The following is a 55529-nucleotide window of genomic DNA, read 5'->3' as shown; positions in this document are numbered from 1 at the left end:
ACATGCTGGAAAATGCCGACAAAAAACTCTACGACGGCGCTGGCGACCTGGCGCTGATCGCCACCAACGGCCGCCTGGTGGCCTACACCAAAGACACCGCCAAGCTGGGCGAAAAAGCCAGCGAGATCCTGGATGCCAACGAAGTCGCCAATCTGGCGAACCTCACCAAAGGCGAAGTGCGCTACGACATCGACAAGGAGCACGGCCACATCGAGCTGTACCTGCCGTTCGGCATCGGCGACACCGACGCGCGCTGGACCCTGATGATCCGCATGCCGGTGGACGCAGTGATGGCCGACCTGCAAAAGCTGCAGAAGGACCTGGCCCATCAGCGCGACACCGACATCTTCGGCATGACCGTCGTCGGCCTGCTGATCGCCGCGCTGGGCTTGTTGATCGTCTGGTTCGTGGGCCGCGGCATCGCCCGCCCGCTCAAGCAGATGGTCGCCATGCTCGACGACATCGCCAAGGGCGAAGGCGACCTGACGCGCCGCCTGACCAGCGATCGCGCCGACGAACTGGGCTCGATTGCCAGCGGCTTCAACACCTTCCTGGGCAAGCTGCAGGCGATGATCACCCAGGTGGTGACCTCGGTGCAGAAGGTCAGCGACTCCTCGGAACACACCGCCGACATCGCCATCCGCACCAACAAGGGCGTGCACAAGCAGATGGCCGAGATCGATCTGGTGGCCACCGCCGTGCACGAGATGACCGCCACCGCGCAGGACGTGGCGCGTAACGCGACCCAGGCCGCACAAGCCGCCAACCATGCCGATGACGCCGCGAATCAGGGCATGCGCATCGTCCACAACACCTCCAATTCCATCAGCGAACTGGCGGTGGAAATCGGCCGCGCCGTGGGCGTGGTGCAGACCCTGGCCAAGGACAGCGAGAACATCAACGCCATCCTCACCGCCATTCGCGGCATCGCCGAGCAGACCAACCTGCTGGCCCTGAACGCGGCCATCGAGGCTGCTCGTGCAGGCGAACAGGGTCGCGGCTTTGCCGTGGTGGCGGACGAGGTCCGCAACCTGGCGCAGAAAACCCAGCAGGCGACCGAAGAAATCCAGAGCATGATCCAGCAGCTGCAGAACGGCACGCGGCAGGTGGTCAAGGTCATGGAAGACAGCCAGAGCAAGACCGACGAAAGCGTGGGCCATGCTGCCGAAGCCGCTCAGGCCCTGGAAAGCATTACCAAGGCCGTGTCGGTGATCAACGACATGAACACCCAGATCGCCAGTGCCGCCGAGGAACAGAGCGCGGTGGCCGACGACATCAACCGCAACGTGATCAACATCGGCCAGGTCGCCAACGAAGTGGCCGGCGGCGCGGACGAATCGAGCCAAGCCAGCGCCGAGCTGACCAAACTGGCCGAGCAACAGCGCCGGTTGATCAATCAGTTCAGGGTTTGATCCAGAGCGAAGATCTGAACAGGGGCACGAGGGCTGAATGCTGTCGCGCAAACAACCTCCCCCCCCCCGTAGCAGCACGGCTTACCGGCGGGAGCGTTGTGTCAGACGACCTATTCGTCACAGACATACCGCCCCGCCGGCAAGCCGTGCTGCTACGAGGAAACCTCAGAGCGGCGTGAGGCACTCCGGCGCATTGAGCTTGGGATCATTCACCAGATTGGCCAGCGGCCGCTCGCGCAGTTGCATTTGCGGGGCGGCGAGCAGCGCTTGCAGGGTCACCAGCGAGCTGTCCGGGTCCAGCCACTGGGCCTGGCCTTGTTCGTCGAGAATCAGCGGGCGACGCTGGTTCATCGCAGGCTGCGTCACCACGGCAACGCTCAGATAAGTGTGCCCTTCGACCGGGTACGCCTCCCAGATCGCCGCGAAGTACAGCGAAGAACCTTCCCCCGGCGTCAGCCAGAACGGGCGTTTGCGCACCGTGCCGCGCCATTCATAAAAGCCATTGGCGGGCAGCAGGCAGCGGCGCTCGCGAAACGCCTGGCGAAACATCGGTTGTTCGGCCACGGTCTCCGCCCGCGCGTGGGCCGGGGTGCGGGACATGTCGGTCAGCCAAGGCGGGGTCAGCCCCCAGCGCGCCCGGGCCACTTCACGCCCGCCTTCTTCACTTGCGCGAATGATCAGCACCGAATCGGCTGGCGAAATGTTCCATTGCGCCTGTTGCCCGGCCGGAAATCCGGGCAAGGCGGCGAAGGCTGGCGTCCAGCGAAACAGGGCATAACGTCCACACATGGGCTTGGGGCAACTCGTCTTGTCAGCGGATGAAGCGGCGCCGTACCGGGTTCAGCACAACAACACATCGGGATAGCTGTCAGGTTCCTCACCCGGCAGCACGAAGGCGCCATTGTACTCAGTGATCAGTTGCCGCGCCCGTTCGGCCTGTTCGTCTTCGACGGCCAGGCCCAACAGCCCGAAAACCGGCAGCTCGCCAATCCCGCCCAGCAGATGCCGCCCGGTGATGTGCGCCTCGATGCCTTCGCTGGCCAGCATCGATTGCAGCAGCTCGCCTTCCATCATGTTTTCCGGCTCATAGATCTTGCGCATCATTCATTCTCGCTACGCACGTCCAGTGTCCAGTCTTCCCCGTCGGTGTGCAGGCTGAAGATGATGGGCCGGCAACAGACCGGGCAATCTTCGATGTAGGTCTGGTCGCCACCGGACAGATCCAGCACCGCCTCGACCGGTTCGCCACAATAAGGGCAGTCATAATCCTGTATTTCCTGCATCACAGTCTCCGCGCGCAGTTTTGCGTATAATCGCCGACTTGTTTGCAGGCCCGGCCATCTATCTTCGCATCTGAGCCCGACCTGTCTTTACCCTAGCCGTTTCCTACAAGAGAGCATGATGGGCGAATTCGATGCCATCCGACCGTACGACGACACCGAAGTAAAAGCCGTTCTCGACCGGCTACTGGGTGACAAGGCCTTCCTGTCGATCCTCACGCGTTTCCGTTTTCCGCGCCTGGCAGGCTCCCTGGGCTGGATGCTGCAACCGGCCATCGCGCGCAAGCTGCGCCGCCAGTTCGCGGGCATCGAGTCGGTGGCCGCGTTGCAGGACAAGGTCGAGCATTACGTCGACCACACAATCGAACGGGCTACCGATGGTGTGACCTACACCGGTGTGGAGCAGTTCAAGTCCGGCGTGGCCTATCTGTTCCTGGCCAACCACCGCGACATCGTGATGGACCCGGCCTTCGTCAACTATGCCGTGTACCACGCCGGCCTGCCCACGCCGCGCATCGCCATTGGCGACAACCTGCTGCAGAAGCCTTTCGTCAGCGACCTGATGCGCCTGAACAAGAGCTTTATCGTGCACCGCTCCATTGCCGGGCGCCGCGAGAAGATGGCGGCCTATCAACTGTTGTCGGCGTACATCAACCACTCGATCCGCAACGATTGCGCCTCGATCTGGATCGCCCAGGCCGAAGGCCGCGCCAAGGACGGCGACGACCGTACCGAATCGGCGATCCTCAAGATGTTCCACATGAGCCGCAAGGACGAGCCGTTTGGCGAGGTCATTGCGTCGCTGAACCTCACCCCGGTGTCGATCAGCTACGAGTACGATCCGTGCGATCACGCCAAGGCCCGCGAGCTGTACATCCGCGCTACCACCGGCAGCTACACCAAGGCGCCGGGCGAGGACGACATCAGCATCGCGCTGGGCATCACCGGCTACAAGGGCCGGGTGCACGTCAACTTCGCGCCGCCGATCACCGAACTGTTCGAAGACACCAAGCAGTTGGCTGTCGAAATGGACAAGCAGATTCTCGGTGGTTACCGGCTGTTCCCCGTGCATTACCTGGCCTACGCGCAATGGGCCGACGCCGACCCTAGCCTGAATGTGCCAAGCGCCGCCGAGGTGTTCCCGGCCGACGAGCTTGCGCGTGCGCAGGAAGAATGGCAGCGCCGCCTGGACGGCTGCCCGGCCGAGCACCGGCCGTACCTGGTGCTGCAATACGCGACGCCGGTGCGCAATCAGTACCGGATCAAGGCCGGGTTGCCGCTGTAAATCAAGCGCCAATCCCCCCGTAGCAGCACGGCTTGCCGGCGGGAGCGTAGTGTCAGTCAACATTTTCGTCGCTGACATACCGCCCCGCCGGCAAGCAGTGCTGCTACGGACATTCATTCCGTAGCTCGATCCTCAGAGCTTGGTACTCACCCACGACAACACCAGCGCAAACGCCAGGCACGCCGCCCCGATGCGGTAGCTCTGGCGGATCAGGCGCAGCGTCGCCACGTCCATCAGGTGCATCGGCTCGTCGATGGGCGCCTGTTCGGTGAGTTCGTTCAGATGGGTGGTTTCGCGTTGCTCACGGCTGCGGGTGGTGTGCAGCAGCCAGATGCCGGGGCCTGCGGCGAGCAATGCGAAGAGATTGAGGATCATCCCGGGGGATTGCTGAACAAGCGACATGGGGGCCTCGATGGCGCCCGGCGAGGGGGCGCGGCAGGTACGGTTTGCAACTGACGATAACCGTACTGCGTGTCACCTTAACGTCACCTGAACCGGTCACTGTGTAGCGCCCAACCCACACGACACGGAGCCCGTCATGCTGCACGCCCACAACCAGGATCGCCTTTACCTGATCGCCCAGAGCGAAGAACAACAAGCCTTGATCGACGGCCTGGCCTTCAACGTGCAGGACCGCCACTGGCTGGTCTACTGCGCCCTGGGCGGGCATCAGCATCATGATTTGCCTGAGGTGGACCTGCTGACGGGTTTCAGCATGCTGGACCTCTACCAGGCTGCATGATCACACGCAGACCTGTAGGAGATCGGCCGCCGCGCAGTCAACACGGTTCCCTGTGGGAGTGAGCTTGCTCACGAAGAGGGCGCCGCATTCTGCAGGAATCAACGTCATGAACAGCTTCGTGAGCAAGCTCACTCCCACTGAAGCGCTGCAAGATTGCAACAAAAAGCCCCGGCATCTCGCGATACCGGGGCTTTTGTGCGGCGCTCTGGCGGCTTACTGCGCCAGCAGCTGCCCGATGGTCTGATCCTGGAACAGACGGGTCAGCGCATCGCTGAGCACATCGCCGATCAGCTTGGTGTTGGTCTCTTCGTTGGGCGCCATGCCGAAACGCTGATCCAGCGACGCGGCATAACGGCCACTGTAGCTGCGACCGTTGTTCTGCACGTCAGCACGGAAGGTCGAGCTGATGTTGGCTTCGGTCACGTAGAGGCCTTCCTTGGGCGACTGATACTTGAGGTCCGCCAGGGTGACGGTCAGTTGCGGGCCATTGCCGCCCTGCACCGGGGTGAAACCCATCAGGCGTACAGCGGTTTCAGCCTGAGCCTGCAACTGCGGCACCAACTGCTGGCCATTGACGGTGATCGAGCTGGTTTCCGGGTACAGGCCACCGCGGGTACCGAGGGTCTGCGATTGACGGCCGTCAACCACGCGAACCACCACTTGCTGGCCATGACCGACCGGCGCCAGCTGGCTGTTCAGCTTGGGTTGCGGGTTGAGGGATTGCGGACTGTGGGCGCACCCCGCCAGCGTCAGACTGCCTACAGCAAGCAAACCGAACAAAACACGACGCAACATGCTCATTTCTCCATGGGCCAAGGCACTAAATGTGCCGCAGTATAGCGACCTCGCGCGGGCACTCACTAGGGTAAAGATGAGACAAAATGCCATTGCGCAGGTTCCGCCTCATGACAGCACCATGTCGCTGCAAATCTTCAAGATGCAATCGCCTCGTCACAGGGATGTCATGGCCGCCCGCCATAATTTTCACAGCCCCCAACAAGGAGTCCGCCCATGGACTTTCTCTGGTCTGTGTTCTCGCCACGCCGCCGCTATCGCCACTTTGCCCGTCTGGATCAGCACGGCATCTGCATGGCGTTCAAACACTGCGCGGCGCAGCCACAGGGTAGCGGCTGGGTAGAAATCACCGAGGCGAGAATGAGCTGGCTGCATCAGCCCTTGCCGTCCAATGCCCGGGTCGCTCCGCGTCCGCGTGCGATTACCGCCCGGCAATTGCTCAGCATCTGACCAAACGGCGAATAAAAGTCATTTTTGCTGGGTCAATTCTGCGCGTTTCATCGCTATAATCTCCCCCCGATTATAAGGACGTCTCCTGATCGGGCCTCGCAGCACCGTTGATCGCCGTTATCAACACCTCCGTATCGCCCACAGAGAGCCTTCCACACAGACACGTGCAACGCCGTGTGTCCGCTTTGCCTGGGTGCAAGGGTCGATTCGCTCGAACCATTCACGCCCGTCAATGCCCACACTGTGTTGGAACATGATCTGCCAGCGCTGCCATCGCGCAGCCTTTTTTGAGGTTCGCGTCTCCAAAAGAGCGTGAAAAAAACGGGTTTTCACAACTTCACAAGAGTGTGGCGAGCAAATGAATAGTTACGCGTTTGTAAATGCACCATTAGCGTCTGACCCAGCCCCCTTGCACAGGACCGAGCGCAACGCAGCCTCCTCGACCGGAGCCTGAGGCCTTTTCCCACACGGGATTGGCCGCATGAGCACGCACCTTGACGATGGTCGAATGGCTGTCGGGGCCGAAAAATGAGTTCATGCTCCTATATAAGAGCATCGAACAGGCCTGATAAAGGCATGCGCGCAAATGCAGAGAATTGCGAAGAACCGGCCATGAAGACCCGGCCAGCGTGTGTGAGGCACCCCGCGAAGACCGCGACGCCCGCACCTGGCAACTGACCACGGGTTCCATGCCGTCAATTTGGTGCGAAAGATTTTGGAGACGCGTTAATGGCGCATAACGAAGCAGTGGACGTAGTACTTGTCGGGGCCGGCATCATGAGTGCCACCCTCGCAGTGCTGCTGAAGGAGCTTGATCCGAGCCTCAAACTCGAAGTCGTCGAGCTGATGGATTCCGGTGCCGCGGAGAGTTCCAACCCATGGAACAACGCCGGTACCGGCCACGCCGGCCTGTGCGAGCTGAACTACACGCCGCAGGCTGCCGATGGCTCGATCGACATCAAGAAAGCGATCCACATCAACACCCAGTTCGAAGTCTCGAAGCAGTTCTGGGCGTATCTGGCGCGCAAAGGCAGCTTTGGCTCTGCCCGTTCGTTCATCACGCCGGTTCCGCACCTGAGCTACGTCGAAGGCGAGAAAGGCGTTTCCTTCCTCAAGAAACGCTTTGAAGCGCTGCGCAAGCATCACGCCTTCGCCTCGATGGAATACACCGAAGACAAGGCCAAGCTGGCCGAGTGGATGCCACTGATGATGCCGGGCCGTCCTGCCGACCAGCAGATCAGCGCCACCCGCGTCATGCACGGCACCGACGTCAACTTCGGCGCCCTGACCAATCAGCTGCTCAAGCACCTGTCCAGCGCACCCGATGCGCAGGTCAAGTACTGCAAGCGTGTCACCGGCCTGGCGCGCAAGGGCGACGGCTGGAGCGTGACCATCAAGGACGTCAACAGCGGCGGCACCCGCGAAATCGACGCCAAATTCGTGTTCCTCGGCGCAGGCGGTGCGGCATTGCCGCTGCTGCAGATGTCGGGCATCGAAGAAGGCAAGGGTTTTGGCGGGTTCCCGGTCAGCGGCCAGTGGCTGCGCTGCGACAACCCGGAAGTGGTCAAGCGCCACCAGGCCAAGGTTTACAGCCAGGCTGCCGTGGGCTCGCCACCGATGTCGGTGCCGCACCTGGACACCCGCGTTGTCGACGGCAAGACCTCCCTGCTGTTCGGCCCGTACGCCGGTTTCACCACCAAGTTCCTCAAGCACGGTTCGATCATGGACCTGCCGCTGTCGATCCGCGCCGCCAACATCGCGCCGATGCTGGCCGTGGCCCGTGACAACATGGACCTGACCAAGTACCTGATCAGCGAAGTGCGTCAGTCGATGGAACAGCGTCTGGATTCGCTGCGCCGCTTCTACCCGGAAGCGAAAGCCGAAGACTGGCGCCTGGAAGTGGCCGGCCAGCGCGTGCAGATCATCAAGAAAGATCCGAAGAAAGGCGGCGTCCTGCAGTTCGGTACCGAACTGGTCGCGGCCAAAGATGGCTCCTTGGCAGCACTGCTGGGCGCTTCCCCAGGCGCTTCGGTGACCGTTTCGATCATGCTGGAACTGATCGAGCGCTGCTTCCCGGAAAAAGCCAAAACCGAATGGGCCGCCAAGCTCAACGAAATCTTCCCGGCTCGGGAAAAAGCCCTGGAAGCCGACGCGCAGCTGTATCAGCGCATCAGCGCCCAGAGCGACGAGAGCCTGGAGCTGGTTTCCAACAGCCCGGCGGCAAGCTTCGCCTGATTCAGGGCCTGCCCTGAATCGGTGAGATCACTGAAGCCCCCGCCCACGCAGCGGGGGCTTCAGTTTTGCTGCAACCTTCGCGTCATCCGCCCACTGTGCAGCTTTTCTGCAATCAGCCTCGGGCCTTCTCGACCAGCTCGATGTATTCCTCGGCGTTACGCTGATCCTTGATCAACGCGATGAAGTCATTGCCTTGCTCGTCCTTGCCATCCAGGTCGTAGCCTGCTTCCTTGAAGAAGGTCAGAAAACGCTCGAAGTCGTCGATCCGCAGGCCGCGGTAGGCCTTGATCAGTTTGTGCAGTGACGGCGAAGTGGCGTCGGCCGGTTCGAAATCCAGGAACAGCTTGATCTGGGCGTCGCCGATTTCATCGCCAATCACCTGCTTCTTATCTTTACGCATTGCTGACTCCAACTGACTTGCAAGACATTTCACGGGGCGGGCAGTTTACCCTCGCGCAGGCAACGGGCTCAACGCGCGCGTACGCTGCCGGTGTGCAGATCGGCCCAGACGTGGCCGTTGGCGTAGCTGAGGAACTGGCAATAGACCTTTTCGTTGCGCAGCAGATCGACCAGCACGCGGTACTGGCTGGGCGGGTAATACAGGGTCAGGGTGCGGCTAGCCTGATCAAAGGCCGGTTTCTTCAGGCTTTTGCTTTCGCCGTCGAAGTGGATCAGCACCTGGGAGATCGTCGCGCCCTTGTTCATCGGCTTGCCCTTGAGGCTCAGGCTCAGCGGCGAGGTGACCGGGATCGGCTGCTGATTGGACTGCCGCTGGCTGCCCACCACCACCGAATACTCGGTGACCTGCAGCAATTGCTGCTGCTCGGGCTCGCCCTCGCGCACCGAGAGTTCATCGGGCGGCAGGTATTGGGCGTGCATGGGTTCGGCGAGTGCGGGAAGAGGAAGGGTCAACAGCAACATCAACGCAGCTTGGCGACGAAACGATAACGTCATGGGTGCCTCCCGGGAAAAGTGGGAGGCACTCTAGCATGTGAGCACCGTTCTTATGCCCGACATTGCATAACCTGTAGGAGCGAATTCATTCGCGAAGCTCTACTGGGCGATGCAGCAGTATCGCCTGATCGATCTTTCGCGAATGAATTCGCTCCTACAGGGTCAAGCGGAGTATCCGTTACATGCCTTTAACGGCAAAGATCCCGGCCGCGTTGCGCCAGTAGCCTTTGTAATCCATGCCATAACCGAAGATGTAACGATCGATGCACGGCAGGCCGACGAAATCGGCCTTCAGGTCCGGGCGGGCCTTGCGGTCGTGGTCCTTGTTGATCAGCACGGCGGTGTGCACGGCGCGGGCGCCGGCGTGCTTGCAGAAGTCGATGATCGCGCCCAGGGTGTGGCCTTCGTCGAGGATGTCGTCGATGATCAGCACATCGCGGTCGATGAACGAGACTTCCGGCTTGGCCTTCCAGAACAGCTCGCCGCCGCTGGTTTCGTTGCGGTAACGGGTCGCGTGCAGGTAGGACGCTTCCAGCGGGAAGTTCAGATGCGTCAGCAGCTTGCCGGCGAAAATCAGACCACCGTTCATCACACAGAACACGACCGGGTTGCGGTCGGCCAGCACGCTGTTGATTTGCTCGCCAACGCGGGCGATGGACGCCTCGACTTCGTCGTTCGTGTACAGGCAGTCAGCCTCGCGCATGATTTGACGGATATGCTCGAGATCAGCGGACATGACGCTCTCCAAGGGGGCTGGGTAAGGAAAAGCGGGCAAAGGTACGCATCGGCGTTGCCCAGAGCAAGCGTTTCTGGACTAACGTTGCACTGGCGTCCCATTAATGTAACAACCCGAACTTAACCGGTAAGACAAGTTACAGCTGAATAGATTAATCTAGGCCGTTTTTTTTGCCCGCCCGCTGGAGCCTTCCCCTATGCCCATTCGTGAGATCCGCCACCCGCTGATCCGTCACAAGCTCGGTCTTATGCGCCGTGCCGATATCAGCACCAAGAATTTTCGTGAACTGGCGCAGGAAGTCGGCTCGCTGCTGACCTACGAAGCGACCAAGGACCTGCCGCTGGAAACCTACGACATCGAAGGTTGGGCCGGCACCGTCCAGGTCGAGAAGATCGCCGGCAAGAAGATCACCGTGGTGCCGATCCTGCGCGCCGGCATCGGCATGCTCGAAGGCGTGCTCAGCCTGATCCCGGGCGCCAAGGTCAGTGCCGTGGGCGTGGCCCGCAACGAGGAAACCCTCGAAGCGCACACTTACCTTGAAAAGCTCGCGCCGGAAATCGACCAGCGCCTGGCGCTGATCATCGACCCGATGCTCGCCACCGGCGGCTCGATGGTCGCCACCATCGACTTGCTGAAAAAAGCCGGTTGCCGTGACATCCGCGCCATGGTGCTGGTGGCCGCGCCCGAAGGCATCGAAGTGGTCGAGAAGGCTCACCCTGACGTGCAACTCTACACCGCCTCGGTCGACCAGCGTCTGAACGAGCACGGCTACATCATCCCGGGCCTGGGCGATGCCGGCGACAAGATTTTCGGCACCAAGCAGAAGGACGCCTGATGAAGCAGGATGAGTTCAACGACCCGTTGTGGCGCACCGTGCTGTCGGGTGCGCAGATGCTGTTCGTGGCCTTTGGCGCGTTGGTGCTGATGCCGCTGATCACGGGGCTCGATCCCAACGTCGCACTGTTCACGGCCGGCCTTGGCACGCTGTGCTTCCAGGTGGTGACAGGCCGTCAGGTGCCGGTATTCCTGGCGTCCAGCTTCGCCTTCATCACGCCGATCATTCTCGCCAAGGGCCAGTTCGGTCTCGCCGCGACCATGGGCGGCGTGATGGCGGCAGGTTTTGTCTACACCTTCCTGGGCCTGGCCGTGAAGATCAAGGGCACCGGTTTCATCGACCGCCTGCTGCCGCCGGTGGTCATTGGCCCAGTGGTGATTTCCATTGGCCTGGCGATGGCACCCATTGCCGCGAACATGGCCATGGGCAAGACCGGTGACGGTGCCGCCGAGCTGATTCCGTATCACGTCGCCATTTCGATCTCGATGGCGGCCCTGCTGACCACGCTGATCGTGGCAGTGTTCGGCAAGGGCATCTTCCGCCTTGTCCCGATCATCTCCGGCGTGCTGGTGGGCTTTGCCCTGTCGTTCTGGTTCGGCGTGGTGGACGTGGCGAGGATCGCCGCCGCCCCCTGGCTGGAGCTTCCGAAATTCACCGCGCCGGAGTTCAACTGGCAGGCAATCCTGTTCATCGTGCCAGTGGCGCTGGCCCCGGCCATCGAACACATCGGTGGCGTGATCGCAGTCGGCAGCGTGACCGGCCGTGACTATCTGAAAAAGCCCGGCCTGCACCGCACCCTGCTCGGTGACGGCATCGCCACCACCGTAGCCGGCGCGTTCGGCGGCCCGCCCAACACCACTTACGCCGAGGTGACAGGCGCGGTGATGCTGACCAAGAACTACAACCCGAAGATCATGACCTGGGCGGCGATCTTCGCCATCACCCTGGCCTTCATCGGCAAGTTCGGCGCGCTGCTGCAGAGCATTCCGGTGCCGGTGATGGGCGGGATCCTCTGCCTGTTGTTCGGCTCGATCGCGGCAGTGGGCCTGAACACCATGATTCGCCACAAGGTCGACTTGGCCGAAGCGCGCAATCTGGTGATCGTCTCGGTGACCCTGGTGTTCGGCATCGGCGGCGTGCTGATCGGCACCGGCAACGGCCCGGATGATTTCGGCATGAAAGGGATCGCCCTGTGCGCGGTCACCGCGATCCTGCTGAACCTGATCCTGCCGGGCAACGACGGCTGGAAGAACAAGCATCTGGATGATCAGTTGCCGTAGGTTCTTACCGATGCAAAAAAGGGTGCGCCATCACTGACGCACCCTTTTTTGTGCCTGGAGCAAAGCCCCTGTAGGAGCGAATTCATTCGCGAAACTCGTACAGCCGATAAAGATGTGTCGGCTGGACTGGCCATTCGCGAATGAATTCGCTCCTACAGGGGTGGCGGTCAGACCACCATCGCGGGCGCTTGTTCGCACAGCGCATTCAACGCCTTGGCCCAATTCGGGTCGTCATTGAGGCACGGAATCAGCACCAGCTCCTCGCCCCCCGCTTCCTTGAACTGCTCCGCACCGCGATCTCCGATCTCTTCCAGCGTTTCGATGCAATCGGCGACGAACGCCGGGCACATGACCAGCAGTTTCTTCACGCCCTGCCCTGCCAGTTCGGCCAGGTGCGCCTCGGTGTAGGGCTCGATCCACTTGTTGCGCCCCAGCCGCGACTGGAACGACACCGACCACTTGCCATCGGGAATGCCCATCTGCTCGGCGAACAGCTTCGATGACTGGAAACATTGCGCGCGATAACAGAACGCAAGGGTCTCGGGCGATGTGTGATCGCAGCAGTTACCTTGCTTGTCGAAACGGTGTTTGCCGGTGGGGTCGAGTTTGTTGATGTGGCTTTCCGGCAGGCCATGGAAGCTCAGCAACAGGTGGTCGTAATCCTGTTCCAGATGCGGTTTGACGCTTTGCACCAGCGCGTCCAGGTATTCCTGGCGATCGAAGAACGGCGGCAACAGCGCCAGTTCGAACTTCAGCTGTTTGTCGCGGATCACCCGCCGCGCTTCTTCGACCACGGTGGTCACCGTGCTGTCGGCGAACTGTGGATACAGCGGCGCCAGCGTGACCTTGCGGATACCTTGCGCCGCCAGCCGGGTCAGCACGGTTTCGATCGACGGCTCGCCATAACGCATCGCCAGTTCCACCGGCCCGTGGCGCCACTCTCGGGTCATGGCCTGTTGCAGGCGTTTACTGAGCACCACCAGCGGCGAGCCCTCGTCCCACCAGATCGAGGCGTAGGCGTGGGCCGACTGTTCCGGGCGCTTGATCAGGATCAGCGACACCAGCAGGCGCCGCACCGGCCACGGCAGATCGATGACGTAGGGGTCCATCAGGAACTGATTGAGATAGCGACGTACATCCGCGACGTCGGTGGAGGCCGGTGAGCCCAGGTTAACCAGCAGCAACGCGTGATCGGTCATGCAACACCTTATGTCAGGGGCGGCCCAGCAGGTTTTTCAGGGCCGCGTGCAGCTCGGTGAATCGGAATGTGAAGCCTGCCGCCTGCAAACGGCTCGGCCGTGCGCGCTGGCCGCCCAACAGCAGCACCGACAGCTCGCCCATCAGCACGCGCAAGGCCACGGCGGGCATGGGCATGAACGCCGGGCGATGGAGAATCGCGGCCAGTATCCTGGCGAAATCACGATTGCGAACCGGTGATGGCGCGCAGGCATTATAAGGACCTTCGGCGTCCTCGCGGTTCAACAGAAAATCAATCGCCGCGATTTGGTCGTCGATGTGAATCCACGGCATCCATTGCCGACCGTTGCCGATCGCGCCGCCCATGCCCATTTTGAAAGGCGGCAGCAAGCGTTGCAGCATGCCGCCTTCAGGGGCCAGGACCAACCCGGTGCGCAACAACACCACGCGGATGCCCAGTGCTTGCGCCCGCTGCGCGGTTTCTTCCCAGGCGATGCACAGCTGGCTGGCGAAGTCTTCGCTGACCGGCCCTGCGTTTTCATCGAGTTCGCGCTCGCCGCCATCGCCGTACCAGCCGACCGCCGAACCGGAGATCAGCACAGCGGGCTTCTGCTCGCGCCGTTCCAGCCAAGTGATCAGTTGTTCGGTGAGGGTGATGCGGCTGTCCCACAGCAGCAGTCGGCGCTTGCGGGTCCAGGGCCGATCAGCGATCGGCGCCCCGGCGAGGTTGATGACCGCGTCGACCGGCTGGCTGCCGAAATCGTCTGGATGGCCGATGCCGCGCACGCCGGCACCGCACAATCGCGCGACCTGTTCGGGCCTGCGACTCCAGACCGTCAGTTGATGGCCCTGATCGAGCCAGTGCCGACAAAGCCGTCGACCTATCAGACCTGTACCGCCGGTCAGCAAGATGTGCATGACTGAGTTCCTCGCGTGGCGTTCGTCGCAAATCGGTAGTCTATTTCTTCAGAAGCCTTTTGCTTCGAATTGTGCTTTTCAACCAAGCGCATTGTTGAACCATAGGCCACGCTATAGAGAACGACCTCACTCACATCCGTTCGATTAATCCGTTCGTACAGTTGAACGTTTTTGCTGAAGCGTCAGACTCAAGATTGATCGCCAGAGCGATCAGCGTCCTCTGCGTCGAAGGACGCCAAGTTATACCGAAAAACAGAATTGTACAGGTTTCAACGACGGCGTAGTCTGTGCAAACAGGTAACGAGGCCCCCATGACTGTACCCATCGCAATCATCGGTACCGGCATCGCCGGACTCTCAGCCGCCCGGGCGCTGCAGGCCGCCGGGCATGGCATTCACCTTTTCGACAAGAGCCGCGGCCCAGGCGGGCGGATGTCCAGCAAACGCAGCGATGCGGGCTCGCTGGACATGGGCGCGCAGTATTTCACTGCCCGCGATCGCCGCTTCGCTGCCGTCGTTCAGCAATGGCAGGCCGAGGGCCACGTCGCTGAATGGGCGCCGGTGCTGTACAACTTCCACGGCGGCCAGCTCAGTCTGTCGCCGGACGAGCAGGTGCGCTGGGTCGGCACGCCGCGCATGAGCGCGATCACCCGGGCGATGCTCGGCGACATGCCGGTCACCTTCTCCTGCCGCATCGCCGAGGTGTTTCGCGGCGAAGAACACTGGAACCTGATCGACACCGACGGTCGCACCCACGGCCCGTTCAGCCAGGTGGTGATCGCCATCCCGGCGCCTCAGGCGTCCACGCTGCTGGCCTCGGTGCCCAAGCTTGCCAGTGTTGTGGCAGGGGTGAAGATGGAGCCGACCTGGGCCGTCGCGCTGGCTTTCGATACGCCGCTGGATACGCCGCTCGAAGGCTGCTTCGTGCAGGACAGCCCGCTGGACTGGCTGGCGCGCAACCGCAGCAAGCCCGGCCGCGACGAGCGCATGGACGCTTGGGTGCTGCACGCGACCAGCGCCTGGAGCCGTCAGCATCTGGACATGCCCAAGGAAGAAGTCATCGACCATTTGCACGGCGCCTTCGCCGAGCTGATCAACTGCGCGATGCCCGCACCCGCCTTCACCCTCGCCCACCGCTGGCTGTATGCGCGGCCGACGGTGGGGCTGGAAGTCGGCGCGCTGTCCGATCCGGATCTTGGCCTGTATGTCTGCGGCGACTGGTGCAACAAGCTGGGCCGCGTCGAAGGCGCCTGGCTCAGTGGTCAGGATGCGGCACGCCGGTTGCTCGAACACCTGAAGTAATTCGCCGTACCCCCGCCAAATTGCTGCTGTCGATCGGGACAGCAGCCTGTCGTTGAAACACGAACTCATACCTCACGTAGCAGCACGGCTTGCCGGCGGTCTGGCGCGCAGCGGCAGTAAATTCAGACGACCTGGGCGTGTCAGGGACACCGCGTATGGAGGGAGATCAAGATCAAGAGCGTTCTTCCTAACGTCAGACCTGTTTCGACTTCGTCGAGTTACTTGAAAGGACCAAGTAACCAAGTCCTTATGCTCCTGGTTTGGCCCGACTTCGTCGGGTTCCCTCGCTCCGGTCCCGCTCCGTGGGCCCGGCGCGAAAGGGCCATCCATGGCCCACGCGCCTCTCGCCGCATCCATGCGGCTCGACCCACTCCGCGAGACCTCCGTTCGGCCTGCACCCAAGTCGCGATTTGTGGTGTCTGGACTTGCGCGCATGAAGATCAAAAGCCAGGTCAAAGGCGTGTGTTGAAGTATTCACTATCTGCTTCTGGCCGGAGGCCGTAGGAGCGCAGCTTGCTCGCGATCTGGCGCGCAGCGGCAGTAAAACCATCCACCTTGGCCGTGTCAGGCACACCGCATGTACAGTGTTTGCTGCCGCTGCGCGCCAGATCGCGAGCAAGCTGCGCTCCTACGCCCTTCGGGCAGAATCAAAAGCAGATCGCATATCACCATACCGTTGTTTTTGATCTTCGAGCGCAAATCTCACAGACACCACAAATCGCGACTTGGGTGCAGGCCGAACGGAGGTCTCGCGCAGTGGGCCAAGCGGCAGGATGCCGCGCGAGGCGCGGGGCCATGGATGGCCCATTCGCGCCGGGCCCACGGAGCGGGACCGGAGTGAGGGTAGTCTGACGAAGTCAGACCCAAACCAGGAGCAGAAGGACTTGGTTACTTGGTCCTTTCAAGTAACTCGACGAAGTCGAAACAGATCTGACGTTAGGAAGAGCGCCTTTGATCTTGATCTTCCTCCATACGCGGTGCCCCTGACACGGCCAAGTCGTTTGCACCTACTGCCGCTGCGCGCCAGACCGCCGGCAAGCCGGACTGCTACGGGGTCAGCTGAACCTTGAAACCTTGTACAAAAAATTTGACTTGTACAACTGCAAACCTATGATGAACGAAATGTTGTACAGCCATTCAAATCTGTACAAGTCGTTGCTCGAGGTTCTGCCATGTCCACGCCGCCGGACGCTTCATCACCCGCCAGACCCAAACCCAAGCTGGGCGTCAGTGCCTGCCTGATGGGGGTCGAGGTGCGTTACAACGGCGGGCACAAGGAATCCCATCTGCTGACCCGCGCGCTCAACCAGTACTTCGACTTCGTCCCGGCCTGCCCGGAAGTCGCCATCGGCCTGGGGGTGCCTCGCGAGACGATCCGGCTGGTGGGCGATCCCGAACACCCGCAGGCGGTGGGCACGGTGCATCAGGACCTGAACGTCACCCGGCCGCTGGCCGAATACGGCGAGCACATGGCCCGGGAGATGGATGACATCTGCGGCTACATCTTCATGCAGAAATCCCCCTCCTGCGGCCTGGAACGGGTCAAGGTCTACCGCGACAACGGCGCGCCGTTCGATGAGGGCGGCCGCGGCATCTACGCCCAGGCCTTCTGCGCGCAGCATCCGAACCTGCCGGTGGAAGAAGATGGCCGCCTGAACGATCCGGTGCTGCGGGAAAACTTCATCACCCGCGTCTTTGCCTACGCCGCCTGGCAGGAGTTGCTCAAGGGCGGCATCACCCGCCGCGCGCTCACTGAATTTCATTCGCGCTACAAGTACCAGCTCATGGCCAACGACCCGATGCAGTACAAGGCACTGGGCAGCCTGCTGGGCAACATGGGCCGCAGCGACCCGGCTGAGATCGCCCCGCGTTATTTCAGCGAGTTGATGAGCGCCCTGAAAAAACCCGCCACCCGACGCACCCACACCAACGTCCTGCAGCACATCTGCGGCTATCTGCGCGAGACCATCAGCGCCTCGGACAAGCAGGAAATCCAGAACCTGATCAGCCAGTACCACCAGGGCATCGTGCCGCTGGTGGTGCCGTTGACCCTGCTCAAGCACCACTTTCGCCAGCACCCGGATCCTTACATCGCGCTGCAGGTTTACCTGCAACCGCATCCGGAAAACCTCAGCCTGCGCAACGCGATCTGACCCATGAAGAACCCGAATTCCGACGCCCTTGAAGACGACCCGCAAGCCTACGCCCAGGCCATCGAGCAAGGCTGGCTGCCGATCCGCGAAGTGGCGCGCCTGACCGGCGTCAATGCCGTGACCCTGCGCGCCTGGGAGCGCCGCTACGGCTTGATCGTGCCCCATCGCACGCCCAAGGGGCATCGCCTGTACACCACCGAACACGTCGAGCGGGTGCTGACCATCCTCACCTGGCTCAATCGCGGCGTGGCGGTGAGCCAGGTCAAACACTTGATCGACAACCAGCAGACGCCCCCGGCCGAAGTCGAGAGCGACTGGGACCGCCTGCGCCAGACGCTGCTGCTGGCGATCAGCAGCCTGGCCGAGCGGCGGCTGGACGAAACCGTCAATCAGGCCATGTCGCTGTACCCGCCGCGCACCCTGTGCGAGCAACTGCTGCTGCCCCTGCTCGGCGCGCTGGAGCAACGCTGGCAGGGCCAGTTCGGCGCGCAGATGGAGCGGGTGTTTTTCTATTCCTGGCTGCGCAGCAAGTTCGGCGCGCGCCTGTACCACAACAATCGCCAGGTCAGCGGCGCGCCGTTTCTGCTGATCAATCAGTCCGACGTGCCGCTGGAGCCGCACCTGTGGCTGACCGCCTGGCTGATCAGCAGCGCCGATTGCCCGGTGGAAGTCTTCGACTGGCCGCTGCCGGCCGGCGAACTGACCCTGGCCTGCGAGCACCTCAAGCCCCGCGCAGTGCTGCTGTATTCGAGCAAGCCGCTGAACCTGGGCCAACTGCCGCGCCTGTTGAACAACGTCGAGTGCCCGAAGTTGATCGTCGGCCCGACGGTGCTGATTCATGCCGACGAACTCAACGGCCCGGCCAGCGAAATCGCCGGGCTGAGCCTCGCCGAACATCCTCTGGCAGCCCATACCGCGCTGCAGCGACTGGGACTTATCTGATGCAACTCTTCTGGCTGCGCACCGACTTGCGCGCACACGACAACACCGCCCTGAGCGCCGCCATGCATCAGGGGCCGACGCTGGCGGTGTACCTGATCAGCCCCGGGCAGTGGCAGTTGCACGACGACGCTGCGTGCAAGGTCGACTTCTGGCTGCGCAACCTCAAGGCACTGCAAGTGGAACTGAAAGCGCTGAACGTGCCGCTGCTGGTCGTTCACGCCGACACCTGGGACAAGGCGCCCAAGGTGATCGCCGATCTGTGCAAGGCGCACAAGGTCGAGCAGGTCCACGTCAACGAGGAATATGGCATCAACGAACAGCGCCGGGATCGCGAAGTGGCGGCGGCGCTGGACAAACAGGGCATCGGCTTTCACAGCCATCTGGATCAGCTGTTCTTCAAGCCGGGCAGCGTGCTGACCAAAAGCGGCGGCTACTTCAAGGTCTACACCCAGTTCCGCAAGGTCTGCTATGGCCGCCTGCACCACTCGGTGCCTTCGATTGTGCGCCTGCCGAAGCAGCAGGCGCCGTTGCACATCAAAAGCGACGACGTGCCTGACAGCGTCAAGGGTTTCGCCACGCCATCCGAGGCGCTGCGCAAGCTCTGGCCGGCTGGCGAAGCCGACGCGCGCAAACGCCTCGAACACTTCACCGACGATCAGGTGCATTACTACAAGGACGAGCGGGATTTCCCGGCCAAGCCCGGCACCAGCCAGCTGTCGGCCTATCTGGCGGCGGGCGTGGTTTCGCCGCGTCAGTGCCTGCACGCCGCGCTGCGCAGCAACCATGGCGAGTTCGAAACCGGCAATGAAGGCTCGGTGACCTGGATCAACGAACTGCTCTGGCGCGAGTTCTATAAACACGTGCTGGTGGGCTTCCCGCGGGTTTCGCGGCACCGGGCCTTCCGCCCGGAAACCGAAGCATTGAAATGGCGCCATGCGCCGAAAGATCTCGAAGCCTGGCAGCAGGGCCGCACGGGGCTGCCGATCGTCGATGCCGCCATGCGGCAGTTGCTGGAAACCGGGTGGATGCACAACCGCCTGCGCATGGTCGTGGCCATGTACCTGACCAAAAACCTGTTGCTGGACTGGCGCGAAGGCGAGCGCTTCTTCATGCAGCATCTGATCGACGGCGACCTGGCGGCCAACAACGGCGGCTGGCAGTGGAGTTCTTCCACGGGCACCGATTCATCGCCCTACTTCCGCATTTTCAACCCGGTCAGCCAGTCCGAGCGCTTCGACCCCGAAGGGCTGTTCATCAAGCACTGGGTGCCGGAACTGGCCGAACTCAACAAGCGCGACATTCACGACCCGGCGGCCATGGGCGGCCTGTTCGGCGTGAAAGGTTATCCACAGCCGATCGTCGATCTGAAATCCAGCCGCGAGCGCGCCCTGGCCGCGTTCAAATCCCTGCCCCACCGACAAGCAGAGACTCAATACCATGAGTGAATTCCTGCGCGACTACGCCCGGCGTTTCGCCGAGCTGAACAAGGACAACCTGCACCGGCTCGGCGAGCTGTACAGCGACGACATCGCCTTCGCCGACCCGCTGCATGAAGTGAACGGCCTGCCGGCGCTGCACAAGTATTTCGCTGACCTGTACGCCAACGTCAGCGACCTGGGGTTCGAGTTTCACGCCTTCGACCAGGTGCGCGAAGGCAAAGGCTATCTGCGCTGGACCATGACCTACCGCCACGCGCACCTCAAGCATGGCGAGCCGATCACCGTACAAGGCTGCTCGCACCTGCTGTGGACCGACAACAAGGTGTTCCAGCACCGCGACTTCTTCGACGCCGGCGCTTTGCTCTACGAGCACCTGCCGGTCATGGGCCGGATGATCCGCTGGCTCAAGGGGCGATTGGGATGAAACGGCGCATCTGGTTGACCGGCGCCAGCAGCGGCATTGGCCTGGCGCTGGCTGAAGAACTGCTCGGTGCCGGGCACCAGGTGGCGCTGACTGCGCGTAACCTCGAACCGCTTGAAGCCCTTGAGCGGCGCTTCCCACGTCAGGTGTTGCTGGCACCCGGGGACATCACCGAGCCCGAGCAGGTGCAGGCCATCGCTGAGCGCATCGCGCAGGTGTGGGGCGCGGTCGACACGGCGATTCTCAACGCCGGGACCTGTGAATACATCGACGCCAGCCAGTTCGACGCGCAATTGGTCGAACGCGTGGTGCGGACCAACCTGATCGCCACCGCCTACTGCGTTCAGGAAGCGCTGAACCTGTTGCGCCTGGGCCAACAGCCGCATCTGGTGGGCGTCGCCAGCTCCGTGGCGTTTCTGCCGCTGACCCGCTCCGAAGCCTACGGCGCGTCCAAGGCCGGGCTGCGCTATCTGTTCCGCTCGCTGCGCATCGATCTGGCCCGCGAAGGCATCGACGTCACGCTGGTCAGCCCCGGCTTCGTCGACACACCGCTGACTCGCAAGAACGATTTCCCGATGCCCATGAGCTGGCCGACGGAGAAAGCGGCGAAGTACATCGCCCAGCGTCTGGAGAAATCTCGTCGCCCGCTGGAAATTGCCTTTCCCTGGGCCTTCATCCTGATCCTCAAGCTACTGGCGCTGCTGCCAGAGCGGCTGCAACTGGCGCTGGGCAAACGCATGGTTCGCGCATCGAGCACATCCGGAGGTGCGTCATGAAGATCGCGATCATTGGCAGCGGCATTTCCGGACTGACCTGCGCCTGGATGCTCAACCGGCTGCACGACGTCACGGTGTTCGAAGCGAACGACTGGATCGGCGGCCACACCCACACGGTCAACGTCACGGTCAACGGCAAAAGCTACGCCATCGACACCGGTTTCATCGTGTTCAACGACTGGACCTACCCCAACTTCATCAAGCTGTTGGGCAAGCTGGGCGTGGCCTACAAGCCCACCGAAATGAGCTTTTCGGTGTGCGACCCACGCGGCCAGACCGAATACAACGGCAACACCCTCAACAGCCTGTTCGCCCAGCGCAGCAATCTGCTGTCGCCTTCGTTCTGGGGCATGCTGCGCGACATCCTGCGCTTCAACAAACGCGCACTGGCCGACCTGCACAGCCAGCGCATCGCCGCCGACACCACGCTGGGCGCCTACTTGAAAGCCGAAGGCTACGGGCAGCGCTTCACCGACCATTACATCGTGCCCATGGGTGCGGCGATCTGGTCGATGTCGCTGGCCGATATGCTCGCTTTCCCGCTGCAATTCTTCGTGCGCTTTTTCAAGAACCACGGCCTGCTGTCGGTCAACAACCGCCCGCAATGGTGTGTGATCGAAGGCGGTTCGAGCCGCTACATCGAACCGCTGACCGCGCCGTTTCGCGAGCGCATTCGCCTGCAATGCCCGGTGAGCCGGGTCGAGCGCGACCGGGAAGGCGTGACCGTTCACAGCGCTCAGGGTGCCGAGCGCTTCGACAAGGTGATCTTCGCCTGCCACAGCGACCAGGCGCTGGCGATGCTGGCCGAGCCCAGCGAAAACGAACGGCAGATCCTCGGCGCCCTGCCCTACGCCGACAACGACGTGGTCCTGCACACCGACACACGGCTTTTGCCCAGGCGCCCTCTGGCCTGGGCCAGCTGGAATTACAGGCTCGGCGGCGCAGGCGATCAATCGGCCGCCGTCACCTATGCCATGAACATCCTGCAAGGCATCGACAGCGACACCACCTTCTGCGTCAGCCTGAACCAGACACCGGCCATCGACCCGCAGAAAATCCTCGCCCGCTACCGCTACGCCCATCCGCAATACAGCCTTGAAGGCATCGCGGCGCAGGCACGCTGGCAGGAACTGTTCGGCGCACAGCACAGCTACTACTGCGGCGCCTACTGGGCCAACGGCTTCCATGAAGACGGCGTGGTCAGCGCGTTGCGCGTGGCGTCGGCGTTCGGGGAGCAGTTATGAATAACGCCGCCCTGAACAGCGCCCTGTACAGCGGCCTGGTGACGCACCGGCGCTTTTCGCCCAGAAGCCATACGTTCACTTACCGCATCGGCATGCTGTACCTGGACCTGGACGAGCAGGACGCGGTCATGAACCTCTCGCCGCTGGCTGGATTGAGTTGTCTGGCGCCGTTCTCCTTTCGCCCCGGCGACTATCTGCGCCAGTACACCGGCAAGGGCCTGTCACTGACCGCCGCGGTGCGCGAGATTCTGCGCAACGCGTTGGGCCGCGTGCCGCTGGGGCGGATCTGCCTGCTGACCCAGGCGCGCAGCTGGGGGCTGGCCTTCAACCCGGTGAGCTTCTTTTATTGCTTCGAGCGCGATGGCTCGCTGGCGGCGATCGTCTGCGAAGTCACCAACACGCCGTGGCGCGAGCGCTATCACTATGTGCTGCCGGCAGGCGCAGACGGCCACCAGCATTTCGCCGTGGCCAAGGCCTTTCATGTGTCGCCGTTCCTGCCGCAGGACCTGGAATACCGCATGAGCTTCAGCCAGCCGGGCGAGCGCCTGGGCGTGCACATGGCCGACTGGCGCGGCACAGACAAGGTATTCGATGCCACGCTCAATCTGCAACGCCAACCGCTGGATCGCCCTTCCCTGCATCGCCATTTGCGCACCTTTCCCTGGATGACCGCCAAGACCTGCCTGGCTATCTACTGGCAGGCGCTGCGCCTGTTTCTCAAACGCGTACCGGTTTTTTCCCATCAAGCCGCCGAAGGCTCCTACCGCACTGCCGCCGTTCAACCCAAGGATCGACGTCATGAAAAGTAACTGCCTCACTGCCGGTTTGAATGCCAACAGCCTGACGTCCAGCCTGTTGCGCCGAGGCGTCCTGCGCCAGCTCTCCCATCTACGCCATGGCCAGCTTGTGATTTATGAAGGCGATGAGCGCCATGTGTTCGGCGCTGCGGGCGCGAAGCTGCAGGGCGAGATCCACGTGCATGACCCAGCCGTCTGGGGGTTGGTGGCGAGCAACGGCTCGATCGGCTCTGGCGAGGCGTTCATCCATGGCTACTGGACCAGCCCCGACCTGACCACCGTGATCCGCGTGTTCGTCAGTAACCTCGACGTACTGGATGCGATGGAGGGTGGCCTGGCGCGCCTGGGCCGCCCGCTCGTGCACGGCCTGCACTGGCTCAACCGCAACACGCGCAAGGGCTCGCAGAAAAACATCGCCGCGCATTACGACCTGGGCAATGAGCTGTTCGAGCAGTTTCTCGACCCGACCATGATGTATTCCGCCGCGCAGTTTCAGAGCCCTGACGACACCCTCGAACAGGCACAACTGAACAAACTGGCGCGCATCTGCCAGAAGCTGTCGCTCAAACCCAGCGATCATTTGCTGGAAATCGGCACAGGCTGGGGCAGCATGGCGATCTACGCCGCGCAGCATTACGGCTGCAAAGTGACCACCACCACGCTGTCCAAGGAACAGTTCGCCTACACCGAAAAACGCATTGCCGAACTGGGCCTCGGGGATCGCGTCACGCTGCTTTTGAGCGACTACCGCGACCTCACCGGGCAATTCGACAAGCTGGTGTCCATCGAGATGATCGAAGCGGTCGGCCATCGCTTCTTGCCCACCTATTTCAAGCAATGCACGCGATTGCTCAAGGACAACGGCCTGATGCTCTTGCAGGCGATCACCATCCGCGAGCAGCGCTATCAACAGGCGCGGCGCAGTGTCGACTTCATCCAGCGTTACATTTTTCCGGGCGGCGCCTTACCGTCGGTTACACGAATGCTGGAGATCGTTGGCAAAGACACCGACATGAACCTGCTGCACATGGAGGACTTCGGCCTGCACTACGCACGCACCCTGCGTTTGTGGCATGACAACTTCCGCCACAGCACCGGGCGCCTTGCGGAACTGGGGTACGACGATTATTTCCTGCGTCTGTGGGAGTTCTACCTGTGCTACTGCGAAGGCGGGTTCCTTGAGCGCACCATCGGCACTGCGCAGTTGCTGCTGGCCAAGCCGGGCGCCACTCCCGAGCCGTTGCTGGGACGCTTCAATGCTTAGAAACCTGCTGAACGCCGTGCTGTTTCAGATTGGCTGGTTCACCTGCGTACTGGGCGGCAACAGCGGCTGGCTGCTGATTCCATTCGCGATTCTGTTGCTGCACCTGCGTTTCATCGGTTCCTGGCACACCGAAGCCAAGCTGCTGATGACGGTGTTCGCCCTGGGCTGCGTGCTCGACAGCGCGCTGATCAAGATCGGCCTGTTCGATTTCGGCGAAGTCGGCCGGGTGATTCCGCTGTGGCTGGCCTTGCTGTGGCCATTGCTGGCGACCACCCTGGGGCATTGCCTGGCGTGGTCGGGCAAGCGCTGGTGGCTGGCCAGTGTGCTGGGGGCAATCGGTGGGCCGGCGTCCTACATCGCCGGGTCGCATCTGACCTACGTTCAACTGCCATTTGGCGTGTGGCCCAGCGCGTTGATCCTGGGAGCGATCTGGGCAGTGGTCTTCCCGGTGCTGCACTGGCTCGCGGCGTGGTTCCGCGATCCGCGCCACGATGAAGTGTCGGCATGAAGGCGACGTCTGTCAGGCCGGCCCGCGCTCATTGCCGCACTGCTTTACACTGGCGCCCATGAAAGCGATTCCCCTGCTGCAACTCCCCGCAGAACCTGTCGAACCTGCCGTTTCCTGTTCAACCTGTGCCGCCTGCTGCTGCCAACTGGAAGTGATGCTGATCACCGACACCGGCGTGCCCGAGCGTTTCATCGATACCGATGACTGGGGCGGCGAGGTCATGCTGCGCCTGGACGATGGCTGGTGCGCGGCGCTGGATCGCGACACGATGATGTGCACGATCTACGAAAAGCGGCCGTTGATCTGCAGGGAATTCGAGATGGGTGCACCTGAGTGCATCACCGAGCGGGAAGGGATTGCGACGGCTTATTTATAGCCGCCGCAAGACCTATGGCCTATAGAAGCCTGTGGGAGTGAGCTTGCTCACGAAGGCTGTCGATGGGCTGGGCCATCGAAATCGTGAGCAAGCTCACTCCCACAATAAATCGATGCGCGCTCTAGAACGGCATCGTGTAATGAATCGCGTAGCTTTCGATACCGTCGTTGGTGCTGCTCAGGCCGCCGTTGGAGTAGTGAGTGGCGCGCAGGCCGACTTCATGACCACCGGCAAAACGCAGACCGAAACCCAGGCGGTCTTCGAACTGGAACGCGCTGCCCAGTTTGTTGCCTTCGACTTGCGTGCGCTGGAATACCGCAGCGCCGATACCGGCTTCGATGTAAGGCTTGACGCTGTCACCGGCGAATTCATAAACGAAGACTGGCGAGAACGACAGGCTGTTGTTACTGGCGCTCTTGTCGCCTTCCCAGTAGGTGTAGGCGCCGCTCCAGTAACCGGTCAGACGACCGACGCTGGTTTGCCACCAGCTCTTGTCCCAATCAAATTGCGCACCCAGGCGATAGGTCATCGTCGATTCGCCAGTGTGCCCCACCGAGAACTCAACCCCATCAGCCAGTGCCAACGCACTTTGCCCCGTTAACGCGGCCGCAATCGCAGCCAAACAAAACAGTCGCTTCATCTGAAACATCCTATTTTCGAGTGCAGTTAGAAATTTTTTATATCAACAGACTTCGATCAGAAATCTGTCAGCGTGCGTTAGTTCAGTAAAAATCAGCGCTATTCACGTTTTTTTCACAGGCCGAAGCTTCGCACACTGTCAGAATTTTTCCATAACAAACGTAGGACGTTTCTGAAATTATCGGGATCGCCACTGGTCCAGAACTGCGCCGCCTGAGAATGGCCGCTCGCGAGCAGGTGCTGCTGGCTGAGCAGACGCTGCAATTGGCGAGCAACTGCGGCGCCGGTGTCGATCAGCGAGATCGATGCCGGGATCATCTCCCGTAGCAGGGGCTTGAGGAAGGGATAGTGGGTGCAGCCCAGCACGATGGTGTCGCAGCCAGCGGCCAGCAATGGCTCGACATAGCCTTGCAACATCAGGCGCAGGGCCGGGCTTTGCAGATCGCCGGTTTCGATCAGTTCCACCAGCCCCGGGCAGGGCTGGGTGACCACTTGCACATCGCCGGCGAAACGGTCGAGCAAGGCGGCGAACTTGGCGCTTTGCAGCGTGCCGGTGGTCGCCAGCACGCCCACCACGCCGCTGCGAGTCGCTGCGGCAGCCGGTTTGACCGCAGGCTCCATGCCCACGATCGGCCAGTCGGGATAGCGCTCACGCAGATCGGCAGCGGCGGCCACCGTTGCGGTATTGCACGCCAACACCAGAGCCTTGGCGCCTTTTTCCCGGAAGAACTCGGCGATGGTCACGCAACGCTGGCGAATGAATTCCGGCGTTTTTTCGCCATAAGGCACGTTGCCGCTGTCGGCAACGAACAGCAGTGACTCCTGAGGCAGCAATTGACGAATTTCCAGCAGTACGGACAACCCGCCGACGCCTGAATCGAACACGCCAATCGGCGCATCGCTGTCTCTAGCCATCCTCAGAGCACTCTATTCATGGGTTGCGCCACAGACGCTGCAGCCCGGATCGCGCTTGACCTTCAGCTCGCGGAAGCGCGTGCCCAGCGCATCGATCAACAGCAGGCGACCGATCAGTGGCTCGCCAAAACCGGCCAAAAGCTTCAGGGCCTCCAGCGCTTGCAGGCTGCCGACCAACCCGACCAACGGACCGACCACACCGGCCTCGCTGCAGGTCAGTTCGGCTTCGCTGCCATGACCGTATAGACAGTGATAGCACGGGCTGGCAGGTAGGCGCGGGTCGAACACCGACAACTGGCCTTCCAGGCGAATCGCCGCGCCACTGACCAGCGGCTTGCCCGCCGCCACACAGGCCGCGTTGACCGCCTCGCGGGTAGAAAAATTGTCGGAGCAATCGAGCACCAGATCCACGCTCGCCACCGCAGCGGCCAGGGAATCGACATCCAGTGCCGCGCGATGGGCCACCAGACGGATCTGCGGGTTGATCGCGGTCAGGCGAGTGATGGCCGAGTCGACCTTGCTCTGGCCGACGCTTTGGTTGTCATGAATGATCTGGCGTTGCAGGTTGGTCAGATCGACCGTGTCGAAGTCCGCCAGATGCAATTCGCCCACGCCCGCCGCAGCCAGGTACAACGCCACTGGAGAGCCCAGCCCCCCAAGGCCGACGATCAGGGCGCGGCTCTGCTTGAGCCGCAACTGGCCGTCGATGTCGACTTGCGACAGCAGGATCTGCCGGCTGTAACGCAGCAGCTCTTCGTTGGTCAGCTCGGTGGTGTTCACAGTGGCACGCGTCCGAAAGTGATGCGTTCGTGGTCCCCCAGATCGCGGCGGGTCTGGATCTGTTCGAAACCGTGGCGATCGAGCAGTTCACGCACCGCTGGGCCCTGGTCGTAGCCGTGCTCCAGTAGCAACCAGCCACCGGGCTCCAGGTGCGCAGGCGCCTGGGAGACGATCAGACGCAGGTCGTCCAGCCCATCGGCGCCGGAGGTCAGCGCGCTGCTGGGCTCGAAACGCACATCGCCCTGCACCAGATGCGGGTCGTTGTCGGCAATGTAAGGCGGGTTGCTCAGGATCAGGTCGAAACGCTGGCCTTCAACGGCGCTAAACCAGTGGCTGAGCGCGATCCGCGCGTTGTCCAGATGCAGGCGCTGGCGGTTGCGTTCGGCGAGGTCGACCGCTTCCTGCACGCGGTCCACGCCGGTCACTGTCCACTGCGCGCGGTCCTTGGCCAGCGACAGCGCAATGGCGCCGGTGCCGGTGCCCAGATCCAGCAGGCGATGAGGAATAGCGCCCGGCAGGAGTTCCAACGCGGTTTCCACCAGCATCTCGGTTTCCGGACGCGGGATCAGCGTGTGGGTGGCCACTTCCAGATCGATGTTCCAGAAACCCTGCTGGCCCAGAATGTAAGCCACCGGCTCGCCGGTACGGCGGCGCTGCAGGTATTCATCGAACGCCTGGGCGGCTTCGGAGCTGACAATCCGCTCGGGCCAGGTGTGCAGGAAGCTTCGCGGCTTGCCCAGGGCGGCGGCGAGCAGCAATTCTGCGTCCAGGCGGGCTGTCGGGGAGTCCGGCAGTTCGGCGTTTCTTAACAGGCTGGCGATGATGGTCATTTACTCACCCAATGCCGCAAGTTGGTCTGCCTGATACTCGGCAAGCAACGGTTCTATCACTGCATCGACTCCACCGGCCATCACTTCATCCAGCGAGTACAGCGTCAGGTTGACGCGATGATCTGTCACTCGCCCCTGTGGGAAATTGTACGTACGGATGCGCTCGGAACGATCGCCCGAGCCCACCAGCAGCTTGCGCTCGCTGGCGATGGCGTTGGCCGCCGCGGCGGTCTGCTGATCGTTGAGCTTGGCCGCGAGCCAGGCCATGGCGCGGGCCTTGTTCTTGTGCTGCGAACGCTCTTCCTGGCACTCGACGACCGTGCCGGTCGGCAAGTGGGTGATGCGGATCGCCGAATCCGTGGTGTTCACGTGCTGACCGCCGGCGCCGGACGAGCGATAGGTATCGATGCGCAAGTCCGCCGGGTTGATCTCGATCGCCTGTTTCTCGTCAGGCTCGGGCAACACCGCAACGGTGCAGGCGGAGGTGTGAATACGGCCCTGGGATTCGGTCTCGGGCACGCGCTGCACGCGGTGGGCGCCGGACTCGAACTTCAGCTTGCCGTAAACGTTGTCGCCTTCGACCCGGGCGATGACTTCCTTGAAGCCGCCATGCTCGCCTTCGTTCTCGGAGAGAATCTCCACCCGCCAGCCGCGCTTCTCGGCGTAGCGCGAGTACATGCGGAACAGGTCGCCGGAGAAAATCGCCGCTTCGTCACCGCCAGTGCCGGCACGAATTTCCAGAAACACGTTGCGACCGTCGTTGGGGTCCTTGGGCAGCAGCAGCTTTTGCAGCTCGCCTTCGAGCACCACCAGATGATCCTTGGCTTCGCGCACTTCCTCGACGGCCATTTCGCGCAGGTCCGGGTCGCTGTCCTTGAGCAGCGCTTGGGCGCCTTCGAGGTCAGCCTGCACTTTCTGCAGTTGCGAATAGGCCTGGATCACCGGCTCGACTTCCGCGTATTCACGGGAATAGGCGCGGAATTGGGTCTGGTCGGAAATGACTTCGGCGTCGCCCAGCAACGCGGTCAATTCCTCGAAACGGTCGCTGAGCACGTCCAGTTTTTTGAGCAGTGAAGCTTTCATTGCGGGGGTTTATCCGTGGAGCCCTCGTTGAGGGCAAAGAGTTCCTGGGCCATGGCCAGCGCATCGACGCGGCCTTCGGCGGACAGCTTTTTCAGTTGCACGCTGGGGGCATGCATCATCTTGTTGGTCAGGCTTCGGGCCAGCGACATCAGCACCTCTTCGGCATTGGCGCCGTTGGCCAGCAGGCGCTGGGCCTTTTGCAATTCTTCGTCACGCAGGCGTTCGCTCTGCTGGCGATAAGCCCTGAGCACATCCACCGCTGCCAGCTCACGCAGCCGCGACATGAAGTCGTCGACGCCCAGGCTCACCAGTTCCTCGGCCGCCTGGGCTGCACCCTGGCGACTCTTGAGGTTTTCGGCGACGACTTCGTGCAGATCGTCGACGGTGTACAGGTAAACGTCGTCCAGCTCGCCGACTTCCGGCTCGATATCCCGCGGTACGGCGATGTCGACCATGAAGATCGGCTTGTGCTTGCGCAGTTTCAGCGCGCTTTCCACCGCGCCCTTGCCCAGGATCGGCAATTGGCTGGCGGTGGAGCTGATCACGATGTCGCTGTTGACCAGTTCGGCAGGGATGTCGGCCAGCAGCACCGCATGGGCGCCGAACTCTTCGGCCAGAATGCTTGCGCGCTCCAGCGTGCGGTTGGCCACCACGATACGCTTGACCCCGAGATCGCGCAGGTGCCGGGCGACCAGCGTGATGGTTTCGCCGGCGCCGATCAGTAATGCCTGGCTGCGCTGAAGGTCGCTGAAGATCTGCTTGGCCAAGCTGACGGCCGCGAAGGCCACGGAAACCGGGTTTTCGCCGATGGCCGTGTCGGTGCGCACCTGCTTGGCGGCGCTGAAGGTCGCCTGGAACAGCCGGCCGAGCAGCGGGCCGATGGTCCCCGCTTCACGGGCCACGGCGTAGGCGGATTTCATCTGGCCGAGAATCTGCGGCTCGCCCAGCACCAGCGAATCGAGCCCCGAAGCCACGCGCATCATGTGCCGCACGGCCGCGTCGTCCTCGTGCACGTAGGCACTGGCGCGCAGTTCTTCGAGGTCCAGATGGTGATAGTCGGCCAGCCAGCCAAGCACCACGTCGGCGGTGAGGTGATCCTGCTCTATATACAGCTCGCTGCGGTTGCAGGTGGAGAGGATCGCGGCTTCGCGACTCTGGGTCAGGCGGCAGAGCTGCTGCAACGCTTCAACCAGCTGCTCAGGCGTAAATGCCACGCGCTCGCGGACATCCACTGATGCAGTCTTATGGTTGATACCCAGAGCAAGAAAGGCCATGCAAGGTCGCTGACGGTGACGAGAAGCCGGCAATTGTCCTACTTCACTAGACCGAGAACAACCACCGCAATACATTCAGAACGTCCGGAACAGTCTATTGTCCCTATAGAGATCCGCTTCACAGCCTCGCCCCCTGCGACAATTTGTCCGGGCGCAGGCCTTAAATGAAGGTTCTTCAGTTTATTAGCCGGGCTGTGGGTTTGCTCCCTGCCTTATGTCATGATGCTTCCAAACCGCAGGTAAGCCACCCCTCTTCTATATGAATAAATCTTCCGCGTTGTTCCTTGCCCTTGTCGTTCTTGGTGGCTGTCAGTCGACGCCGCCTGCTTCCACGCAGCCGCCCGCCGCCGAGAAGCCCGCCGCGCCCGCTCCCGAGGCCAAGCCGCAGGTCTACGGATCGTTCACCCAGGACACCGTGGTCAGCCTGCTGACCGCCGAGCTTGCCGGGCAGCGCAATCGCTTCGACATTGCGCTGGACAACTACGTGACCCAGGCCATCCAGACCCAGGACCCGGGGATTTCCGAGCGTGCCTTCCGCATCGCCGAGTACCTGGGCGCCGATCAGGCCGCCCTCGACACCTCGATGATCTGGGCGCGCAACGACCCGACCAACCTGGAAGCCCAGCGCGCAGCCGCCATTCAGCTGGCTCGCGCCGGTCGCTACGACGACTCCATGCGCTATATGGAAAAGGTGCTGCAGGGCCAGGGCGATACGCATTTCGACTTTCTGGCGCTGTCGGCAGCGGAAACCGACTCCAACACCCGCAAGGGCCTGTTGGCCAGTTTCGACCGGCTGCTGGCCAAATACCCGAAAAACGGCCAGTTGATCTTCGGCAAGGCCCTGCTGCTGCAGCAGGAAGGCGACAGCAACGCCTCACTCAAACTGCTCGAAGACAACCCGCCAGGCGAAGGCGAAGTGGCGCCGATCCTCCTGCGCGCGCGCCTGTTGCAGAGCATGAACCGCGGCAAGGAAGCGATTCCGCTGCTGGAAAAGAGCATCAAGAAATACCCGGACGACAAGCGCCTGCGCCTGACCTACGCGCGCATGCTGGTGGAACAGAACCGCATGGAAGACGCCAAGGTGCAGTTTTCCAGCCTGGTCCAGCAGTACCCGGATGACGATGAACTGCGCTACTCGCTGGCGCTGGTCTGCCTGGAAAACAAGGCCTTCGATGAAGCCCAGGGCTATCTGGAAGACCTGGTCGCCCGCGGCAGCCATGTGGATTCGGCCCATGTGAATCTGGGGCGCATCTATGAAGAGCGCAACGACCCACAGAACGCCCTGGGCGAATACGCGCAGGTCGGGCCGGGCAACGACTACCTGCCGGCGCAATTGCGTCAGGCTGACATCCTGATGAGCAACGGCAACACCGCCGAAGCCTCCAAGCGCCTGGCCCAAGCCCGCGCCGATCAGCCCGATTACACGATTCAGCTGTACCTGATCGAAGCCGAGACACTGACCAACAACAACCAGAGCGACCGTGGCTGGCAAGTGCTGACCCAAGCGTTGAAGCTGTATCCGGACGACCTGAACCTGCTCTACACCCGCGCGATGCTGGCGGAAAAACGTGACGACCTGAAGCAGATGGAGACCGACCTGCGGGCGATCCTCAAGCGCGAGCCGGACAACGCCATGGCGCTGAACGCGCTGGGTTACACCCTGTCCGACCGCACCACGCGCTACGCCGAAGCCAAGGAACTGATCGAACGCGCGCATCAGCTCAATCCGGAAGACCCGGCCGTGCTCGACAGCCTGGGCTGGGTCAATTACCGGCTGGGCAACCTGGATGAAGCCGAGCGCCTGCTGCGCGAAGCGCTGGAGCGTTTCCCCGACCACGAAGTCGCCGCGCACCTGGGCGAAGTGCTCTGGGCCAAGGGCCAACAGCGCGAAGCGCGCAAAGTATGGGGCAAGGCCCTGGAACAACAACCTGACAGCCCGGTCCTGCGCAGCACCCTCAAGCGCCTGACCGGCTCCGAGACCCTCTGATTTATGTCTTTGCGCCACTCCGTACGCCACATAGCTGCATTCACGCTTATCGCCCTGCTCGCCGGTTGCGCCGGGATCACGCCCCACGAAGCGGTACAGGGCACGGGCGATGCCAGCAAATGGAAGGTCAACAAGGAACAGCTCGCGAGCCTTGATGGCTGGCAGATCAACGGCAAGGTCGGTATTCGCGCACCGAAGGACTCCGGCAGCGGCACGCTGTTCTGGCTGCAGCGTCAGGATTACTACGACATTCGCCTCTCGGGCCCTCTGGGTCGCGGTGCCGCGCGCCTGACCGGCCGCCCCGGCGCGGTCTCCCTCGAAGTCGCCAATCAGGGCCGCTATGACGCGCCGGATCCGGAAACCCTGCTCAAGGACCAACTGGGCTGGAAGCTGCCGGTCTCACACCTGGTCTGGTGGGTTCGCGGCCTGCCCGCCCCGGAAACCAAAAGCAGCCTGACCCTGGATGGCGACAGCCGCCTGTCGAACTTGACCCAGGACGGCTGGCAGATCGAATACCTAAGCTACACCGAGCAGAACGGCTACTGGCTGCCTGAGCGGATGAAGCTGCACGGCCAGGACCTGGACGTGACGCTGGTCATCAAGGACTGGCAACCACGCAAGCTGGGGCAATGAGCATGTCTGAGAACCTGTTGACGCTGCCGGCCCCGGCCAAGCTGAACCTGATGCTGCACATTCTGGGTCGCCGTGATGACGGCTATCACCAGCTCGAAACGATTTTCCAGTTTCTGGACTACGGCGACGAACTCAGTTTCGCCCTGCGTGAAGACGGAGAGGTGCGCCTGCAGACGGAAATTGCCGACGTTCCTCACGACAGCAATCTGATCGTTAAAGCCGCTCGCGCACTCAAGGAACAATCCGGTTGCCGGCTTGGCGTGGACATCTGGCTGAAAAAAATTCTGCCCATGGGCGGCGGCATCGGCGGTGGAAGCTCGGATGCAGCGACCACATTGCTGGGTCTGAACCATCTCTGGCAACTGGGCTGGGATGAGGATCGCCTGGCCGCGCTGGGCCTTAAGCTTGGGGCTGACGTCCCGGTTTTCGTGCGCGGGCACGCCGCTTTTGCTGAGGGCGTGGGCGAAATTCTCACCCCGGTAACCCCCGAAGAACCGTGGTATGTCGTGCTTGTTCCGCAAGTCTCTGTAAGTACAGCAGAAATTTTTTCAGATCCACTGTTGACACGTGACACTCCTCCCATTAAAGTGCGCCCCGTTCCCAAGGGAAACAGCAGAAATGACTGCTTACCGGTGGTAGCAAGGCGTTATCCAGATGTACGTAACGCTTTGAATTTGCTAGGTAATTTTACCGAAGCAAAATTAACCGGAACTGGAAGTTGTGTGTTTGGGGCCTTCCCAAACAAAGCTGAAGCTGATAAAGTCTCGGCCCTTCTTACAGAGACCCTTACAGGGTTTGTAGCAAAGGGAAGCAACGTTTCGATGTTGCATCGCAAGTTACAGACACTGCTCTAAAAGGAACCGAATGCCAGGCATTCGTTGCAACAGATACAGGGGCGTCGCCAAGCGGTAAGGCAGCAGGTTTTGATCCTGCCATGCGTTGGTTCGAATCCAGCCGCCCCTGCCATTTTCCTATAGTCATCCAGGCATACCCTAAGCCTCCAGGTACTGCGCGTGTCCAAGATGATGGTCTTTACGGGGAACGCCAACCCCGATCTGGCTCGGCGTGTCGTACGTCAGCTGCATATACCTCTCGGTGACATCTCTGTCGGTAAGTTCTCCGACGGCGAAATTACCGCTGAGATCAATGAAAACGTTCGCGGTAAAGACGTCTTCATTATTCAGCCGACCTGCGCTCCGACCAACGATAACCTGATGGAACTCGTCGTGATGGCTGATGCCTTCCGTCGCTCCTCGGCTACTCGTATTACTGCAGTTATCCCTTACTTTGGTTATGCCCGCCAGGATCGCCGTCCGCGTTCCGCCCGCGTGGCCATCAGCGCCAAAGTGGTTGCGGACATGCTCACCGTGGTCGGTATCGACCGTGTGCTGACCGTCGACCTGCACGCTGACCAGATTCAGGGTTTCTTCGATATTCCTGTAGATAACATCTACGGCTCCCCGGTTCTGGTGGATGACATCGAAGACCAGCGTTTCGAAAACCTGATGATCGTCTCCCCGGACATCGGCGGCGTCGTGCGTGCACGTGCTGTTGCCAAGTCGCTGGGCGTGGATCTCGGGATCATCGACAAGCGCCGTGAGAAGGCCAATCACTCCGAAGTGATGCACATCATCGGTGACGTCGAAGGCCGTACCTGTATTCTCGTCGACGACATGGTCGACACCGCCGGCACCCTGTGCCACGCGGCCAAGGCCCTGAAAGAACACGGCGCAGCCAAGGTTTTCGCCTACTGCACCCACCCTGTTCTGTCGGGTCGCGCGATCGAGAACATTGAAAATTCCGTGCTCGACGAGCTGGTGGTGACCAACACCATCCCGCTGTCTGCCGCAGCACAAGCCTGTGACCGTATCCGCCAGCTGGATATCGCACCGGTGGTCGCTGAAGCGATGCGTCGCATCAGCAACGAAGAATCGATCAGCGCGATGTTCCGCTAAGGGCCCTGCCCTTTCGAACCTCCGTTGACGAAAAGCGCCCCGCCCCGACAAGCACTGTCGGGGCGGGGCTTTTTTGCCCATACCGAGTCTGGCGCTGGTCGCAAACGCCAACCGGACATGGCTATTTTGGAGATACAAAATGACTGACTTCATCCTGAACGCCCAAGCGCGTACTGACCTGGGGAAAGGTGCGAGCCGCCGCCTGCGTCACTCCGCCAGCATCCCTGCCGTTGTCTACGGTGGTAACAAGGACGCTGAGTCCCTGACCATCCTGGCCAAGGAAATCACCAAGCTGTTCGACAACGAAGCTGCTTTCAGCCACGTTCTGGAACTGAACGTCGACGGCAAGAAGCAGAACGTCCTGGTCAAGGCTCTGCAACGTCACCCAGCCAAAGGCTTCATCATGCACGCCGACTTCGTTCGCGTCGTTGCTGGCCAGAAACTGACTGCCAAGGTTCCGGTTCACTTCATCAACGAAGAAGCTCCGGTCAAGAAAGGCGGCGAGATCTCTCACGTAGAGAACGAAATCGAAGTTTCCTGCGAAGCCAAAGACCTGCCTGAGTTCATCGAAGTCGACCTGGCCAAGGCCGAAATCGGCACCATCATTCACCTGTCGGACCTCAAAGCTCCGAAAGGCGTTGAATTCGTGGCTCTGGCTCACGGCGACGACAAGGCAGTTGCCAACGTTCACGCTCCACGCGTGTCCGCTGAAGCCGCTGACGAAGCAGAAGGCGCTGCCGAGTAATAATTACTCGCACGCTGGTTGAACCTTCGGGAATGCCTGGCATTCCCGATCTCGACCCAAGGAAGAGCCCCTGACGTGACCGCCATCAAACTGATCGTCGGCCTGGGAAACCCCGGCCCCGAATACGAACAGACCCGGCATAACGCAGGGGCTCTTTTCGTTGAACGCATTGCCAGCGCACAGCGTGTCAACCTGACCGCTGACCGCAAGTATTTCGGTCTGGTGGCCAAATTCAGCCATCAGGGCCAGGACGTTCGTCTGCTGATTCCCACCACCTACATGAACCGCAGCGGCCAGTCCGTGGCGGCGCTTGCCGGTTTCTTCCGCATTAAGCCTGAAGAAATCCTGGTGGCACACGACGAACTCGACCTGCCTCCGGGCGTCGCCAAGCTCAAGCTCGGTGGCGGCCATGGCGGGCACAACGGGTTGCGCGACATCATTGCGCAACTGGGCAATCAGAACAATTTCCACCGCCTGCGGCTTGGCATCGGCCACCCGGGCGTCGCCAGCATGGTTTCAAATTTCGTCCTGGGTCGTGCGCCACGCGCCGAACAGGAAAAACTCGATGCCAGCATCGACTTTGCCCTCGGCGTGCTGCCGGATGTCTTCGCCGGCGACTTCGCCAAGGCGATGCGCGTCCTGCACAGCCAGAAGGCCTGACATCACTCGAGGGGAAACATCATGGGATTCAACTGCGGCATCGTCGGCCTGCCCAACGTCGGCAAGTCCACCCTGTTCAACGCCCTGACCAAATCCGGTATCGCGGCAGAGAACTTTCCCTTCTGCACCATCGAACCGAACAGCGGCATCGTGCCCATGCCCGATGCCCGCCTGGACGCGTTGACCGCCATCGTCAAGCCGGAAAAGGTCATCCCGACCACCATGGAATTCGTGGACATCGCAGGCCTGGTGGCCGGTGCGTCCAAGGGTGAGGGCCTGGGCAACAAGTTTTTGGCCAACATTCGCGAAACCGATGCCATCGCCCACGTGGTCCGCTGCTTCGAAGACGAGAACGTGATCCACGTCTCCAACAGCGTCGACCCCAAGCGCGACATCGAGATCATCGACCTGGAACTGATCTTCGCCGACCTCGAAAGCTGCGAGAAGCAACTGCAGAAAGTCGCGCGCAACGCCAAAGGCGGTGACAAGGAAGCGCTGGCACAGAAAGCCATTCTTGAACAGCTCATCCCCCACTTCACCGAAGGCAAGCCTGCGCGCAGCCTGATGAAGAACATGGGTGCCGATGAGAAAGCCGTGATCAAGGGCTTCCACCTGCTGACCAGCAAGCCGGTGATGTACATCGCCAACGTGGCGGAAGACGGCTTCGAGAACAACCCGCACCTGGACGTGGTCAAGGCCATCGCCGAAGAAGAAGGCGCGGTCGTGGTTCCGGTCTGCAACAAGATCGAAGCCGAAATCGCCGAGCTTGAAGAAGGCGAAGAAAAAGACATGTTCCTCGAAGCCCTGGGCCTGGAAGAGCCAGGCCTGAACCGCGTGATCCGCGCCGGTTACGACCTGCTCAACCTGCAGACCTACTTCACCGCTGGCGTGAAGGAAGTCCGCGCCTGGACCGTGCGCGTCGGCGCCACCGCGCCACAGGCCGCCGGCGTGATCCACACCGACTTCGAAAAAGGCTTCATCCGCGCCGAGTGCGTCGCCTACAACGACTTCATCCAGTACAAGGGCGAAGCCGGTGCCAAGGAAGCAGGCAAATGGCGCCTGGAAGGCAAGGACTACATCGTCAAGGACGGTGACGTGCTGCATTTCCGCTTTAACGTTTAAATTTCGCTGCTTCGCCAGCGACTAAAAAGCCCCCTGCGCCAACGGCTCAGGGGGCTTTTTCATATCTCGACGAAAACTCGGATCACTGCGCGCTGGCAAACATCGCCTGATACTTGGCCTTGTTGGCGGCGTAATACTCGGCAACGACTTTGTCGGCGCTGCTTTCACGTGCGGTCAGCATCAGCTTTTCCAGGTCTTCCTTGGGGATCTTGAAGTTGGCGAAGAAACGCGCGACTTCCGGGTGTTCGGCAGTAAAGCCTTTGCGGGCAACGGCGTGGATCTGCTCGGTGCCGCCCAGCACGCCTTTGGGGTCAGCCAGGTAACGCAGCGGGTACTTGGAGAACATCCAGTGCGGGCTCCAGGCGTTGACCAGTGACCACTTGCCGCGTTTGAGGTTGCGATCCAGTTCGCTGAGCATGCCCGCCTCGCTCGATGCGACCATCTTGTAGCCGTCGAGCTTGTAGTCATCGATGGCCTTGAGGGTCACCTTGTACTGGCCGTTGCCCACTTCCGAGGTGAGGATCTGCCCGCTGAACTTCTCGCGAATGCCGGGTTTGTTCAGGTCCTCGATGCTTGCCACTTCACTCTCGGGGACGATGTCCGGCACCGCCATGCCGATCCGGCCTTCATACAGCACGCCCAGATCTTCCAGGCGATCCTTGTATTTGTCGTAGAACGGCTTGTGGGTAAAGGGCAACCAGACCATCGGGATCAGGTCGATGCTGCCGTTGGCCAGGGCCTGAAACTGGATACCGATGTCGGCCTGCACCAGTTTGACCGGTTGCTTGAGGTGATCCTGCAAGGCGGCCGAGGCCAGCTTGACGGCGATCTCGGTGTCCGACCAGTTGACCCAGCCGATCTTCACAGGCTCCGCCGCCTGGGAAAACATCGACGCAGCCGCCAGGGCGACACCAGCAAGCCAGCGGCCTGCCCTGTTGTGGAATACGCGTTTATTCATTTCAAGCTTCTCCTTTGGTTCTTCTATGTGTTGTGGAGCTGGCAGTGAAAAAAGGTCAGGCAACGGCACATCAAAGCAAAATGCCATATCGCGGTTCAAACGACTAAAACGCCGCGTCGAATGACCTCAAGTAATGAGTGAGCTACCGACTTCAAACAGTCGCGCGCCTCATCGATGGTGGATCACGAACAAGGGTTCAGAGGCACGCCAGGTGGCGACCTCTGGCGGATCTTATGCCCGGTTTTCTTCGTGAGCAAGAGAAATGTACACCTGTGTTTTAGAGATTGACACCTGTGAACATTCACTCCTACTGTTATGTCAGACCTGCCTGATGTTCCTCCAAGAGAGCACTGATAATGTCCACAGATCCGCTGCTGCAGCCTTACCAGATCAAGCACCTGACCCTGCGCAACCGCATCATCACCACCTCCCACGAACCGGCTTATCCGGAAGATGGCATGCCCAAGGAGCTGTACCGCGCCTACCACGTGGAGCGGGCCAAGGCCGGGGTCGCGCTGACCATGACCGCAGGCTCCGCTGCGGTGTCGCGGGACAGCCCGCCGGTGTTCAACAACGTGCTGGCATACAAGGATGAGGTGGTGAAGTGGATGAAGGATCTGACCGACGAGTGCCACGAGCACGGCGCCGCAGTGATGATCCAGCTGACGCACCTGGGCCGTCGCACGCGCTGGGACAAGGCCGACTGGCTGCCGGTGGTTTCGCCTTCCCATCGTCGCGAAGCGGCGCACCGTTCGTTTCCCAAGAAGATGGAAGACTGGGACATCGAGCGCATCATCAAGGACTACGTCGACGCCGCCGAGCGCATGAAGGCTGCTGGCCTGGACGGCCTGGAGCTGCAAGCCTACGGGCATTTGATGGATCAATTCTGGTCACCGCTGACCAACGATCTGGATGGCCCTTATGGCGGCCCGCTGGAAAACCGCATGCGCTTCACCTTCGATATCCTGCGCGGCATTCGCAAGCGCTGCGGCGAAGACTTCCTGCTGGGCGTGCGCTACACCGGCGACGAAGACCTGCCGGGCGGCTTCAACGCCGACGAAGGCCTGCGCATCTCTCACATGCTCAAGGACAGCGGCCTGGTCGACTTCCTCAACGTGGTGCGCGGCCACATCGACACCGACGCGGGCCTGACCGACGTGATCCCGATCCAGGGCATGCGCAACGCCGCGCACCTGGATTTCGCCGGCGAGATTCGCTCGGCCACGGGTTTTCCGACCTTTCATGCGGCCAAGATCCCGGACGTGGCCACCGCTCGCCACGCCATCGCCTCGGGCAAGGTCGATATGATCGGCATGACCCGCGCGCACATGACCGACCCGCACATCGTGCGCAAGATTATCGAGAAGCGCGAAGAGGACATCCGCCCCTGCGTCGGCGCCAACTACTGTCTGGACCGCATCTATCAGGGCGGCGCGGCCTATTGCATCCACAACCCGGCCACCGGCCGCGAAACCACCATGCCTCACGACATCGCCAAGGCGGCCAAGCCGCGCAAGGTGGTGGTGATCGGCACCGGCCCTGCGGGACTCGAGGCCGCGCGAGTGGCGGGCGAACGCGGGCATCAGGTCACGGTTTTCGAAGCGGCGGACCAGCCCGGTGGGCAGATTCGTCTGACGGCGCTGTCGGAAAGACGCCGCGAGATGATCAGCATCATCGACTGGCGCATGACCCAGTGCGAGCGTCTGGGGGTCAAGTTCAACTTCAACACCTGGGCCGAGGCCGAGACCGTCATGGCCGAGGAGCCGGATGTGGTGATCGTCGCCACCGGCGGGCTGCCGCACACCGAAGTGCTGAGCAGCGGCAACGACTTGGTAGTGTCGGCCTGGGATGTGATTTCCGGCGACGTGAAGCCTGGCAGAAACGTGTTGATCTTCGACGATGCCGGCGACCACGCCGCGCTGCAGGCCGCAGAACTGCTTGCCCAGAGCGGCGCCACGGTGGAAGTGATGACCCCGGATCGGGCCTTCTCGCCGGAGGTCATGGCGATGAACCTGGTGCCGTACATGCGCGCGCTGCAGGACCTGGACGTGACCTTCACCGTGACCTACCGGGTGGACCGGGTGGAGCGGCGGGACGGCAAACTGGTCGCGCATCTGGGCAGCGATTACGGGCCGGTGAACAAGCTGCGGGTGGTCGATCAGGTCATCATCAACCACGGCACCCTGCCGCTGGACGACCTGTACTTCGACCTGCGCCCGCACTCACGCAACGACGGCGCGGTGGAACAACACGACCTGATCGCCGGCCACGCGCAGAACATCGTGACCAACCCGGACGGACGCTTTCAGCTGTTCCGGATTGGCGATGCGGTAGCGGCGCGTAACACCCATGCGGCGATTTATGATGCGTTGCGGTTGGTGAAGGACCTTTGATTCAAATGCCAGGAGCGTGATGCATTCACGCTCCTACGCTTGCCCTGGCTTCTGTGGCAGCACGGCTTGCCGGCGGGTGCCCGGGGTCGCGTCCGACCGAAGCGGCAGTAAATCCTGCGCACGCGGTCTGTCTGACACTCCCAAGGTGCCTGATTTTACTGCCGCTTCGGTCGGACGCGACCCCGGGCACCCGCCGGCAAGCCGTGCTGCTACGCCCTTCGGGCAGAATCAACAGCGATTCGCGAAACGACTTACATCCCTCTACGCGCGACCTCGGCACCCGCCATCAACGCCCGGCCAATCAGCTCGTCGAACCCGCCATCAGCCAACACCTGCAACCCCGCCGCCGTCACCCCGCGATAGGCCATCAGCGCTTCGATCAACGCCTGGGGCGAACGCGTTTCCAGCAGCGGCGCACTGCCCACCACCACGCCTGCCGCGGCCCGCCGGGCGATCGCTTCAGGGACGCCTTCAGCCATCGCCTGATTCGCCAACGCCTGCGCCAGCAACGCCGGGTACGCAGGTCCGGTGCCGGACAACGCACTGAGATAATCGATGTGGTCCTCAAGCGGCACTTCGGCCGCCTCGCCCACGCTTTCGAACAACCGCTGCACGAAGGCTTTCTGCTCATCCGCCAGCTCGCCGTCGACAAACCACGGCGTGAACGAACGGCGAATCTCCACTGCCGCATTGGGCATCGCCCGCACCACAACGCGTGCGCCAGTCGCCGCCCTGATCCGCTCGGCGGGAACGCCGGCCATCAGCGAGATCACGCATTTGCCTGACGCCTCCAGCGCCAGCGCCTCGAACTGCCCGGGCCGCACCGACAGCACGATCACATCGCTCGCCTCAACCAGCTCGCGGTTGTCAGCGGTGATACGCACACCCCGCTGCGCCAGCTCACCCTGACCGGAGCGGTTGGACAAGGTCAGGCGCTCGGCCGCCACCAGACCACTCTCAAGCGCGCCCCTGGCCAGGCCGTCGCCCAGCCAGCCGGTGCCGCCGATGATGCCTAAGAAAATGTCAGTCATTCACCGCCTCCTCGAAGGTATCGGCCAGCGGCACGAACACGCCGGGCTCGGTCTCGGCAAAGCCGAACTTGCCGTAGAAGCGGTCGAGCTCGCGGCGCTTGGGCGACTTGCCGGTGAAGATGGTCACGTAGTGCGGGATGCGCTGAAAACGCTCCACCGCCTCTTCGCGGGTGTTCATGGTGATGTAGCCGATCTGGGTCAGGTACAGCGTGCGCGCCCTGGCGTCGGCCGATGCCGCATCGGCGCCGAAACGGCGGAACATCGCCGCCAGTGCACCGAGCCGTGCCTGATCGGCAGCGGCCACTTCATCAGCGACCTCCGGCGACTGCAAGGCCCAACTGCGCACGGCGAACTCGAATTGCGAATCGAACAGGTCAGGGTTCAGCCAGCACTCGAACACGTTGAGCGCCGACTCGCTGATGCTCTCCGAATAGCTCTCGCACTGGCGCAACAGACCGCCGGTATTCTTGTCCCGCCATCGCGCGATCAGCGCCGTCAGCAACTGCTCGCGGTCTTCGAAGAACCAGTAGAAACTGGTGCGCGACAGGTTCAGGCGCTTGGCCAGCGGCATCACTCGCACGGCATCGATACCGGCTTCTTTCAGCGCTTCATAGGCCGCTTCCAGCCAGCCTTCTGCCGAACCGCGCCAGCCGGAGTCCTGCGCCTTGATTCTTGCCATGATTGCTTTTCCACACGCCGAGATAAAAGCACTGTACGGGATCGAGCATTTAATGTACACCTGCGTACATTGTGTGGACGCTATTCCAAAAGATAATAAAAACACCCGAGGCCGACCATGAGCATCCCCAGCTTGCACCCACCCGGACCCAGACGCATCAAGGGCTATCGACGGCTCATTCCATCGATGACGGCTCTGCTCGAATTCGAAGCCGTGGCGCGCCTGAGCAGTTTTACCCTCGCCGCGCAGGAATTGGGCGTCACCCAGGCGGCGGTGAGCAAGCAGGTCAAGCTGTTGGAGGACACTCTCAACGCCCGGCTTTTCCATCGTCTGCACCGCTCGATCAAGCTGACCAACGAGGGCTACGCGCTGTACGCGGTGGTCGCCGAATCCATGCAGCGCATCGCCGGCACCTTCGACAAAATCGCCGAAGGCGCCGCCGAACAGGAGCTGGTGCTGGCCAGCACTTCGGCCTTTTCGCAGATGCGCATCCTGCCCAGGCTCACGGCCTTGCGCCAGGCACAGCCGGATCTGCAGCTGCGCCTGGTCTCCACCCAACACCACGACGTCGACATGGCTGTGCGCTTCGGCACCGGCCGCTGGGACGACGGCACCTCTACCCTGCTGTTCGATGAAGAAGTGTTCCCGGTGTGTTCACCGGCATGGCTGGCCAGCCACCCGGCGCCGCATACCGAGCAGGATTTGCACCACGCGCCGCTGATCGATTCCGATGCCACGCTGGAAGGCTGGATCACCTGGAACAGCTGGTTCCGCGCCCTGGGCGAGGCGCCGCCGAGGCTGACCTATCAACTGCGCTGCAGCCACTATAGCGACGCGGTGCACGCGGCGATTCAGGGCCACGGCATCGCGCTGGGCTGGGGGCGCCTGGTGCATCACCTGCTCGATTCGGGCGAACTGGTGCGCGTCACACCGCTGGTGGTCAAGCCCAAAGACGCCTATTACATCGTCGTGCCCACCGGCCGAAGCAGCAGCGGCTATGTGCAGATTCTGGCCGACTGGTTGCGCCAGGATGGCACCTTGAAGTTCGCATAACCTGTGCTCATACGAGAGTGAGAATAAAGCGCGTTGACCGTTTTTCGGGGTATTTCGATACTGGATCAAAGCAGAAAAACAGCCTGATCACCCGAGGTGCCCCATGATCGTTTCTCCCGTGAAGACCCACCGTCAACTGCTCGGCGAGCGCATGCCCGGTCATGGCATGCCCGGTGAATTGTTCGGCCGCGACGACGTCTTCAACACCGACGTCGAAGTGTTTTTCACCAAGCACTGGATCCTGGTCGGCGTCACCGCCGACATCCCGGAACCGGGCGACGTCTACACCGTCGATCTGGGCAAGGCGTCGATCATTCTGGTGCGTGACGACGACGAAAACGTCCAGGCCTTTCGCAACGTGTGCCGCCATCGCGGCGCACGTCTGAAGGACGCCGGCAAGTCGACGGTGGGCATGCTGGTCTGCCCTTACCACCAGTGGACCTACGATCTGGACGGCAGCCTCAAGCACGCCGCGCACATGGGCAAGGATTTCGACCGCAACTGCAAGAGCCTGATCCCGGTGCACACCAAGGTGGTTGGCGCCCATGTGTTCGTCTGCCTGTCCGATGAGCCGCCAGCAGACATCAGCCACCTCGAAGAAACCATGACCCCGCGTTTCGCACCGTTCGACCTGAACAAGGCGAAGATCGCCCATGAATCCGAGATCATCGAGAACGGCAACTGGAAGCTGGTGATCGAGAACAACCGCGAGTGCTACCACTGCGCGGGCACGCACCCGGAACTGACCGCCTCGTTCCTGCCGGAAGACTTCGGTTTCTGCACCGATGGCCTGAGCGAGGAATCGCTGGCCGAACTGGACCAGTATTACGCCCGCAACGCCGCCGCCAAGGCCGGCTGGGAAGCCGACGGCTTCTTCGGCGATGCCGTCGAATACCTGGACGAAGCCTCGATCACCCAGTTCCGCTCCCAGCGCCTGGTGATCGCCGGCAATGGCGAATCCCAGACCTTGAATACCCAGGTCGCCTGCACCCGCCTGCTCGGCACTGTGACCCGGCGCGACCTGGGCGACATGCATCTGTGGACGCACAACTCCTGGACCCACGTGATGAGCGACCACGCGGTGATCTCCTGGATCATCCCACTGTCGGCCGACAAGACGCTGGTGCGCAGCCGCTGGCTGGTGCATCAGGACGCCGTCGAAGGCGTGGATTACGACCAGAAGACCCTGACCGAAGTCTGGGACGCCACCAACCTGCAAGACGCCAGACTGGTCGCCATCACCCACAGCGGCACCCAGGATCCGGCGTACGCACCGGGGCCGTTTTCGGCGTTTACCGAATCCTACGTCGACCAATTCTCGCGCTGGTACGCCGCGCGCCTGGCCGCCCACGGCGTGTGAGGGGAAGACCATGACCACTTTGCAGAACATCCCCGACGTGCGCTTCGCCGACGAAACCACCTGGGCCAGCCATGGCGCCGAATGGCCGAGCGGCGAGACCAAACGCATCGAATGCTGCGCCGTGCGCGTCGAAACCCATGACGTGAAAACCTTCGTGTTTCGCTGCGCCGACTTCACCGCGCTGGCCTTCGAGCCGGGCCAGTTCATCACCCTTTCGCCGCAGATCGACGGCCATATCGTCTCGCGCTGCTACACCCTGTCGTCCTCGCCGACGCGCCCGTTCAACTTCTGCATCACCGTCAAGCGCGTGCCCGGCGGCGTGGTCTCCAACTGGCTGCACGACAACCTGCACCCGGGCAGCACACTCGCTGCATCGGGCCCGGCCGGCAGCTTCACGCCAGTGGGGCTGCCCACCGGCAAACTGCTCTATCTTTCGGCAGGCTCGGGCATCACCCCGCTAATGTCGATGGCGCGGGCCGCGTACGACCTGGCAGCGAACCTGGACATCGTGTTCGTCCACAGCGCACGCACGCCTGCCGACATCATCTTTCGCGAAGAGCTTGCGCAAATGCAGGCCCATCAATCGCGCTTCCGGGTGCTGGCGGTGTGCGAAGCCAAGGGCGATGAGACTGACTGGCAAGGCCCGATCGGGCGGCTCGACCTGGCGACGCTGAGTGCCCAGGTGCCGGATTTTCTTGAGCGGGAAGTCTTCACCTGCGGCCCGCAAGGCTACATGACCGCCACCCGTGGCCTGCTGGAGAAAGCCGGTTTCGATGCCACGCACTACCACCAGGAAAGTTTCGACATCAACGCACTGGCCGCCGAAAACGCAGCCCCCACTGCACCTGTCAGCGCGCCGGGCGAAACCAGCTTCACCGTGACCCTGGCCAAATCCGGCAAGACTTTCAGCGTCAGCCCCAACCAGACCCTGCTGGCGGCGGCGAAAAAGGCCGGCGCGGTGGTGCCCTCTTCCTGCAGCCAGGGCGTGTGCGGCACCTGCAAGACCGCCGTGCTGCAAGGCGAAGTCGAGATGGCGCACAACGGCGGCATCCGCCAGCGCGAGATCGACAAAGGCCTGCGCCTGCTCTGCTGCAGCCGGCCGACTTCGGATCTGGTGCTGGATCTCTAAAGCCGCACGTATTCTGGCCAGCCGCTCCTGGCTGGCCCCCCTTGATATTGAGTCAGCCATGGAGGCTTGCACGATGTCGCTCTCGCCGTTCTCGATCGCTCCAGACACTCGCCGCATCGACCCGTCCCGCAAGCCTGCCACGGCGCTCAAGCCTGACGGCACACCCGACGACAACGATCGTGTGGAAATCGGCCCCACCGCGCTGGCCTATCGCGAGTGGGCGCAATTGGGCCTGCAGGCGCCGAACCTTCCGGCGATGCGCGCCTGGCGTCTACAGCGCCTGATCGATCAATTGCAGGCCCGAGAACTGGGCGCAATCGTGTTATTCGACCCACTCAACATCCGCTACGCCACAGACACCACCAACATGCAGTTGTGGACCACTCACAACCCGGCGCGCGCCTGTTTCGTCGCAGCAGATGGCCATGTGGTGCTATGGGATTTTCACGGCTGCGATCACCTCTCGGCACACTTGCCGTTGATCAGTGAACTGCGCAGTGGCGCGTCGTTTTTCTATTTCGAGACCGGCAACCGCACCGAACAACACGCCAACCGCTTCGCCGCACAACTGGATGACCTGCTGCGCCAGCATGCGGGCAGTAACCGTCGGCTGGCCGTGGACCGCATCGAAATTGCCGGGCTGAGGGCGTTGGAGCGTCTGGGTATCGAGATCTTCGAAGGTCAGGAAGTCACCGAATTCGCACGGGTCATCAAAGGGCCTGACGAGATCCGCGCCATGCGCTGTGCGGCGGCATCCTGCGACGCGGCAGTGGCGAAGATGCATGAGTCTCTGGTGCAGGGTGCTTCAGAAAACGATGTCTGGGCGGTGCTGCACGCCGAAAACATTCGGCGCGGCGGCGAATGGATCGAAACCCGGATTCTCAGCTCCGGTCCGCGAACCAACCCCTGGTTTCAGGAATCGGGCCCCAGGGTGCTGCGCGACGGCGATCTGGTGTCCTTCGACACCGACCTGATCGGCGTCTACGGCACCTGCGTGGACATGTCCCGCAGCTGGATCTGCGGCGGGCTGGAACCCACCGCCGAACAAAAGCGCCTGTACCGCATTGCTCATGAGCACATCAGTACCAACCTTGAACTCATCCGCCCGGGCATCTCGTTTCTGGAGCTATCGGCCAGGGCCCATCGGCTCCCTAAAGAGTTTCGGGCGCAGCGCTACGGCGTGCTCTATCACGGCGTCGGCCTGTGCGACGAATACCCCTGCATCCGCTACCCCGAAGACGTGCCGTCTTACGGGTACGACGGCATCCTCGTCGAAGGCATGGCGTTGTGCGTAGAGGCCTACATCGGCGCGGTGGGCGGGCAGGACGGAATCAAGCTGGAAAATCAGATTCTGGTGACTGGCAACGGTTACGAGCTACTGACGCGGTATCCGTTCGACGCAAGTTTTCTGTGATAACAGATTGTCCCCAATCAAGAATCAGTGAGTCTCTTTTTTGCCGGATTGTTAGCGAATCGAATCGTCTCTAAAGTTCACCCCATGCCGCAGCGACGCAACGAACAACGCCGCTGCAGCGCCACTTTCGATTCATCACTCTCGACTCAAAAAGGAATGCACACATGACTACTTACAAGCGCCTGGACAAGAACGACGCCGTACTGCTGCTGATCGACCATCAGACTGGCCTGATCTCCCTGGTTCAGGATTTCTCGCCCAACGAGTTCAAGAACAACGTGCTGGCCCTGGCCGACTGCGGCAAGTTCTTCGACCTGCCGACGATCCTGACCACCAGCTTCGAACAAGGCCCGAACGGCCCGCTGGTTCCCGAATTGAAAGAGATGTTCCCGGAAGCGCCATACATCGCCCGCCCTGGCCAGATCAACGCTTGGGACAACGAAGACTTCGTCAAGGCGATCAAGGCCACCGGCCGCAAGCAACTGATCATCGCCGGTGTCGTGACCGACGTCTGCGTGACCTTCCCGACCCTGAGCGCACTGGCTGAAGGCTTCGATGTGTTCGTAGTGACCGACGCCTCCGGCACCTTCAACGAAGGCGTGCAACAGGCAGCGTGGAATCGCATGTCGGCCGCCGGTGCACAGCTGGTGAACTGGTTCGCCGTGGCCTGTGAACTGCACCGCGACTGGCGCAACGACATCGAAGGCCTGGGCAACCTGCTGTCCCAGCGCATTCCGAACTACCGCAACCTGATGAACAGCTACTCGGCGCTGACGGCGGCGAAAAAGTAAGCGACGAACGGCAAAGCCACCCTACTTCACTCCCCAAGAAGCCAGCCAGGCCGCGTAAACGCAGCCTGGTTGTTGGCGCTACAGCACCCTTCAGATCCCTTAAAACAGTTGAAATAGAGCGATCACGCCAAAATAGATGGCAATTTGCCTTTAAGCTGAACCGTTTCAAGTCGATAATGTTGATTCATATGTATGACTAGGAACGTCGCATGACCCTGCGCAACTTCAACATCGCCCCCCGATCACTGATCTGCTTTGGTTTCTTCGCCTTGTTGATCACCGCCGTCGGGCTGTTTTCCCTGCAACAAACCTCGAACATCAAAGAAGAGCGCGAGCTGTTGCAGGACAACGTGCTCCCTACCCTGCTTGCGATCGACCAGATCAAGAGCGACCTGCTGACGATTCGTCTTGGAAACACCAGCCTGCGCGCCGCACAGAATGACGAGGCTGCGGCGTTCGCCCGCAAGCGCGTGACCTCGGGCCGCGCCGATCTGGAAACCGACGTCAAACGCTTGAAACCACTGCTGCTCACCGACCGTGGCCAAGCGGCCTACGCGGTGATGGAGCGCAACATGATTGCCTATCTGGCGGTCCACTCGCGCTACCTCGACGCCGTGGCGCAAAAGAACGACGCGCTGATCACTGCCATGACTCAACCGGGCGGCGAGCAGACCAACGCTGCTGATCTGCTGGCCAAGGACATCGCCACCGTCGCGGACCTGGCCGACCAGAAAATGAAAAACTCGGACGCCAACGCCGACAATACCTACGCCCAGGCCGTGCAGGTGGTGATCGGCGCCATTGTGCTCGCGCTGGTGGCAACCCTGGTGCTGGCGGCGCTGTTCACCCGCAGCCTGATCGCACCGATCAACAAGGCATTGGCCGTGGCACAACAGATTGCCGCCAACGATCTGGGCAAGCCGATCGTGGTCGACGGCAACGACGAACCCGGCCGCCTGCTCGGCGCCTTGTCGGTCATGCAGCAGAATCTTCGCCAGACGCTGTCGGAGCTTTCCCACTCGTCGAACCAGTTGGCCTCGACGTCCGAAGAAATGACCGCCGTCACTGAGGATGCGATGCGCGGCATTCAGCGGCAGAACGATGAAATCAACCAGGCCGCAACCGCGATCAACCAGATGAGCGCAGCGGTCGACGAAGTGGCTCGCAACGCCGCGCATGCCTCGGAAGCGGCGCGCAACTCCACACTCTCCGCACAGAACGGCAGCCAGCGGGTCGAGCAGACCGTGCAGGTGATCAACGAGCTGCACGTCACCGTCGGCGCCACGGCGGTGGAAATCGACGGCCTCGCCTCCCAAGTGCAGAGCATCAGCGGCGTGCTGGATGTGATTCGCGGCATTGCCGACCAGACCAACCTGCTGGCGCTCAACGCCGCCATTGAAGCGGCGCGGGCGGGCGAAGCCGGTCGCGGTTTTGCGGTGGTCGCCGATGAAGTCCGCGCGCTGGCCCATCGCACCCAGCAGTCGACTGCCGAGATCGAGAAGATGATCGGCTCGATCCAGAGCGGCGCCAGCAAGGCGGTGGCGGCCATGGGCCAAAGCAGCGATCAGGCCCGCGCCAGCCTCGATGTCGCCGAAGCCGCAGGCCGCGCGTTGAGCGAAATTTCCGTGGCGATCAGCCAGATCAACGAGCGCAACATCAGCATCGCTTCGGCCACTGAAGAGCAGGCGCAGGTGGCGCGGGAAGTCGACCGCAACCTGACCAGCATCCGCGACCTGTCGCTGCAGACCTCGGCCGGCGCCAACCAGACTTCCGCAGCCAGCAGCGAGCTGTCGCAACTGGCGGTCGGCCTGAATCAACTGGTACTGAATTTCAAGATGTGACGCCGATCACCCAATGCGGCTGCGTGTAGGAAAAGGCTTACACGTAGTTCATCAAAGTGGCCGTATACATCCGCAAGGCAAAGTCATAAATTGGATCCATCAACCGGGGAGCAGGAAGCCCTCGGAGGTCACGGATGATCTGCCACTGCCAGGAACGCTGCCGACAGGACGTTGGATGGACTTGATGGAAAAGAACCCGCTTCGGCGGGTTTTTTATTGCCTGCGCCCATGGCAAATCCGCCAATCCTCGCGCCCAGTAACCAGATGAATACTTTTTAATGACTGCACTGCAACACTTCGGCGGTATAGTCGTGCGGCCTCGCCCGCTCGGCGAAGGCTCTATTTCAAGGCTTTCGGCTATGTAACGGGTCATCAGACGGCGTACAGGCACGGATTCCCGGATCGAACATCACACAGGGAGATACAAGATGGGGTCAGCACTCGATGTGCTTCGCAGCCAGATTCAGGATGCAGAACCGGTGTTGAAACGCCTTGATCTGGAGATGGAAAAGATAGAGTTCGATCCCCACATACCCGCCAGCGTCGAGGCCGCCAAAGTGACGGTCGATACCGTGATTGATCATCTGATGGGCGCCTTCCGCAAAAACCCGATTCTCGGGCCCTTGGCTGACGATCTGAAATCCCAGTATCTGGAAGGCATCGCGACCCAGGTTGCCGAAGCCAGGGAACAGGTCTGATAGCCCCTTGTTCATCGCATGTCAGGCAGGGCGCCAGAATCCGATACGAATCAGCGCCCTTTCAGCGCCTCAGCGATCCTTGAACACCCCGGCCAATCCTGCGGTGATGACCACAGCCAGTGCCACCGCCACGGCAATGGTCACGAAAATACCCCACTGCATCACCATCGCCTGCAGCGCCAGGTAAAAGCCGATCACGCCGATGGCGCCAATCCCGTTGCCGCGCACGATGGCGCCCAGTTCATGGCGCCCGCCGTGGACATGAGCGAACACCGCCAACGGCCAGGCGATGACCGGGATCGGCGCCAGAAACCCGCTGACCACCGGCCCGAACCACTCGGCGCCCGCGGTGATGGCCAGCAGCAACAGCGTCGCGGTCAGCATGCGCATCGGGATGATCCAGCGAGGCAGCGCGACATAGCGTCCCGGTTCTGGCTCACTGCCCTTGCCGGTGACCTTGATGATCGCCGCCACCATGCACAGCGCGACCAGGATCGACACCGCCGACACCCCGATCGAACTCATCAGGAACGCAACGGCCGCATAGAACACCAGTGCCGCTATGCAGCCGGGCAAGGCCGAAAGCCTGCGGGTCACCAGAAAGTAGAACAGGTAAGTCGCCTGAATCGCCGCCACCCCGGCCAGTGCACCGGGCACCGCTTTCTCGGCAAAATCCGGTCCTTGCTCCAAACTCAAGAACAGCATCACCGACGCCGAAGTGACCGGCAGCCCCGAGAGCAACCCGCCCACCCGAGTGCCCCAGCGCTTGGCGGCCAGGGAGATGGAAAGCATGAGCAGCGGCGTGATAAGGAGCTTGAGGTAGAAGGCAGTCATGAAAACAACGCGTCGGGTTGGCGGGAGCTACGTTTTACACGCTTGGCGCGGGCTCTGCATACCTGAGTGCGCTGCATCTGCTGGAAACCGGAGCGCACAAGTCGCTCCGGTTATCTGTTGCGCCAAGCGAGTCAGCATCTGGCTGCGCCCGACTCAGTACTTCACCCCTGCTTCGGATAATTCGACGGAAACAACGCCCGCTTCGCCTGCTCGTCCATGTCTTTCTTGAACGCCACGTCGCTCCCCACCTGATTCGCCCGGGCCACGGCCGGGCGGGCGTTGATGGCCTGGAACCAGCGCTTGAGGTGGGGGAAATCGGCCAGCGGGTCTTCGGCGCCTTTCATCACCCGCGGTGCGCGGGCCAGCCAGCCCCAGGCCGAGATGTCGGCGAGGCTGTACTGGTCGCCGACGATGAAGTTGCGCCCGGCCAGATGCTGGTCCAGCACTTCGTAGTGACGTTCGATTTCCCGGCGGTAGCGGTTCACCCCGTAGTCGTTGCCTTCGGGCGCGGCGTACTGGAAGTGCACGGCCTGCCCGGAGAACGGCCCCAGGCCCGAGGCGATGAAGAATAGCCAGGAGAGCAACTCGGCCTTGTCTTCTGCCGCGCCCATGAACTGACCGGTCTTTTCACCCAGGTACAGCAGGATGGCCGTGGAGTCGAACACGCGCACTTCCTTGCCGCCAGGGCCGTCGGTGTCGACGATGGCCGGCACCTTGCCGTTGGGGTTGATGGCGCGGAATTCAGGCAGATGCTGCTCGCCCTTGCTGGTATCCACCGGCACCACTTCGTAGTCCAGCCCGGCCTCTTCGAGGAACAGTGCGACCTTGGCCGGGTTGGGTGTGGGGTGGAAGTAGAAACGGATCATGACGTTCATCTCGACAGGTTGGGAAATGGGCGAAGTCAGCAAAACAGCGCTGCTGGAAAACCCGCTTGCGTTTTAGAACAGTTGATCTAGATTAGGCGCAATGTGAAGCATGGCGCAACATTCGTGTGAGCTCGGAACAGGAACCAACGTGGCAAGACCAAGAGAATTCGATGAGGCCCGCGTGCTCGATGCCGCGATCCAGTGCTTCTGGGTCAAGGGTTTCGAGGCGACGTCGATGCGCGATCTGATCGACTGCATGGGCATCACCGGCGCCAGCCTGTACAACGCCTTCGGCGACAAGCGCGCGTTGTATCGCAAGGCGCTGGAGCACTATCTGCAAAACGGTCTGGGCGAGCGGGCGGCCCGGCTGGAAAGCACCCTGGCGCCGCGTCAGGCGATCGAGGCGTTTTTCGCCGAAATCATCGAGCGCTCGATGAACGACCCGCTGCAACGCGGGTGCCTGATGGTCAATTCAGCACTGGAAGCCGCGCCGCACAATCCTGACGCCCAGGCGGTGGTCGATGACTTCTTGTCGCGCGCCCAGGCGTTCTTCCTGCGCTGCGTCGAAGCCGGTCAGAACGACGGCACGATTGCCCGTTTTCAGGCGGCCGAAGATCTGGCCAGCCTGCTGCTCAACACGCTGCTGGGCCTGCGCGTACTGGCGCGGGCCAGGCCGCAGCGCGCCTTGCTGGAAAGCGTGGTCCGGCCGGTTCTCGCGCTGCTGGACACCGGTATTGCCCCTGCTTCGCTTCCCCCATCTGTCACGGAGTCGCAGCGATGATCGAGCTCTACTACTGGCCCACTCCCAATGGCCACAAAATCACCCTGTTTCTGGAAGAGGCTGGCCTGGACTACCGGATTCATCCGGTGGATATCAGCGCCGGCGATCAGTTCAAGCCGGAATTCCTGGCGTTTTCGCCGAACAACCGGATGCCCGCCATCATCGACACCGCGCCTGCCGATGGCGGCGAGCCGATCAGCGTGTTCGAGTCCGGGGCGATTCTGCTGTACCTGGCCGAAAAGACCGGCCAGTTCCTGCCCAGCGATGTGCGCGGTAAAAAGGCGGTGACCGAATGGCTGATGTGGCAGATGGGCGGCCTGGGCCCGATGGCCGGCCAGAACCATCACTTCGGCGTGTATGCCCCGGAAAAACTGCCGTACGCCATCACCCGCTACGTCAACGAGACCAACCGTCTCTATGGCGTGCTGGATCGTCAGCTGGAAGGTCGGGAATTCATCACGGGTGAACACTATTCGGTGGCCGACATGGCGGCCTATCCGTGGGTCGTGCCGTGGCAGCGCCAGCAGCAGAACCTGGATGACTTCCCGAATATCAAGCGCTGGTTCAACGCGATTGCCGCTCGCCCGGCGACGATTCGCGCCTATGCCAAAGGTGAGGAAATTTCAAAGAACCGCACCACCGTGACCGAAGAAGGCAAGAAGATCCTGTTCGGCCAGACCGCTGCCAGCGTGCAGAAGAAGGCCTGACCTGGCGCCCGGCATCAGCGTCGCCAGACGCTGATGCCCAATGCGGACGTCAGATGATCGGCTGCGCAGCGCGGAACAGCAGCACGCGGCCTTCGCGCTTGAGGGTGACGTCGCGGAAGTGCTCGCGCAGATGGCCCTCGAAGCCCACCTGGGTGTCCTCGCGGTTCCCGAAAATCCCCTTCTTGTTGTACACCGCCATCAGCTTGCGGCCGAAGCCGTTGTGCCCGGCTTCGTCCCCCAGAATCGTCGCGCCGAACAGCACGCCGCCGGGTTGCAGATTATGTTTGAGGTTGCCGAAGATTTTTGCCTTGGCGTCCAGCGGCCCCGGCAGGCAATGCAGCAGGTAGAACAGGGAAATCGAATCGAAGCGTTCCTCGCCAGGAATTGGCTGCATCACGTCGTGCTGGAGGGTGCGAGTCGAAGGGCGATTGATCCGCCGTTTGGCGGCTTCGAGGCTGCTCGGGTTGAGGTCGAGCAAAGTGACTTCGGTCTGCGACGAGAGCTGTGCCTTGGCCAGGTAATAACCGGTGCCGACGCCGATATCCAGATGCCGTGGACGCACATTGGCGCGGAAGAACGGCAACAGCGTCGAGCCGGTCGGGCAGCGCCAGGCATAACGGTTGGAGATGCCCAGCACCCAGGCGTCGTACAGGGCCAGGGTCAGAGGTGAATAGACCGCCGCACCGGCGGCACTGCTGTCGGTCATGAGAAAAACCTTGGAGTGATCGGATCAGGCGGCCATAAGACCGATGACCTTGATGCCTCGTCAAGATTTTTTGTTGTGGGAAATAGTTTCTGTGAACCCAGTCCCGTCGCAGTACGGCTTGCCGGCGGTCGCCCGGGGTCACGTCCGACCGTAGCGGCAGTAGGTGCAAACGACTTGGCCGTGTCAGACGTATCGCGTACAGAGGGAGATCAAGATCAAAGGCGTTCTTCCTAACGTCAGATCTGTTTCGACTTCGTCGAGTTACTTGGAAAAGACCCCCAAGTAACCAAGGGGTCTTGCTCCTGGTTTGGCCCCTCCTGCGTCG

57 protein-coding genes, 1 tRNA gene and 1 pseudogene (1 of these 59 running past the window's edge) are annotated in these 55529 nt (G+C 61.9%); 37 read left to right on the top strand and 22 right to left on the bottom strand.

Features of this window, described 5'->3' with window-relative positions; genetic code table 11:
• Positions 1-557 (top strand): annotated as a pseudogene (locus tag AC1MEK_RS19755) (methyl-accepting chemotaxis protein) (its annotated part extends 886 nt beyond the left edge of the window); the annotation flags it as partial.
• A 12-nt stretch (positions 558-569) separates the two neighbouring features.
• Positions 570-1412: a methyl-accepting chemotaxis protein gene (locus AC1MEK_RS19750; protein WP_480398097.1), complete on the top strand. Its 843-nt coding sequence runs from the start codon at positions 570-572 to the stop codon at positions 1410-1412.
• 165 nt (positions 1413-1577) lie between these two features.
• Here AC1MEK_RS19750 and AC1MEK_RS19745 read toward each other — a convergent pair whose 3' ends face one another.
• From AC1MEK_RS19745 to AC1MEK_RS19735, 3 genes are read right to left on the bottom strand one after another with little or no spacing between them, the layout of a single operon-like run.
• The gene (locus tag AC1MEK_RS19745) at positions 1578-2201 is read right to left on the bottom strand and encodes an SOS response-associated peptidase (protein WP_480397955.1); all 624 of its coding nucleotides are present in this window, start codon (positions 2199-2201) and stop codon (positions 1578-1580) included.
• Positions 2202-2252: 51 nt separating this feature from the next.
• Positions 2253-2513 carry a putative signal transducing protein gene (locus AC1MEK_RS19740; protein ID WP_480398096.1) on the bottom strand — a complete coding sequence of 87 codons (261 nt, stop codon included), beginning with the start codon at positions 2511-2513 and terminating at the stop codon, positions 2253-2255.
• Positions 2513-2695 (bottom strand): CPXCG motif-containing cysteine-rich protein, encoded by a 183-nt coding sequence (locus AC1MEK_RS19735; protein ID WP_274132686.1) that lies wholly within the window; start codon positions 2693-2695, stop codon positions 2513-2515. The genes AC1MEK_RS19740 and AC1MEK_RS19735 overlap by 1 nt, the downstream gene beginning before the upstream one ends.
• Before the next feature lie 118 nt (positions 2696-2813).
• On the opposite strand from AC1MEK_RS19735, the gene AC1MEK_RS19730 reads away from it, so the two are divergent.
• Positions 2814-3977 carry a 1-acyl-sn-glycerol-3-phosphate acyltransferase gene (locus AC1MEK_RS19730; RefSeq protein WP_480397954.1) on the top strand — a complete coding sequence of 388 codons (1164 nt, stop codon included), beginning with the start codon at positions 2814-2816 and terminating at the stop codon, positions 3975-3977.
• Between the two features lie 132 nt (positions 3978-4109).
• Here the strand turns inward: AC1MEK_RS19730 and AC1MEK_RS19725 are convergent, their stop codons facing one another.
• Positions 4110-4379 carry a hypothetical protein gene (locus AC1MEK_RS19725; RefSeq protein WP_480397953.1) on the bottom strand — a complete coding sequence of 90 codons (270 nt, stop codon included), beginning with the start codon at positions 4377-4379 and terminating at the stop codon, positions 4110-4112.
• Positions 4380-4515: 136 nt separating this feature from the next.
• Here AC1MEK_RS19725 and AC1MEK_RS19720 point away from each other — a divergent pair, with 136 nt between their 5' ends.
• A complete protein-coding gene (locus AC1MEK_RS19720) occupies positions 4516-4719 on the top strand; it encodes a hypothetical protein (protein WP_480397952.1) in 204 nt (67 codons plus the stop codon).
• Between the two features lie 213 nt (positions 4720-4932).
• Here AC1MEK_RS19720 and AC1MEK_RS19715 read toward each other — a convergent pair whose 3' ends face one another.
• Positions 4933-5514, bottom strand: a complete 582-nt coding sequence (locus AC1MEK_RS19715; protein WP_480397951.1) for a YajG family lipoprotein — start codon at positions 5512-5514, stop codon at positions 4933-4935.
• Between the two features lie 216 nt (positions 5515-5730).
• Here AC1MEK_RS19715 and AC1MEK_RS19710 point away from each other — a divergent pair, with 216 nt between their 5' ends.
• Together AC1MEK_RS19710 and mqo are read left to right on the top strand one after the other, a co-directional pair.
• A complete protein-coding gene (locus tag AC1MEK_RS19710) occupies positions 5731-5964 on the top strand; it encodes a hypothetical protein (protein WP_480397950.1) in 234 nt (77 codons plus the stop codon).
• A gap of 729 nt (positions 5965-6693) precedes the next feature.
• The gene (gene mqo, locus AC1MEK_RS19705; protein WP_480397949.1) at positions 6694-8199 is read left to right on the top strand and encodes a malate dehydrogenase (quinone); all 1506 of its coding nucleotides are present in this window, start codon (positions 6694-6696) and stop codon (positions 8197-8199) included.
• A gap of 112 nt (positions 8200-8311) precedes the next feature.
• Here mqo and AC1MEK_RS19700 read toward each other — a convergent pair whose 3' ends face one another.
• From AC1MEK_RS19700 to AC1MEK_RS19690, 3 genes are all read right to left on the bottom strand, one after another.
• On the bottom strand, positions 8312-8599 hold the full coding sequence (locus tag AC1MEK_RS19700) for a PA4642 family protein (RefSeq protein ID WP_480397948.1): 288 nt from the start codon (positions 8597-8599) through the stop codon (positions 8312-8314).
• 68 nt (positions 8600-8667) lie between these two features.
• Entirely contained in the window at positions 8668-9153 is a 486-nt protein-coding gene (locus tag AC1MEK_RS19695) for a hypothetical protein (RefSeq protein WP_480397947.1), read from the bottom strand.
• 178 nt (positions 9154-9331) lie between these two features.
• The gene (locus AC1MEK_RS19690; RefSeq protein WP_274132698.1) at positions 9332-9889 is read right to left on the bottom strand and encodes a hypoxanthine-guanine phosphoribosyltransferase; all 558 of its coding nucleotides are present in this window, start codon (positions 9887-9889) and stop codon (positions 9332-9334) included.
• A gap of 196 nt (positions 9890-10085) precedes the next feature.
• Between AC1MEK_RS19690 and upp the strand changes: the two genes are divergently transcribed.
• Together upp and AC1MEK_RS19680 are read left to right on the top strand one after the other, a co-directional pair.
• Entirely contained in the window at positions 10086-10724 is a 639-nt protein-coding gene (gene upp / locus AC1MEK_RS19685) for a uracil phosphoribosyltransferase (RefSeq protein ID WP_480397946.1), read from the top strand.
• Positions 10724-12004 carry a uracil-xanthine permease family protein gene (locus tag AC1MEK_RS19680; RefSeq protein WP_480397945.1) on the top strand — a complete coding sequence of 427 codons (1281 nt, stop codon included), beginning with the start codon at positions 10724-10726 and terminating at the stop codon, positions 12002-12004. Before upp ends, AC1MEK_RS19680 begins: the two co-directional genes overlap by 1 nt.
• A gap of 167 nt (positions 12005-12171) precedes the next feature.
• Here the strand turns inward: AC1MEK_RS19680 and hemH are convergent, their stop codons facing one another.
• Together hemH and AC1MEK_RS19670 are read right to left on the bottom strand one after the other, a co-directional pair.
• Positions 12172-13203, bottom strand: coding sequence for a ferrochelatase (gene hemH, locus AC1MEK_RS19675; RefSeq protein WP_480397944.1), 1032 nt, complete (start codon positions 13201-13203; stop codon positions 12172-12174).
• 13 nt (positions 13204-13216) lie between these two features.
• Positions 13217-14119: a TIGR01777 family oxidoreductase gene (locus AC1MEK_RS19670; protein ID WP_480397943.1), complete on the bottom strand. Its 903-nt coding sequence runs from the start codon at positions 14117-14119 to the stop codon at positions 13217-13219.
• 311 nt (positions 14120-14430) lie between these two features.
• Between AC1MEK_RS19670 and AC1MEK_RS19665 the strand changes: the two genes are divergently transcribed.
• The 11 genes from AC1MEK_RS19665 to AC1MEK_RS19615 all read left to right on the top strand — a co-directional run bounded on the left by AC1MEK_RS19665 (position 14431) and on the right by AC1MEK_RS19615 (position 25340).
• Positions 14431-15420 (top strand): NAD(P)/FAD-dependent oxidoreductase, encoded by a 990-nt coding sequence (locus AC1MEK_RS19665; protein ID WP_480397942.1) that lies wholly within the window; start codon positions 14431-14433, stop codon positions 15418-15420.
• A gap of 1172 nt (positions 15421-16592) precedes the next feature.
• The gene (locus tag AC1MEK_RS19660; RefSeq protein ID WP_480397941.1) at positions 16593-17573 is read left to right on the top strand and encodes a YbgA family protein; all 981 of its coding nucleotides are present in this window, start codon (positions 16593-16595) and stop codon (positions 17571-17573) included.
• 3 nt (positions 17574-17576) lie between these two features.
• A complete protein-coding gene (locus AC1MEK_RS19655; RefSeq protein ID WP_480397940.1) occupies positions 17577-18515 on the top strand; it encodes a MerR family transcriptional regulator in 939 nt (312 codons plus the stop codon).
• A complete protein-coding gene (gene phrB / locus AC1MEK_RS19650) occupies positions 18515-19960 on the top strand; it encodes a deoxyribodipyrimidine photo-lyase (RefSeq protein WP_480397939.1) in 1446 nt (481 codons plus the stop codon). Before AC1MEK_RS19655 ends, phrB begins: the two co-directional genes overlap by 1 nt.
• Positions 19953-20378, top strand: coding sequence for a nuclear transport factor 2 family protein (locus AC1MEK_RS19645; protein WP_480397938.1), 426 nt, complete (start codon positions 19953-19955; stop codon positions 20376-20378). The genes phrB and AC1MEK_RS19645 overlap by 8 nt, the downstream gene beginning before the upstream one ends.
• A complete protein-coding gene (locus AC1MEK_RS19640) occupies positions 20375-21151 on the top strand; it encodes an SDR family NAD(P)-dependent oxidoreductase (RefSeq protein WP_480397937.1) in 777 nt (258 codons plus the stop codon). Before AC1MEK_RS19645 ends, AC1MEK_RS19640 begins: the two co-directional genes overlap by 4 nt.
• Entirely contained in the window at positions 21148-22395 is a 1248-nt protein-coding gene (locus AC1MEK_RS19635; RefSeq protein WP_480397936.1) for an NAD(P)/FAD-dependent oxidoreductase, read from the top strand. The genes AC1MEK_RS19640 and AC1MEK_RS19635 overlap by 4 nt, the downstream gene beginning before the upstream one ends.
• A gap of 11 nt (positions 22396-22406) precedes the next feature.
• The gene (locus AC1MEK_RS19630; RefSeq protein WP_480398095.1) at positions 22407-23204 is read left to right on the top strand and encodes a DUF1365 domain-containing protein; all 798 of its coding nucleotides are present in this window, start codon (positions 22407-22409) and stop codon (positions 23202-23204) included.
• Positions 23194-24456, top strand: a complete 1263-nt coding sequence (locus AC1MEK_RS19625; RefSeq protein ID WP_480397935.1) for a class I SAM-dependent methyltransferase — start codon at positions 23194-23196, stop codon at positions 24454-24456. The genes AC1MEK_RS19630 and AC1MEK_RS19625 overlap by 11 nt, the downstream gene beginning before the upstream one ends.
• Positions 24449-24964 carry a DUF2878 domain-containing protein gene (locus AC1MEK_RS19620; RefSeq protein WP_480397934.1) on the top strand — a complete coding sequence of 172 codons (516 nt, stop codon included), beginning with the start codon at positions 24449-24451 and terminating at the stop codon, positions 24962-24964. The genes AC1MEK_RS19625 and AC1MEK_RS19620 overlap by 8 nt, the downstream gene beginning before the upstream one ends.
• A 58-nt stretch (positions 24965-25022) precedes the next feature.
• The gene (locus tag AC1MEK_RS19615; RefSeq protein ID WP_480397933.1) at positions 25023-25340 is read left to right on the top strand and encodes a YkgJ family cysteine cluster protein; all 318 of its coding nucleotides are present in this window, start codon (positions 25023-25025) and stop codon (positions 25338-25340) included.
• A 121-nt stretch (positions 25341-25461) separates the two neighbouring features.
• On the opposite strand, the gene AC1MEK_RS19610 is transcribed toward AC1MEK_RS19615, so the two are convergent.
• The 6 genes from AC1MEK_RS19610 to hemA form a co-directional block, all read right to left on the bottom strand.
• On the bottom strand, positions 25462-25980 hold the full coding sequence (locus AC1MEK_RS19610) for an acyloxyacyl hydrolase (RefSeq protein ID WP_480397932.1): 519 nt from the start codon (positions 25978-25980) through the stop codon (positions 25462-25464).
• 113 nt (positions 25981-26093) lie between these two features.
• Positions 26094-26894 (bottom strand): glutamate racemase, encoded by an 801-nt coding sequence (murI, locus tag AC1MEK_RS19605; protein ID WP_480397931.1) that lies wholly within the window; start codon positions 26892-26894, stop codon positions 26094-26096.
• Between the two features lie 12 nt (positions 26895-26906).
• Entirely contained in the window at positions 26907-27659 is a 753-nt protein-coding gene (locus AC1MEK_RS19600) for a molybdopterin-synthase adenylyltransferase MoeB (RefSeq protein WP_480398094.1), read from the bottom strand.
• 11 nt (positions 27660-27670) lie between these two features.
• The gene (gene prmC, locus AC1MEK_RS19595) at positions 27671-28504 is read right to left on the bottom strand and encodes a peptide chain release factor N(5)-glutamine methyltransferase (RefSeq protein ID WP_480397930.1); all 834 of its coding nucleotides are present in this window, start codon (positions 28502-28504) and stop codon (positions 27671-27673) included.
• Entirely contained in the window at positions 28505-29587 is a 1083-nt protein-coding gene (prfA, locus tag AC1MEK_RS19590) for a peptide chain release factor 1 (RefSeq protein ID WP_480397929.1), read from the bottom strand.
• Positions 29584-30861 carry a glutamyl-tRNA reductase gene (gene hemA / locus AC1MEK_RS19585; protein ID WP_480397928.1) on the bottom strand — a complete coding sequence of 426 codons (1278 nt, stop codon included), beginning with the start codon at positions 30859-30861 and terminating at the stop codon, positions 29584-29586. The genes prfA and hemA overlap by 4 nt, the downstream gene beginning before the upstream one ends.
• A gap of 259 nt (positions 30862-31120) precedes the next feature.
• Here hemA and AC1MEK_RS19580 point away from each other — a divergent pair, with 259 nt between their 5' ends.
• The 8 genes from AC1MEK_RS19580 to ychF all read left to right on the top strand — a co-directional run bounded on the left by AC1MEK_RS19580 (position 31121) and on the right by ychF (position 37963).
• Positions 31121-32848 carry a tetratricopeptide repeat protein gene (locus tag AC1MEK_RS19580; protein ID WP_480397927.1) on the top strand — a complete coding sequence of 576 codons (1728 nt, stop codon included), beginning with the start codon at positions 31121-31123 and terminating at the stop codon, positions 32846-32848.
• 3 nt (positions 32849-32851) lie between these two features.
• On the top strand, positions 32852-33481 hold the full coding sequence (lolB, locus tag AC1MEK_RS19575; protein WP_480397926.1) for a lipoprotein insertase outer membrane protein LolB: 630 nt from the start codon (positions 32852-32854) through the stop codon (positions 33479-33481).
• A 2-nt stretch (positions 33482-33483) separates the two neighbouring features.
• Entirely contained in the window at positions 33484-34335 is an 852-nt protein-coding gene (ispE, locus tag AC1MEK_RS19570) for a 4-(cytidine 5'-diphospho)-2-C-methyl-D-erythritol kinase (RefSeq protein WP_480397925.1), read from the top strand.
• A 37-nt stretch (positions 34336-34372) separates the two neighbouring features.
• A tRNA-Gln gene (locus tag AC1MEK_RS19565) sits at positions 34373-34447 on the top strand.
• Between the two features lie 47 nt (positions 34448-34494).
• Entirely contained in the window at positions 34495-35436 is a 942-nt protein-coding gene (locus AC1MEK_RS19560; RefSeq protein WP_037018241.1) for a ribose-phosphate pyrophosphokinase, read from the top strand.
• A 139-nt stretch (positions 35437-35575) separates the two neighbouring features.
• Positions 35576-36181, top strand: coding sequence for a 50S ribosomal protein L25/general stress protein Ctc (locus tag AC1MEK_RS19555; protein ID WP_480397924.1), 606 nt, complete (start codon positions 35576-35578; stop codon positions 36179-36181).
• A 75-nt stretch (positions 36182-36256) separates the two neighbouring features.
• Positions 36257-36841, top strand: coding sequence for an aminoacyl-tRNA hydrolase (gene pth / locus AC1MEK_RS19550; protein WP_480397923.1), 585 nt, complete (start codon positions 36257-36259; stop codon positions 36839-36841).
• A 21-nt stretch (positions 36842-36862) separates the two neighbouring features.
• Positions 36863-37963 (top strand): redox-regulated ATPase YchF, encoded by a 1101-nt coding sequence (gene ychF / locus AC1MEK_RS19545; RefSeq protein ID WP_480397922.1) that lies wholly within the window; start codon positions 36863-36865, stop codon positions 37961-37963.
• An 82-nt stretch (positions 37964-38045) separates the two neighbouring features.
• On the opposite strand, the gene AC1MEK_RS19540 is transcribed toward ychF, so the two are convergent.
• Positions 38046-38921, bottom strand: coding sequence for a glycine betaine ABC transporter substrate-binding protein (locus AC1MEK_RS19540; protein WP_480397921.1), 876 nt, complete (start codon positions 38919-38921; stop codon positions 38046-38048).
• A 356-nt stretch (positions 38922-39277) separates the two neighbouring features.
• Here AC1MEK_RS19540 and AC1MEK_RS19535 point away from each other — a divergent pair, with 356 nt between their 5' ends.
• A complete protein-coding gene (locus AC1MEK_RS19535) occupies positions 39278-41314 on the top strand; it encodes an oxidoreductase (RefSeq protein ID WP_480397920.1) in 2037 nt (678 codons plus the stop codon).
• 251 nt (positions 41315-41565) lie between these two features.
• Here the strand turns inward: AC1MEK_RS19535 and AC1MEK_RS19530 are convergent, their stop codons facing one another.
• Together AC1MEK_RS19530 and AC1MEK_RS19525 are read right to left on the bottom strand one after the other, a co-directional pair.
• Complete coding sequence (locus AC1MEK_RS19530) at positions 41566-42345, bottom strand: pyrroline-5-carboxylate reductase family protein (protein WP_480397919.1); 780 nt, start codon at positions 42343-42345, stop codon at positions 41566-41568.
• Positions 42338-43024 carry a TetR/AcrR family transcriptional regulator gene (locus AC1MEK_RS19525; RefSeq protein WP_480397918.1) on the bottom strand — a complete coding sequence of 229 codons (687 nt, stop codon included), beginning with the start codon at positions 43022-43024 and terminating at the stop codon, positions 42338-42340. The genes AC1MEK_RS19530 and AC1MEK_RS19525 overlap by 8 nt, the downstream gene beginning before the upstream one ends.
• A gap of 117 nt (positions 43025-43141) precedes the next feature.
• On the opposite strand from AC1MEK_RS19525, the gene AC1MEK_RS19520 reads away from it, so the two are divergent.
• The 7 genes from AC1MEK_RS19520 to AC1MEK_RS19490 all read left to right on the top strand — a co-directional run bounded on the left by AC1MEK_RS19520 (position 43142) and on the right by AC1MEK_RS19490 (position 51310).
• Positions 43142-44077 (top strand): LysR substrate-binding domain-containing protein, encoded by a 936-nt coding sequence (locus tag AC1MEK_RS19520; RefSeq protein WP_480397917.1) that lies wholly within the window; start codon positions 43142-43144, stop codon positions 44075-44077.
• Between the two features lie 103 nt (positions 44078-44180).
• Positions 44181-45437 carry an aromatic ring-hydroxylating oxygenase subunit alpha gene (locus AC1MEK_RS19515; protein ID WP_480397916.1) on the top strand — a complete coding sequence of 419 codons (1257 nt, stop codon included), beginning with the start codon at positions 44181-44183 and terminating at the stop codon, positions 45435-45437.
• A gap of 10 nt (positions 45438-45447) precedes the next feature.
• On the top strand, positions 45448-46566 hold the full coding sequence (locus AC1MEK_RS19510) for an FAD-binding oxidoreductase (RefSeq protein WP_480397915.1): 1119 nt from the start codon (positions 45448-45450) through the stop codon (positions 46564-46566).
• A gap of 73 nt (positions 46567-46639) precedes the next feature.
• The gene (gene dddP / locus AC1MEK_RS19505) at positions 46640-47980 is read left to right on the top strand and encodes a dimethylsulfonioproprionate lyase DddP (RefSeq protein ID WP_480397914.1); all 1341 of its coding nucleotides are present in this window, start codon (positions 46640-46642) and stop codon (positions 47978-47980) included.
• A 164-nt stretch (positions 47981-48144) separates the two neighbouring features.
• Positions 48145-48771: an isochorismate family cysteine hydrolase YcaC gene (gene ycaC, locus AC1MEK_RS19500; RefSeq protein ID WP_480397913.1), complete on the top strand. Its 627-nt coding sequence runs from the start codon at positions 48145-48147 to the stop codon at positions 48769-48771.
• A gap of 209 nt (positions 48772-48980) precedes the next feature.
• A complete protein-coding gene (locus AC1MEK_RS19495) occupies positions 48981-50612 on the top strand; it encodes a methyl-accepting chemotaxis protein (protein ID WP_480397912.1) in 1632 nt (543 codons plus the stop codon).
• A gap of 446 nt (positions 50613-51058) precedes the next feature.
• Positions 51059-51310: a hypothetical protein gene (locus AC1MEK_RS19490; RefSeq protein WP_480397911.1), complete on the top strand. Its 252-nt coding sequence runs from the start codon at positions 51059-51061 to the stop codon at positions 51308-51310.
• 69 nt (positions 51311-51379) lie between these two features.
• On the opposite strand, the gene AC1MEK_RS19485 is transcribed toward AC1MEK_RS19490, so the two are convergent.
• Both AC1MEK_RS19485 and AC1MEK_RS19480 read right to left on the bottom strand, forming a co-directional pair.
• Complete coding sequence (locus AC1MEK_RS19485; protein ID WP_480397910.1) at positions 51380-52144, bottom strand: hypothetical protein; 765 nt, start codon at positions 52142-52144, stop codon at positions 51380-51382.
• 161 nt (positions 52145-52305) lie between these two features.
• Entirely contained in the window at positions 52306-53010 is a 705-nt protein-coding gene (locus tag AC1MEK_RS19480) for a glutathione S-transferase family protein (protein ID WP_480398093.1), read from the bottom strand.
• Between the two features lie 148 nt (positions 53011-53158).
• On the opposite strand from AC1MEK_RS19480, the gene AC1MEK_RS19475 reads away from it, so the two are divergent.
• Entirely contained in the window at positions 53159-53791 is a 633-nt protein-coding gene (locus AC1MEK_RS19475; protein ID WP_480397909.1) for a TetR/AcrR family transcriptional regulator, read from the top strand.
• Entirely contained in the window at positions 53788-54498 is a 711-nt protein-coding gene (locus tag AC1MEK_RS19470) for a glutathione binding-like protein (protein ID WP_480397908.1), read from the top strand. The genes AC1MEK_RS19475 and AC1MEK_RS19470 overlap by 4 nt, the downstream gene beginning before the upstream one ends.
• A gap of 49 nt (positions 54499-54547) precedes the next feature.
• Here AC1MEK_RS19470 and AC1MEK_RS19465 read toward each other — a convergent pair whose 3' ends face one another.
• A complete protein-coding gene (locus tag AC1MEK_RS19465; RefSeq protein ID WP_480397907.1) occupies positions 54548-55204 on the bottom strand; it encodes a class I SAM-dependent methyltransferase in 657 nt (218 codons plus the stop codon).
• Between the last annotated feature and the right edge of the window lie 325 nt (positions 55205-55529).

It is taken from the genome of Pseudomonas sp. 2 (assembly GCF_056627435.1).
The sequence above is the reverse complement of the archived record's forward strand: the minus strand, read 5'-3'. Positions and strand labels throughout refer to the sequence as shown.

Bases quoted from the DNA above. Each gene is read 5' to 3' on its own strand.
- AC1MEK_RS19750 (WP_480398097.1), top strand. From the start codon at position 570: ATGATCACCCAGGTGGTGACCTCGGTGCAGAAGGTCAGCGACTCCTCG.
- AC1MEK_RS19745 (WP_480397955.1), bottom strand. From the start codon at position 2,201: ATGTGTGGACGTTATGCCCTGTTTCGCTGGACGCCAGCCTTCGCCGCC.
- AC1MEK_RS19740 (WP_480398096.1), bottom strand. From the start codon at position 2,513: ATGCGCAAGATCTATGAGCCGGAAAACATGATGGAAGGCGAGCTGCTG.
- AC1MEK_RS19735 (WP_274132686.1), bottom strand. From the start codon at position 2,695: ATGCAGGAAATACAGGATTATGACTGCCCTTATTGTGGCGAACCGGTC.
- AC1MEK_RS19730 (WP_480397954.1), top strand. From the start codon at position 2,814: ATGGGCGAATTCGATGCCATCCGACCGTACGACGACACCGAAGTAAAA.
- AC1MEK_RS19725 (WP_480397953.1), bottom strand. From the start codon at position 4,379: ATGTCGCTTGTTCAGCAATCCCCCGGGATGATCCTCAATCTCTTCGCA.
- AC1MEK_RS19720 (WP_480397952.1), top strand. From the start codon at position 4,516: ATGCTGCACGCCCACAACCAGGATCGCCTTTACCTGATCGCCCAGAGC.
- AC1MEK_RS19715 (WP_480397951.1), bottom strand. From the start codon at position 5,514: ATGTTGCGTCGTGTTTTGTTCGGTTTGCTTGCTGTAGGCAGTCTGACG.
- AC1MEK_RS19710 (WP_480397950.1), top strand. From the start codon at position 5,731: ATGGACTTTCTCTGGTCTGTGTTCTCGCCACGCCGCCGCTATCGCCAC.
- mqo (WP_480397949.1), top strand. From the start codon at position 6,694: ATGGCGCATAACGAAGCAGTGGACGTAGTACTTGTCGGGGCCGGCATC.
- AC1MEK_RS19700 (WP_480397948.1), bottom strand. From the start codon at position 8,599: ATGCGTAAAGATAAGAAGCAGGTGATTGGCGATGAAATCGGCGACGCC.
- AC1MEK_RS19695 (WP_480397947.1), bottom strand. From the start codon at position 9,153: ATGACGTTATCGTTTCGTCGCCAAGCTGCGTTGATGTTGCTGTTGACC.
- AC1MEK_RS19690 (WP_274132698.1), bottom strand. From the start codon at position 9,889: ATGTCCGCTGATCTCGAGCATATCCGTCAAATCATGCGCGAGGCTGAC.
- upp (WP_480397946.1), top strand. From the start codon at position 10,086: ATGCCCATTCGTGAGATCCGCCACCCGCTGATCCGTCACAAGCTCGGT.
- AC1MEK_RS19680 (WP_480397945.1), top strand. From the start codon at position 10,724: ATGAAGCAGGATGAGTTCAACGACCCGTTGTGGCGCACCGTGCTGTCG.
- hemH (WP_480397944.1), bottom strand. From the start codon at position 13,203: ATGACCGATCACGCGTTGCTGCTGGTTAACCTGGGCTCACCGGCCTCC.
- AC1MEK_RS19670 (WP_480397943.1), bottom strand. From the start codon at position 14,119: ATGCACATCTTGCTGACCGGCGGTACAGGTCTGATAGGTCGACGGCTT.
- AC1MEK_RS19665 (WP_480397942.1), top strand. From the start codon at position 14,431: ATGACTGTACCCATCGCAATCATCGGTACCGGCATCGCCGGACTCTCA.
- AC1MEK_RS19660 (WP_480397941.1), top strand. From the start codon at position 16,593: ATGTCCACGCCGCCGGACGCTTCATCACCCGCCAGACCCAAACCCAAG.
- AC1MEK_RS19655 (WP_480397940.1), top strand. From the start codon at position 17,577: ATGAAGAACCCGAATTCCGACGCCCTTGAAGACGACCCGCAAGCCTAC.
- phrB (WP_480397939.1), top strand. From the start codon at position 18,515: ATGCAACTCTTCTGGCTGCGCACCGACTTGCGCGCACACGACAACACC.
- AC1MEK_RS19645 (WP_480397938.1), top strand. From the start codon at position 19,953: ATGAGTGAATTCCTGCGCGACTACGCCCGGCGTTTCGCCGAGCTGAAC.
- AC1MEK_RS19640 (WP_480397937.1), top strand. From the start codon at position 20,375: ATGAAACGGCGCATCTGGTTGACCGGCGCCAGCAGCGGCATTGGCCTG.
- AC1MEK_RS19635 (WP_480397936.1), top strand. From the start codon at position 21,148: ATGAAGATCGCGATCATTGGCAGCGGCATTTCCGGACTGACCTGCGCC.
- AC1MEK_RS19625 (WP_480397935.1), top strand. From the start codon at position 23,194: ATGAAAAGTAACTGCCTCACTGCCGGTTTGAATGCCAACAGCCTGACG.
- AC1MEK_RS19620 (WP_480397934.1), top strand. From the start codon at position 24,449: ATGCTTAGAAACCTGCTGAACGCCGTGCTGTTTCAGATTGGCTGGTTC.
- AC1MEK_RS19615 (WP_480397933.1), top strand. From the start codon at position 25,023: ATGAAAGCGATTCCCCTGCTGCAACTCCCCGCAGAACCTGTCGAACCT.
- AC1MEK_RS19610 (WP_480397932.1), bottom strand. From the start codon at position 25,980: ATGAAGCGACTGTTTTGTTTGGCTGCGATTGCGGCCGCGTTAACGGGG.
- murI (WP_480397931.1), bottom strand. From the start codon at position 26,894: ATGGCTAGAGACAGCGATGCGCCGATTGGCGTGTTCGATTCAGGCGTC.
- prmC (WP_480397930.1), bottom strand. From the start codon at position 28,504: ATGACCATCATCGCCAGCCTGTTAAGAAACGCCGAACTGCCGGACTCC.
- prfA (WP_480397929.1), bottom strand. From the start codon at position 29,587: ATGAAAGCTTCACTGCTCAAAAAACTGGACGTGCTCAGCGACCGTTTC.
- hemA (WP_480397928.1), bottom strand. From the start codon at position 30,861: ATGGCCTTTCTTGCTCTGGGTATCAACCATAAGACTGCATCAGTGGAT.
- AC1MEK_RS19580 (WP_480397927.1), top strand. From the start codon at position 31,121: ATGAATAAATCTTCCGCGTTGTTCCTTGCCCTTGTCGTTCTTGGTGGC.
- lolB (WP_480397926.1), top strand. From the start codon at position 32,852: ATGTCTTTGCGCCACTCCGTACGCCACATAGCTGCATTCACGCTTATC.
- ispE (WP_480397925.1), top strand. From the start codon at position 33,484: ATGTCTGAGAACCTGTTGACGCTGCCGGCCCCGGCCAAGCTGAACCTG.
- AC1MEK_RS19555 (WP_480397924.1), top strand. From the start codon at position 35,576: ATGACTGACTTCATCCTGAACGCCCAAGCGCGTACTGACCTGGGGAAA.
- ychF (WP_480397922.1), top strand. From the start codon at position 36,863: ATGGGATTCAACTGCGGCATCGTCGGCCTGCCCAACGTCGGCAAGTCC.
- AC1MEK_RS19540 (WP_480397921.1), bottom strand. From the start codon at position 38,921: ATGAATAAACGCGTATTCCACAACAGGGCAGGCCGCTGGCTTGCTGGT.
- AC1MEK_RS19535 (WP_480397920.1), top strand. From the start codon at position 39,278: ATGTCCACAGATCCGCTGCTGCAGCCTTACCAGATCAAGCACCTGACC.
- AC1MEK_RS19530 (WP_480397919.1), bottom strand. From the start codon at position 42,345: ATGACTGACATTTTCTTAGGCATCATCGGCGGCACCGGCTGGCTGGGC.
- AC1MEK_RS19525 (WP_480397918.1), bottom strand. From the start codon at position 43,024: ATGGCAAGAATCAAGGCGCAGGACTCCGGCTGGCGCGGTTCGGCAGAA.
- AC1MEK_RS19520 (WP_480397917.1), top strand. From the start codon at position 43,142: ATGAGCATCCCCAGCTTGCACCCACCCGGACCCAGACGCATCAAGGGC.
- AC1MEK_RS19515 (WP_480397916.1), top strand. From the start codon at position 44,181: ATGATCGTTTCTCCCGTGAAGACCCACCGTCAACTGCTCGGCGAGCGC.
- AC1MEK_RS19510 (WP_480397915.1), top strand. From the start codon at position 45,448: ATGACCACTTTGCAGAACATCCCCGACGTGCGCTTCGCCGACGAAACC.
- dddP (WP_480397914.1), top strand. From the start codon at position 46,640: ATGTCGCTCTCGCCGTTCTCGATCGCTCCAGACACTCGCCGCATCGAC.
- ycaC (WP_480397913.1), top strand. From the start codon at position 48,145: ATGACTACTTACAAGCGCCTGGACAAGAACGACGCCGTACTGCTGCTG.
- AC1MEK_RS19495 (WP_480397912.1), top strand. From the start codon at position 48,981: ATGACCCTGCGCAACTTCAACATCGCCCCCCGATCACTGATCTGCTTT.
- AC1MEK_RS19485 (WP_480397910.1), bottom strand. From the start codon at position 52,144: ATGACTGCCTTCTACCTCAAGCTCCTTATCACGCCGCTGCTCATGCTT.
- AC1MEK_RS19480 (WP_480398093.1), bottom strand. From the start codon at position 53,010: ATGATCCGTTTCTACTTCCACCCCACACCCAACCCGGCCAAGGTCGCA.
- AC1MEK_RS19470 (WP_480397908.1), top strand. From the start codon at position 53,788: ATGATCGAGCTCTACTACTGGCCCACTCCCAATGGCCACAAAATCACC.
- AC1MEK_RS19465 (WP_480397907.1), bottom strand. From the start codon at position 55,204: ATGACCGACAGCAGTGCCGCCGGTGCGGCGGTCTATTCACCTCTGACC.